We start from the raw sequence: 56,409 nt of genomic DNA on the forward strand, positions 1-56,409 counted from the left end.
CTGCATGCAGTAGAGCCGGTAGAGCGTCTCCAGCAGCTTTTGCGCATGCGCATCGGCCACCTGGTAGATGATCTGCTTGCCCTCGCGGCGGGTCTCGACGAGGTTTTCTGCACGCAGCACACCGAGCTGCTGCGACAGGGTGGGCTGCCGGATGCCGAGCAGCTGCTCAAGCTCCCCGACCGATTTTTCTCCCTGGCTCAGCTGACACAGCAGAAGCAGGCGGTTTTCATTGGCCAGGACCCGCAGGAGGTTCGATGCCTCGTGAGCAGCGGACCGCATGCTGGTCATGTCGATGGTGATGGCGTCCATAAATAGGTGGAAACTGGCTGAGTGGTGGTTTTGACGGGGGCGATTATTATGCGGATCGGCGTGGCTGCAAAATGACGGGCGGCAATGGTTGACTGCATCCCCCGGCTCCAGCCTGCCGACGCCTGGGGTCGAATGCCCGGCAGAGACTGCTGCGCAAATCCGTTGCCGCTGTCTGGATGACCAAGGTGGACTGCGTCACTGCGCGTTCCGCACCATGGCATGGCCTTCTCTCAGGCACAGCCCCTGCGGACAAGTGGACGCATTGTTCCACATCCCTCCGGCATCCAGCGCAAGCAATGCTGACCACACCATGACGAATTCTTGATACAGGAGTGATTTTTTCCATGCGCATCCTTCATACCATGCTCCGCGTTGGCAACCTGCAACGCTCGATCGACTTCTACACCGGCGTGCTCGGCATGCACCTGCTGCGCACCAGCGACAACCCCGAATACCGCTACACCCTCGCCTTTCTCGGCTACGAAGCCAATCCGGCCCAGGCAGAGCTGGAGCTCACCTACAACTACGGAGTGGAGCAGTATGACCTGGGCTCCGCCTACGGGCACATTGCCATCGGAGTCCCCGATGCCCGCGCCGCCGTCGAGCGCATCCGCGCGGCAGGCGGAACAGTCACCCGGGAAGCAGGCCCCGTCAAGGGCGGCAGCACCGTCATCGCCTTTGTCGAAGACCCGGATGGCTACAAGATCGAGCTGATCGAGCGCGCCGAACACGACACCATGCACGCCCTCTGAGCACGTGCCGTCCTGTCCGCCGAAGGGATGGACATGCGTTGCAGCAGCGACACCCACCGCCGTGCGGATGCTTGTGTGCCGGTTTTCCTGCCCTTATAATGTCTGGCTTGCTGGCAAACCCCGTCGGCCTGATCACCTGTAGACGGGGACAATTGTGCGGGCTGTCCCGCAGGCCCGATCTTCCTGCGGCAATCACCTGCAATCATTCGGAAACCATTAGCTAATGACCACCATCCGCGTAAAAGAAAACGAACCCTTCGAGGTTGCCCTGCGCCGCTTCAAGCGCACCATCGAAAAACTGGGCCTGCTCACCGAGCTGCGCGCCCGTGAGTTCTACGAGAAGCCCACGGCCGAACGCAAGCGCAAGAAGGCTGCTGCCGTCAAGCGTCACTACAAGCGCGTGCGCTCCATGCAGCTGCCCAAGAAACTGTACTGATCAGTTTCGCGCTCCGACACGAAAAACCCGCCTCGGGACGCCGATGCGGGTTTTTTCATGGCCGCGCGACGGTGCGTGCCCCGCTGCGGCACCGTCGCGAAGCAGGAGCCAAATCATCCCCTCTTTCATTTTCCACCAAGCAAGGAGAACATTCCACCATGTCCCTCAAGGAACGCATCACCGAAGACATGAAGACCGCCATGCGCGCCAAGGACACCGAGCGTCTGGGCACCATCCGTCTGCTGCAGGCAGCCATCAAGCAGCGTGAGGTCGACGAACGCATCACCCTCGACGACCCGGCCATCGTGGCCGTGGTGGACAAGCTCATCAAGCAGCGCAAGGACAGCGTGGCGGCCTTCGAGCAGGCCCAGCGTCAGGACCTGGCCGACAAGGAAAAGGCCGAAATGCAGGTGCTGCAGGTCTATCTGCCGGCCCGCATGGGGGCAGAAGAGATCGCTGCCGCCGTCCGCGCCATTGCGGAAGCCTTCGAAGCCGACAACGGACACCGCCCTACAGCCCAGGACATGGGCAAGCTCATGGGCGCAGCCAAGAAAACGCTCGCCGGCAAGGCCGACATGGGAGAGGTGTCTGCCGCCATCAAGGCCGTGCTGGCATCCTGAGGCTTCTCAGGACCCTGTCACGCCTTCTGTGCCGGAAGGGGGCGGGGCATGGCGGGTCCCCGCCTCGATGCGGGCCGCCTCCACCAGCTCCTGCAGAACGGGGCATTCGCTGCTCAGGTGTCGTCCGGCATGTTCCCCCTCCTGACAGCAGCCCTGCAGGGCCTGCAGCTGCCTTTCGAGCGCATGAAGGCTGGCCAGACGAGCGCGCACCCGGTCGAGCTGGGCCTGCACCAGGGCGTCGACTCCTGCCCCGTCTGCCATGGGGTTGGCCATGAGGTTCAGCAAGTGGCGAATGTCTGCCACGGACATGTCCAGCGCGCGGCAGTGCCGAATGAAGGCCAGGCGCTCCAGATGGGACGCTCCATAGGCCCTATAGCCGTTGCCCCACCGCGCGGGCGCAGGCAACAGACCGATGCGCTCGTAATAGCGGATGGTCTCTACTTCCACCCCAGCCAATCGCCCCAGCGCCCCGATGCGCCAGGGACCGGCCTCGGGAGTGCCATCAGCAGCAGAATCGGAAGAAGGGATGCGCGACAGAGTCATGCCCCTGATTGTGACAGGGTTCCCCTCTTGACCCTGTAGCTGCTGCAGGGTTTGTAATGGCGGAATGTCCTGCTCCGACTCTTCCCCATCTTCCTGCTCCTGTTCCTGCTGCCACGACGATGAGGCAGCCCCGGCATCCACACGTCCGGCTCCGCCTCCTGCACAGGCCGTGGCCTGTACCGACACCGGGTGCGGATGCGGCCATGGGAACAGCTGCAACACCCCTGCCTCTGCTCCATCGGCTCCGCCCGACGCACCTGCGCCCACGGCCGCAAGCGCCGCATGGCCCCAGCACAGCCTGCACATCCCGGACATGGACTGCGCCGCCGAGGAAAGCGACATCCGCCATGCCTTGCGCCCTCTGGGGGACACCGTGCAGGAGCTGCAGTTCCGCCTGCCCCACCGTGAACTCCGGTTCCGGGCCGAGATGCCGGTGCTGGCACGCGTGCAGCAGGCCATTCATGCCGCGGGCTATCGCACCACGGTGACCCCCTTGCGCGACGATGCGCCTTCTGCATCGGCCGCCGATGCCCCACAGACCTGTGCCGCCTGTGCGGGCTGGGAGGCCGATGCATCGACAGCGGGAGCGGACGCCCATGCTTCCGCCTCTGCGGCCGAACTTCCGGCCACCCGCCGGTTCGGCGAAGGGCTGAAGCCCATCGTGGCCGCACTGGTACTGGCCGCAGGAGCCGAGTGGCTCCATGCCGTGCTGAGCGGCACCACGGCCGGTCGTCTGGCCGGCATGGCCGTGGCCGTACTGGCCATTGCGCTCTCCGGTCTGTCCACCTACCGCAAGGGACTGGCCGCCCTGCGCAAGGGCAGACTCAACATCAACGCCCTGATGACGGTGGCCGTCACGGGAGCCTTCGTGCTCGGCCAATGGCCCGAAGCTGCCATGGTGATGGCACTCTACGCCCTGGCAGAGTGGCTGGAAGCACGGTCGACGGCCCGTGCCCGACAGGCCATCGACCAGCTGCTGCGCCTGGCTCCCGAGACAGCCCAGGTTCGGCAGAACGATGGCTCCTGGGCGACGGTGCCTGCCCGCACCGTCGCCACGGGCTCGGTGGTGCGCACACGGGCTGGCGAGCGCATCGCCCTCGATGGCGTCGTGCTGCAGGGGCGCGGCAGCGTCAACCAGGCACCGGTGACAGGCGAAAGCATTCCGGTCGACAAGACCACCGGGGATCCGGTGTATGCCGGGACCATCAATCTCGACGGTGTACTCGAATGGCGTGCCACCGCCCCCGCCAGCCAGAGCCTGCTGGCACGCATCATCGCAGCCGTGGAAGAAGCCCAGGAAAGCCGGGCCCCCACACAGACATTCATCGACCGGTTCGCGGCCCTCTACACACCGGCCATTTTCTTCATCGCCTTGGCGGTGACCCTGGCCGGGCCGCTGCTGCTGGGATGGACGTGGTGGCGCGGCATCTACACCGGGCTGGTGCTGCTGGTCATCGGCTGCCCCTGCGCCCTGGTGATTGCCACGCCTGTCACGGTGGTGAGTGCCCTCACGTCGGCGGCCCGACGCGGCATGCTGTTCAAGGGCGGGGCTGCCCTGGAAAAAGCCGGCACGCTGCGCGCCGTGGCCTTCGACAAGACAGGAACCCTGACCCATGGCTCACCCCGGCTGGTGGACATGGGCGTGGCCACAGAGCCCGCTGCCCTGCTGCCGACGACCGAGCTGCTGGCACTGGCAGCGGGTCTGGCAGAAGCCTCGGACCATCCGGTGTCCCGCGCCATTGCTGCCGGCCTGCAGGCCCGACAGGTGCCACCTGTGGACATTCCCTCCGACACCGTGCGCAATCTGCCGGGGCAAGGCATGGTGGGGCAGTGGCAGAGCCACTCCCTCGCACTGGGGAGCCTGCGCTGGCTGCAGGGCACATCGATTCCTGCCGCACAGGCCCTGACCATGGCCATGGACCACGAAGCAGCCGAAGGACGCAGCGTGACGGTGCTGGCCGTCGATGGCACTCCCCAGGCGTGGTTCTCGGTCGCCGATCCGGTCCGGCCGCAGGCCATGGACGCCATCGATGCGCTGCACGGTCTCGGCCTGCACACCGTCATGCTGAGTGGAGATCATGCGGCGGCCGTGCAATCGGTGGCCCGGCAGACCGGGCTGGAAGAGGCGCGCGGCGAGCTCCTGCCCGAACACAAGCTCACGGCCATCCGTGACCTGCAGCAGTCGCACGGGCTGACCGCCATGGTGGGAGATGGCATCAACGATGCCCCGGCCCTCGCCCGTGCCGATCTGGGATTTGCCATGGGGCGTGCCGGCACCGATATCGCGCTCGAAACCGCCGATGTGGTCGTCATGAACGACGATCTGCGGCGCATCCCCGAGGCCATCCGGCTCTCGCGCCACATGCACGGGCTGCTGTGGCAGAACATTGCCATCGCGCTCGGCATCAAGCTGGCAGTGCTGGGCTGGGCTCTGGCCGGGCATGCCTCGATGTGGATGGCCGTGTTTGCCGATATGGGTGCCAGCCTGCTCGTCGTGGCCAATGGCCTGCGCATGCTGCGCTGGAAGCCGGCTGAATCCCCTGCCCGAAATTAGGAAAGGTGGAGACGGGCACACCACCATGCCCCCAGCATCGGCCAGACAGAAAAGCGCCCCGCGTCGGACGCTGGGCGCCTGGTGTGCCCGGGGACGTCAGGCGCCCGGCCGGTGCTGCGGAGATTCGTCAGGCAGGGCCCGCGGTGCATGGAACCAGTCCCAGCACCACAGGGTCAGGAACAGGACCAGCCAGAGCCCACCGAAGGTCATCGCATTCGGAGGCAGGGCCACCAGGGGCGCACCACAGCTCACCGCACTGGTGCTCTGCAGAGCCATGCGAATCAGCACCGGGAACGGCATGATCGAGATCGACCCGCACGCCAGAATCGCCGGCGACAGCAGAAAAGCGGCCGTCAGGGACCGCACCAGCGCACGCAGCCACGCGCTGCGATGGTGGGTGATCCACCACACCACGGCCAGCACCACCAGGGCACCCGCGCCATAGACCCACAGCAGAGGCGAATGGCTCCACTGTTCGTTGGCCAGGTGAATGGCCCAGTCCGGTGCCTGCCCCTGTGCCACTACCATGCCCCCAGCGGTGAGGGCGCTGTCCACTGCCATGTCCGTTACCTCGTGTGAACCGGAGAGGGGCTCATTCGCCCGCCACCTTCATGCGGTCGATGAGAATCGACCCGGTCGTCTTGGAACCCAGCGTGTAGGCATCCGCCCCGATGGCCTGGATACCGGCGAACATCTCGCGCAGATTGCCTGCGATGGTGATTTCCTGCACCGGAAAGGCAATCTGCCCGTTCTCGACCCAGAACCCGCTCGCCCCCCGCGAATAGTCGCCGGTGACGTAGTTGACGCCCTGCCCCATCAGCTCGATGACGAAGAGCCCCGTACCCAGCCTGCGCAGCATGCCGTCGAGATCATCCTCGGGACGGGTCAGGCTGCTGGTGAGTGTCAGGTTGTGACTGCCCCCGGCGTTGCCGGTGGTGGGCATGCCCAGCTTGCGGGCTGTGTAGGCGCTCAGGAAGTAGCCTTCGACCCGGCCATCCGCCACGACCTGCCGGGGCCGCACTCGCACGCCCTCATCGTCGAACGGACAGCTGCCCTTGCCCCGGCGCACAAAAGGATCCTCGGCAATCTGTACATGCCCGGGGAACACCTGCTTGCCGAGACTGTCGAGCAAGAACGTGCTCTTGCGGTACAGGGCTCCGCCACTGACGGCCTGCACGAAGCCGCCCAGCAGCCCCGCCGCCAGCGGGGACTCGAACAGCACTGGACACTGCGTCGTCGGAATCTTGCGCGCCCCCAGCCGGCTCAGCGCCCGGTCGGCGGCGTATTCGCCAATGCGGCGCGGATCCGCCAACTCGCATGCATCGCGCATGGAGCTGTACCAGTAGTCACGCTGCATGGCGCTTCCGCTGCCTGCGATCGGGGCCACGCCCATGCTGTGGCGCGAGCTGGCATAGCCGCCACGGAAGCCATGCGTATGCGCGCTGAAGAAATGGCTCTGCTGCGCGGACACGCTGGCGCCTTCGCTGTTGGTGATGCGGGCATCACGCGAGAGCGCAGCCTGCTCGCACTCGCGCGCGATGCGGGCCGCCTCGGCACTGTCGATGTCCCAGGGGTGGAACAGATCGAGCTCGGGCTGCTCCCCCGGCTGTGCAATATCGGCCTCGTCGGGCAGGCCTGCCGCCGGATCATTGGCCGTGAAGCGCGCCACATCGTAGGCGGCCTGCACCGTCTGCTCGATGGCCTTGCGGGAAAAGTCGGACGTGCTGGCGTTGCCGCGGCGCTGTCCCAGGTACACCGTCACACCAAGGGACTTGTCGCGGTTGCGCTCGACCTGTTCGATCTCGCCCTTGCGCACCGACACCGACAGGCCGCAGCCCTCGGACGCCTCGGCCCCCACATCGGTGGCTCCGAGCCGGCGGGCATGCGCCATGGCCATGTCGACAAGCTCTTCGAAAAAGGCTCGGCTGTAGCTGAAGCCGGACTCGGGCGCGTCCTGCGACGCCGCCGCGCGACCGGCCTTCTTGCGGGAAGTGGTTTTCTTCATAGGACAAGTATGATACTTGCCTATCGATGCGCCCGGGGCACGGCAGGTTGCCAGTGCCCGGCTCCTGTCCGACTGCGCGGCTGCCACCGACAGGGGCGCCCTTCACCGTTTCCTGCATTCCCTCCCTCCATGTCACGCAAACCCAAACGCGGCTACTTCGTGCGCGGCCATTTCGTCGCCGAAGGCAGCGAACTCGATCTCGAACTCAAGCGCCAGAGCAAGGGCGATACCGACACCAGCAAGTCCGACCTCAAACGCGAGAGCGAAGCCCTGCAGACGCTGGGCAAGGATCTGCTGACCCTGCGTGCGGGCCTGCTCTCGCCCCTGCAGCTGCCGGACCGCCTGCTCGAAGCGCTCGACACCCTGCGGCGCATCACCGACTTCGAGGGGCGGCGACGCCAGCTCCAGTTCGTCGGCAAGCTCATGCGCCAGCTCGATGAGAATACGGTGACCGCCATTCGGGGAGCGCTGCAGCTCCAGCGCGACGGAAGCGCAGCCGACCAGGCTTCCCTGCACGAAGCAGAGCAGTGGCGCACCCGGCTGATCGACGCAGACCAGCACGATGCGGCCCTGGGCGAATGGCTCGCCCGTTTTCCCGATACCGACATCCAGCAGCTGCGCGCCCTGGTGCGCCAGGCCCGCAAGGATGCCCAGGCGCAGCCGGCCGATCGACCGGGCGCTGCCAGCCGGCATGGGCGCGCCTACCGTGAACTCTTCCAGCTGATCCGTGCTGCACTGGCGCCCGATGCCTCGGACACCGACGACGAAGCCGATCCACAGGACACCCTGGCCTGACCGCTGCCCATGCGGTCGCCACAACGGCAGTGCACGGCCTGCCGCTGTGGCCGGAACCCGACGTCTGCCCCATGACAGCCATGTACGTATTGGCAACATGTGTGTCGAGTGGCGACAATACGCCCCTGCATTGCCCCTTTTTTCACTCATTCTGCGAAAGGGCGGCATGGTTCGCGGGCCTTGCTCCATCGGGGGCAGGGCCATGACCCGCTCCGGTGATGTCCTTGCCGCGCGGCCCTGCTTCAGCCGCAGTGTGGGGAATTGCCTTTCCTGCCACTTCCTGCACTCCCCTGCCCCATGATCGCGTTCCCCTCCTCCCCGTCTGCACGCCCGGCTGCCGCCGGACGCCTGTCATGCCTGCGCCCTGTGCGCCCCCTGATCGTGGCAGCCTGCTGCCTGGCCTGTGCACCCTCCTCCTGGGCCGCTGGTGCGGCAGGCGCCGCCGTTCCTCCCGCTGCCGCCATTCAGTACACGGTGCGGGCCGGTGACAGTGCCGCCTCGATCAGCCACGCCCTCAAGCTCAGCGGCACCCAATGGCAGGAAGTGGCCCAGTACAACCAGCTCGATCCGCACAAACCGCTCACGGTGGGCAGCACGGTGCGCATTCCGCTGTCCGTGCTCAAGTTCCGCGCCGAAACCTCGCGTCTCATCCAGACCACCGGCGGAGTGAAGGTCAATGGCCAGGCCTCCCGTTCGGGGGTCTACCTCAACGAGAATTCCCGCATCGCCACCGATGCCGGCAGCTCGGCCGTGGTCGAGCTGCCCGACGGCTCCCGCGTCAAGGTGCTGCCGCATTCGGTGGCCGATATTTCCCAGAGCCGCTACTACCAGGCCCCCCAGGGCAGCGTGACCGGCAAGGTGGCCGACTGGTTTGCCGGCTCGCTCAAGCTGGTGCAGGGGGCCCTGGAAACTGCTGCCCACAAGCTGGTGCAGCGCGCCAAGCCCCTGGAGGTCGAGACCACCACCTCCATCATCGGCGTGCGGGGCACCGAGTTCCGTGTGGCCAGCGCGGACCAGACCGTGCACAAGGACCGCGCCGAAGTGCTGGAAGGCGTGGTGAACAACGCCAACACCTGGAAGCACACCGACATCACCCTGCATCAGGGACAGGGTGCAGTGGTGGACCCGAACGTGGCCGAAATGCAGGCCGTGACCCTGCTGCCTGCGCCCAAGGTGCCGGCCCCGGGCCAGGTGCTGCGCCTGCCCGAGGCACGCTGGTCCTTCCAGTCCCAGTCCGGTGCCGTGGCCTACCGCATCGTGGCGGCCATGGATCCGAAATTCGAGAGCATTGCCTACAGCGAGAAGATGAGCACGCCGCTCGCCGACTTCAGTGCCCTGCCCCCGGGCAAGTGGTACATCCATGCGCGCGGGGTGGACCAGTACGGCCTCGAAGGCATGGACGCCACGACCATGGTGGTGCTCAAGAACCCCGACTGGATCCTGCAGAACGCAGCCATTCAGGCCACAGACGGCAAGCCGACCCTCGGCTGGTCGGGTCTCTCCTACGGCAATGGCCGCCCCATCCCGGGCACGGCAACGGTGCAGGTGGAAGTTTCTCCGGTGGCAGACTTCAGCCGCCAGGTGGCCCGTGCCGAAAGCGCCCCCGATGCCCGCACACTGGTGCTGCCCGAGGTGCATGCCAATGCCAGCTACTACCTCAGGGTGCATGTGCGCAACGAGGCCCTGGCCAAGGCGGCGGACAATGTCTACCGCTTCACCATGCCGCTCGACATCGGCAACAAGGCCTACAGCGTCCTGCTCGACAAGATGCCCGAGCCGCCCGAACCGATGGAAGCAGCAGCTGCGCACTGAGGCAGAACGCGCAAGAAAGGGCACCCTCTCCGGCACCGCAGCCGGAGAGGGTGCCCCTGGTTTCCCCTGTCACGCGTAGCCAGCCCCTGACCGGAAAATCCCGGCACGCCACAACACCAGCTCTGCGAAGCTCCCAGCACCGACAGGGCGCACGTCACTTGCCCATCATGCGCCGCAGGGCTTCCTTGGAGAAGTTTTCTTCGAGTGCGGCCTCACGGGGCATGCAGTCGCTGTCCTGCAGATGTTGGGAGAGCTTTTCGAGCGCACGCCACAGCAGGGCGATCTGGTGCTCGTGCGTGGCGGCATTGTCGATCAGGCCCCGCATGGCCTGCCCCAGGGGATCGTCGCCCTGGGTGACGGCATAGGCCGAAAAGCCCATGTGGGCGGCCGCCTGCTCGCGCTTGTCTTCTTCCTGCGACAGGAGAATGCGCGCGGGGTTGCCCACGGCCGTGGCGCCCGGAGGAACGGGCTTGGTCACGATGGCTCCGCTGCCCACGCGGGCACCGGCCCCCACCGTGAAGCCGCCCAGAATGCAGGCATTGGCTCCCACGATCACGCCCTCTTCCAGCGTGGGATGGCGCTTGATGCCCTTGGCCAGCGATGTCCCACCCAGCGTGACACCCTGGTAAATGGTGCAGTCGTTGCCGACCTCTGCCATCTCGCCGATCACCACCCCCATGCCGTGGTCGATGAACACCCGTTCGCCGAGCGTAGCCCCCGGATGGATCTCGATGCCAGTGAGCCAGCGGGACCAATGGGAAATCCAGCGACCAAGCCAGGTCCACCCCCGCTGCCAACAGCCATGGGCGACGCGATGGATGACCACGGCATGAAAGCCGGGGTACGAGAACACCACGTCCCATTTGCTGCGTGCAGCCGGGTCACGGTCGAGAATGCACTGGATGTCGGATCGGAGGCGCTTGAACATGGCGCAAGTGTACCTGCAGCCCACCCAGACCATGGGGAGAGAATGGGCTCAATTCCCCTTTGCCTGTCGGGCCGTCCGCTGCATGGCCTTGGCGATGCCGCGGAGGATATGGATTTCCTCTTCGTGCAGGTCGGTGCGCAGCCACATCTGGCGCAGCCGGGGCATGAGCTTCTTGGGCGCTGCAGGGTCGAGATAGCCCACGTCCTCCAGAGCCTGCTGCCAGTGCGCGAGCATGCCCTCGATCTGTGCCGCATCGGCCAGGTGGGCGGCCTGTACCGAGGGCGTCTGGGCCACATGGAATCCCCCGATCGCCTGCCGCCACTCATAGGCGATCACCTGCACGGCCGCTGCCAGGTTGAGCGAGCCATAGGCCGGATCGGTGGGAATGCTCAGGCAGACATGGCAGCGATAGACGTCCTCGTTGCGCATGCCGTAGCGCTCGCTGCCGAACACGAAGCCGACGCTGCGCTGCTGCGGCAAGGGCTGCGGCAGCGCGGCGCTTCCTTCGTCCGCGCTGGGCTGTCCCGGCCGCCAATGCGGGGCAGGCGGATGCATGCGCCGTGCGAGTCGCGCCAGATGGTCGCGCGGAGTGAAGGTGGGCGGACCAAAATCGCGCGGCGTCATCGCCGTGGCACAGAGGTGCTCGATACCCTCCACCGCCTCCTCCCAGGTATTGACCCGGCGCGCCTTGCGCAGGATGTCGTCGGCACCACTGGCGCGTTCGATGGCTTCCTCGCGCTGCAACACGTCGTCCCAGCGGGGCTGCACCAGCACCAGGTCGTCGAAGCCCATGACTTTCATGGCGCGGGCGGCTGCGCCCACATTGCCGGAATGGCTGGTGTGCAGAAGGATGAATCGGGTATGCATGATGCGCCGCTCAGGTCATGGCCCAGGCGATGGCGGCCCGGGTATAGAACACATGCAGGCCTTCCTGGCCGATGCGCTGCAGGAGGGTCTCTGCCCGGTCCGCCGGCAATGCCATGCTCACGATCTGGGGCTCGTCGGCGAGCTCGAAGAAGTGGCCTGCATGCATGCGGTCGTCATGCCCGAATCCTTCGGCCCCGGCCAGCAGCGTGGCTCCGGGTGCTCCGAGCTCGCGTGCCAGCTCCATGAGCCAGCGTGCCACTGGCGTGCCGTGGTGCATGCGGCTCGCCGTGGTGTAGAACTGCAGTTGATAGCCTTCTTGCATCTCTTGTCTCCTTGGAAAGGCAGGCTTGCTGCATCCGTCGGGGCTCGCCTGTGAAGCGGCAGCAAAGCCCCGGCGGGACGATGCCCCTGCACTCCCATCTGTCCATGCGGGATTCATTCAATGCGCCTGCAGGGCCCGCACGGTCATCAGGCCGAGCACGGTCATGCACAGGGAGCCGCTCACGTGCACCAGCACATGCAGCAGGGCCCAGCCATAGCGCTGCCCCTGCAGCAGGGTCACGGCTTCGGCGGAAAAGGTGGAAAAAGTGGTCAATCCGCCCAGGAAGCCCGTCATGATCAGAAGCCGCCACTCGGCGGGAATCTGCGGCAGGAGTGAAAACACGCCCACGGCCACGCCCATCAGGTAGCCACCGAGCAGATTGGCCGCCAGGGTGCCGAGTGGCAATTCGACCAGCACTCCGTTGAGCGCCAGTCCCAGCCACCAGCGCAGCAGTGCACCGGCCGCGGCTCCGCCGCCAATGGCCCATACCGAATATCCCATGCCTTCGTCCTCGTGCGATCCGGCAGAGAGCCTGTCTCCACCGTCTGGTGGCCATTATAGGAAGCCCGTGTCTCTTCGCCCGAGCAGGAGCCTCACGGGCGTGGCGTGCTGCCTTCGCCCAGGGCCTTGAGCCGATAGAGTGCCTCCAGGGCCTCGCGTGGGCTGAGTCCGTCGGGATCGAGCGCCTGGAGCGCCTCCTCCACGGGAGAGGGACCTGTGTCGTCCGGGGCAGGCTCGGCGAGCGCGGGCGCAGAGAACAGGTCGATCTGGCGCTGCTGGCGATCCTGCTGGGCTTCGAGCGCCTGCAGCGCATGGCGGGCATGGTGGATGACCGAGGAGGGCATGCCGGCGAGCCGGGCCACCTGGATGCCATAGCTGCGGTTGGCGGGCCCGGGCTGAATCGTGTGAAGGAACACGATGTCATGCCCCGATTCGGCTGCGCCCACGTGCACGTTGATGGCGGCGTGGTGCTGCGCAGGGAATTCGGTGAGCTCGAAGTAATGGGTGGCAAACAGCGTGAGCGCCTCGCTGCGGTCGTGCAGATGGGTGGCAATGCCACTGGCCAGAGCCAGCCCGTCGAAGGTGCTGGTGCCCCGGCCGATCTCGTCCATGAGCACGAGGCTGTGGGGCGTGGCGGCATGCAGGATCTGTGCGGCCTCGGTCATTTCGAGCATGAAGGTGGACTGCGCATTGGCCAGGTCGTCGGCTGCGCCGATGCGGGTCAGGATGGCATCGATCGGGCCGATGCGCGCGGCCTGTGCCGGCACATGGCTGCCCATGCCGGCCAGGAGCACGATCAGGGCGACCTGGCGCATGTAGGTCGACTTGCCGCCCATGTTGGGTCCGGTGATGACCTGCATGCGCTGGCGGGGATGCAGCACAGTGTCGTTGGCCATGAAGGCACTGCCCGTGGTTTCGCGCAGCCGCGCCTCCACCACAGGGTGGCGGCCCGCCGTGATCTCGATGCAGGGCTCCACGGCGAAGGCCGGGGCACACCAGCCCAGGGTAAGACTGCGCTCGGCCAGCGCGCACAGCACGTCCAGGGTTGCCATGGCTTCGGCCAGGGTCTGCAGGTTCGCCACATGGGGCTGCAGCTCCTCGATCAGGGTGTCATAGAGCCATTTTTCGCGCGCCAGTGCGCGATCCTGGGCCGACAGGGCCTTGTCCTCGAAGGCCTTGAGTTCGGGGGTCACAAAGCGCTCGGCATTCTTCATGGTCTGGCGCCGGCGATAGTCGGCTGGCACCTTGTCGAGCTGGCTCGCGGTGACCTCGATGAAGTAGCCGTGCACCCGGTTGAACTGCACGCGCAGGTTGGCAATGCCGGTGCGCTCGCGCTCCCTGCCTTCCATGGCCAGCAGATAGTCCGCGCTGTGGGTCTGGATGCCGCGCAGCTCGTCGAGCTCGGCATCGAAGCCATCGGCAATCACGCCCCCATCGCGCACATTGACGGACGGCTCCGCATGCAGGGTAGCCTGCAGGCGTTCCACCACAGCCTGAGGCGGCGTGAGCGCAGCGGCCACGCGTTCGAGCAGGGCAGGAAGCGACGAAGCAGACTCGGCGCGCTCGTCCTGCTGCAGACTGCACACACAGGACCGCAGCTGCTCGGCCTGTCCCAGCGTGCGCAGCAGCCCCGCGAGCTCGCGCGGCCTGCTCTGGCGCAGTGCCAGCCGGGCGCTGATGCGCTCCACATCGCTGATGCCGTGCAGCACGGCGCGCAGATCCTGCAGCCCCCGGTCGCGCAGCACGGCGATGGCGGCCAGCCGTTCGCGCGCGGCCGCTCGGTCGCGTGCAGGATGCAGCATCCAGTGGCGCAGCAGGCGGCTGCCCATGCCGCTCTCGCAGGTATCGAGCAGACTCAGCAGCGTCGGACTCGATTCTCCGCGCAGGGTCTGCGTCAGCTCCAGATTGCGCTGCGTGGTGAGCGGCAGATGCACCAGGCTGTCGTCACGCTGCACCTGCAGGGCATGCAGATGGGTCATGGCCCGGCCCTGGGTATGCTCCGCATAGGCCAGCAGGGCTGCGGCGGCCGCATGAGCCTGGGGCAAGTCATCGGCCTGCCACGCGGCCAGATGCGGGGTGTGCAGCTGGTCGGTCAGCATGCGCAGCCCCAGCCCTGCGTCGAAGGTAAAGGCCGGCCGCTCGGTGATGATGAAGTGCTGCAGGGCGCCCTGCTGCTGCCACTGCACCAGCTGCGCCCGCCGGGTCGGCGCCAGATCGGCGCTGCAAAGCACCTCGACCGGCTGGATGCGGCTGATCCACTCGCCCAGCGTCTCGGGAGTGCATTCGGCCAGCTGCATGCAGCCCTGGGTCAGCCCCATCCAGGCCAGCCCCACCCCCTCGGAACGTCCGCGCCCGGAGGCATGGATGGCCAGCAGGACCGCATCCTGCCGGTCCCCGAGCAGGGCCATGTCGGTGAGCGTGCCGGGCGTCACCACCCGCACGACCTTGCGCTCCACCGGTCCCTTGGCTGCCGCCACGTCTCCCACCTGTTCGGCAATCGCCACCGACTGCCCCATCTGGATCAGCTTGGCCAGATAGGTTTCCACAGCATGCACCGGTACCCCGGCCATCACCACCGGCTCTCCGGCCGACTGCCCCCGCTGCGTCAGCGTGATGCCCAGCAGCCGGGCGGCCAGCATGGCATCCTCATAGAACAGCTCGTAGAAATCCCCCATGCGGTAAAACAGCAGCGTATGGGGATGCTGGGCCTTGATCTGCAGGTACTGCTGCATCATGGGCGTATGGCCCGAAAGATCCTGCCCCTCGGCAGACGCAGAGGCAAGCGATACGCGGTTGTCGGAAGAAGAAGCCATCTTGCTCGGTTGATCCATGGGGGACCCGGTCATGGAGCCGGGAGCAGGCCCGATCGGCAGGGCCCGGCACCGCAGTGCGGCGTCCCGTGCGCCCATGCCAGGCCAGCCTGCATTCTAGTAAGGGATGATGCAGGGGTGCGCTGCTGCCGGGCTTCCAGGGGAAAGGAGCCTCGTGCGCGACAGCGCCTGCGTTGTCGTCGACCTGTCGGTATGCCGGAATGTCGACGGGCCGGAGCACCAGCTGCACAGGCACAGACAGTCAGGCATGAAAATGAAAAACCCTGTCCGCAGGGACAGGGTTTGGGCAGTGAGCGAAAAACCGGTGTCTCAGGCTTCCGGGTCGGCGTCTTCTGCCGGAGATTCGGGCTGCGCTTCGGCAGCCGCTGCGGCCTCTTCGGCCAGGACCTGTTCGCCATAGCGGCTGTACTTGGCGAGCATCTTGACCATGAGGCCATAGATCTTGGGATTGGCTGCGAGGCATTCCTGTGCATACAGGTAGTCGGCTTCGCCGGTGAAGTTGCCCACCAGACCTCCGGCTTCCTGCACCAGCAGCCCACCGGCGGCCACGTCCCAGGCGCTCAGGCCGGTTTCAAAGAAGCCGTCGCTGAATCCGGCAGCCACATAGGCCAGATCCAGCGCAGCCGACCCGGGGCGGCGCACGGCGGAGGTCTTCTTCATGATGTCGGAGAACATCTTCATGAACTGCGCAAAGTCCTGCCCCGGACGGAACGGAAAGCCCGTGGTGATGAGGCAGTCGGCCATGCGGTTGCGACGTCCCACACGGATGCGGCGCTCGTTCATGTAGGCGCCCCGGCCGCGCGTGGCCGTGAAGAGGTCGTTGCGGGTCGGGTCATAGATGACGGCCTGTTCCACCTTGCCGCGCACGGCCAGGGCAATGCTCACGCAATAGACGGGGAAGCCATGGATGAAGTTGGTGGTGCCATCGAGCGGGTCGATGATCCACATGAATTCACTGTCCTTGTTCCCATGCTGCTGGCCGGATTCCTCGGCCAGGATGCCGTGGCCGGGATAGGCGGTGAGCAGCGTCTCGATGATGCAGGCCTCGGATGCCTGATCCACCTCGGTCACGTAGTCGTTCACCTGCTTTTGCGACACACGCACGGCGTCGAGGTCGAAGGAGGCGCGGTTGATGATGGCGCCAGCGGCACGAGCGGCCTTGACGGCCATGTTGAGCATGGGATGCAGAGCGGAGGACATGGTGAATTGTGGAAAAGAGCGAAACGGGCCGGAACGTCGATGCGGAGCCGGAAAGGGAATGCCGCATTCTAAGCCGTCGCCCCGATTCATGCACTCTTTTCAGGCATGGGCGACAGGGACCCCAGCCGTTTGTGGCCTGCCGGCCACCCTGCTGGCGCAGTGCCCGCCCGGAGCGCAAACATTTGCGCCCCCGCAGCCGAGAGGGTGCGACTTGGCATGAAAATAGCTTTTTCGCATTGCCTTTTCTGCACAGCTCATCGAGCTTCTTTCCGAGTTTCGCACCCATCATGACTTATTGCGTCGCCATCAAACTCCGCTCCGGCCTGGTCTTTCTCTCCGACTCGCGCACCAACGCAGGCCTCGACCAGATCAGCACCTTCCGCAAGATGATGGTGTACGAACGCCCCGGCGACCGCTTCATGACCCTGCTGTCGGCGGGCAACCTGAGCATCGCGCAGTCGGTGCGCGAGATCCTGCAGTCCGAGGTGCTGCGCGAGGACACTCCCGAAGGCACCCCCCAGGGCCTCACCATCTGGAACGCCACCAGCATGTTCGATGCCGCGCGCGTGCTGGGCGCGGCCATCCGCCACGTCCACAAGCGTGACGGTGCTGCCCTCAAGGCTGCAGGGGTGGACTTCAATGTCTCGCTCATCTTCGGTGGCCAGATCAAGGGCGAGGGCATGCGCCTGTTCCAGATCTACTCGGCGGGCAACTTCATCGAGGCCACCATGGAAACGCCGTATTTCCAGATCGGCGAATCCAAGTACGGCAAGCCGGTGCTCGACCGCGTCATCACGCCCGATACCCCGCTCGACGAGGCGGCCAAGTGTGCCCTGGTGTCGATGGATTCCACGCTCAAGTCCAACCTGTCGGTCGGCCTGCCGCTCGACATGGCGGTGTACGAGGCCGACAGCCTGGAGTGCAACAAGCTGGTGTGCATCGACGCCGGCAATCCCTACTTTCACATGCTCCACAGCCAGTGGGGCGAGAAACTGCGCGAGGTGTTCGACAGCATCGAGGATCCCATGTGGAACGGCGGAGCCACCGAAGTGCCCCTGCTGACCAACGACGGGCACTATCCCGTGCTGCGCAAGATCCAGTCGCCGAGCGAACGCCTGATCTGACCCTGCACGCGCCTGCCGCTCAGACCATGATGCCCTCCTGCTCCCCGCACGCACAGATCATCTTCTCGCATGGCAACAGCTTCCCGGCAGGCACCTACGGCGTGCTGCTGCGGGCACTGGAGGCCAAGGGCTACGCCGTGCACGCGCTGGACCGATTCGGCCACGACCGGCGCTACCCGGTGGTGGACAACTGGGCGCCGCTGGTCGATGAACTCATGCAGTTCTGCCATGCCGTGCCACACGCCCCTGCAGTGCCCCGCTACCTTGTCGGGCATTCCATGGGAGGGCTGCTGAGTCTGCTGGCCGCCTCGCGCGACCCCGGACTGGCCAGCGCCGTGGTGCTGCTCGATCCGCCCCTGGTCACCGGCTGGCGGGCCATGCTGCTCAGGGCCAGCAAGCGCACTGCACTGGCACACCGCCTGTCACCGGGCGCCACCAGCCACCGGCGACGACAGGAATGGCCCAGCGTAGAGGCGGTGCTGCAGCATTTTTCGAGCAAGCCTGTCTTTGCCCGCTGGCATCCGGAGGCGCTGCACGACTATGCCCAGCATGGCACCCGGCCAGCCCCCACGGCAGAAGAGCCCTCCCGGCGCCTGCTGGCCTTCGACCGGGACATCGAGACCCGCATCTACACCACCCTGCCGGACCACATCGGCGGCTGGCTGCGCCGTCACCCCCTGCAGTGCCCTGTCTCGTTCATCGGTGGCAGCGAATCGCGCGAAACCCGCATGACCGGGCTCTCTGCCATGCGGCGGCTGACCCACGGGCACATGACCATGGTGTCCGGCGGAAGCCATCTCTTTCCCATGGAAATGCCCCAGCTCACGGCCGACCTCATCGACCAGCAGCTGCGGGAAGCGCCCAACCAGTCCCGAAGCGCATCCTGAATCCTGCCCCGCTCGCTGCGGGCAGGGTGGTCGCTTTCCATCCGTATGGACGTATGGAAGGCGGCACCTACTTGGAGGGCTGCAGCACCCCCGTGCGTGCATCGAACCGCAGCACCCGCACCTGACCATTAATCCCCGGGAAGTGGTCGAATGCAGCTTCCATGAGGAGCGGCATGAGGGCCGGCAGGCTCGCCGGGACCCCCTCATACTCAGCCCGGGATTCGAACACCTGCGGTGCCGGATGCCCGGCCTGCTGCTGCCCCCGATCCGCGATGTGAACGGTCAGGGTGTCGTGCTGCACGGGCTGCAGCACGGTACGGTCGACCAGACACATGCGCCCCCCGGCCCATCCCCTGTCGTCACACAGGTAGGCACTGTCCCAATCCCAGCGTGTCCAGGCCACGGTGTAGGCCGGCACATAGGTGGGCACCGTGACGGGCACCATGGTGCGCTGGCGATGCAGCTCCCACTGCGCCACGAGGCGGGCCGTAGCGTCCGATGCCGAGGGCTTGAGCCCGAGTCGGGTCAGGTGCGTCGCGAGGCTGGCGTCGTAGGTGCGGCGTTCGAGATCCGAGACCTCCACCATGCGTCCTTCGGTCGCGGGGACAGCGGTCGAGACTGCTGCGACCTGGGATGCAGCAGGGGCTGGCCCCGATGCAGCGGCAGACGCTGCCACGGCAAAGGTGGCACCTTCGACCTGGGCCGGCCACTGCGCAAAAGTGGTCACCCGCACGGCCACGGTCTCGGCACAGCCGCCCAGGGCTCCGATCACTCCCAGGGCAGCCCCCCAGAGTGCCGCACGGCACCACCGCACAGCCGGAGGCGATCCCGCTCCGGTTTGTGTGACACGCACGCAATCGATCATGTCCGCCCCCCTTGTGGTTCAGCCGTTCGCCCCGGGACACCCCAGGCTCGGAAAACGCATCCGTATCCGCGTCCGCCTCAGTCTCACTCCGCCCAGACGACGGCTCCCGTCCACCAGGTCAGCAGCACCACCACCCCAAAGGCGATGCGATACCAGGCAAAGGGCACGAAGCTGTGCGAGGAAATGAACTTCAGCAGCCAGCGCACACACACCCACGCCGCCAGAAAGGACACCACCAGCCCCACCAGGAACATGGGCAGGTCGCTCATGTGCAGGGCTGCGCGCTCCTTGTAGAGGCTGTAGGCGCCCGCGCCGATGAGAGTGGGAATGGCAAGGTAAAAGGAAAAGTCGGTGGCGACCTTGCGGTCGAGTCCCAGCAGCATGCCGCCGATGATGGTGGATCCGCTGCGGCTGGTACCGGGAATCATGGCAAAGCACTGCACGATGCCCACCTTGAGTGCGTCCCAGGCACTCATGTCCTCGACGCGGTGAATGCGCGCCTCACGCTGGCGCCGTTCGGCCCAGAGAATGATGAACGCCCCAAGGATGAAGGTGGTCGCCACCACCGGTGCGTTGAACAGATGCTCCTTGATCACCTTGCCGAACAGCAGGCCAAGCACCACGGCCGGCAGGAAGGCGATGAACACATTGAGCACGAAGCGGCGCGAGGTCGCCGACTGGGGCAGCGTGACCAGCGTCTCGCGAATGCGCTGCCAGTACACCAGGATGACCGCGAAGATGGCACCGGTCTGAATGGCAATGTCGAAGACCTTGGCCTTTTCGTCGGCAAAGTGCAGCAGCGAACCGGCCAGAATCAGATGCCCGGTCGAGGAAATCGGCAGGAACTCGGTCAGGCCTTCCACCACGCCCATGAGGGCAGCCTTGATCAGCAGCAGGGTATCCACACAAATCCTTGAAACGTGAAGCGCAGAGGATCTCCGCATCCCTCGGACGAGGGAGAAGGAACCACGCGTAAAACAATGCCCTGCAGGAGGGTCCTGCCTGCATTATGCCTGCCGCTTCTGAAGGCAGGCTTCAGATTTCCATGCGCGCTGCGGCTGGATGCAGAACGAAAAAAACCGGGCCTGAGCCCGGTGTGAGGGCCAGGGCACAGGGCCCTGGCATGGCGCATGGTGTGGATGTGCGTGCTCAGTGGCTGGAAGCCTTGGCCGCACCCAGCCCGGTTTCGGAACGCACCTGCTGGGCTTCGAACGCGGCACGCTCACGACCCGCCTGGGCGCTGCGGTCCATGATGGAGAACAGCCAGATCCCGATGAAACCCACCGCCATCGAGAACAGAGCCGGCGAGGTGTAGGGGAAGGGAGAGGATCCCTTGGCATGGCCCAGCACGGCTTCCCACACGGAAGGCGAGAGGATGGTCAGCGCCACGGAGGTGCCCAGCCCCAGGAAACCGCCGATCACGGCACCGCGGGTGGTGCAGTTCTTCCACAGCACGCTCATGAAGAGCACCGGGAAGTTGGCCGAGGCGGCAATCGCGAAGGCCAGCGACACCATGAAGGCGATGTTCTGCTTCTCGAACAGGATGCCGAGCAGCACGGCGATCACGCCCAGGCTCACGGTGGTGACGCGGGAGACCTTGAGTTCGGCTGCGCTGTCGGCCTTGCCCTGCTTGAACACGGTGGCGTACAGGTCATGCGACACGGCGGAGGCACCCGACAGGGTCAGACCTGCCACCACGGCCAGGATGGTTGCGAAAGCCACTGCCGAGATGAAGCCGAAGAACACATCGCCGCCGACCATCTTGGCCACCAGCACGGCTGCCATGTTGGCAGTGCCGCCGCCGCCCCGGATGACGCCCTTGACGGTGTCGGACATTTCGGGGTTGGTCAGCACCATGGTGATGGCACCAAAGCCGATGATGAAGATCAGGATGTAGAAGTAGCCGATCCAGGTGGTAGCCCAGGCGACCGACTTGCGGGCTTCCTTGGCGTTGGGCACGGTGAAGAAGCGCATGAGCACATGGGGCAGACCGGCAGTGCCGAACATCAGCGCCATGCCGAAGCTGATGGCAGAGATCGGGTCCTTGATGAAGCCGCCGGGGCCCATGATCGACAGGCCCATCTTGGTGGGGTCCATCTTCTGCGCCTTGGCCAGTGCGGACGCGGCGCTGGCTGCGGCCTCAGGCGTCGAGGCCGCGGCACTCGCAGCCGTGGCAGCTGCAATGGCAGCCTCCTTGGCATGCTGGGCGATGGCAGTCTTCACGACCACGCCGTTGGCGAACAGTGCCTCGGGGCTGAAACCGTAGTGCGCCATGACCATGAAGGCCATGAAGGTCACACCGGCAAGCAGCAGGCAGGCCTTGATGATCTGCACCCAGGTGGTGGCCGTCATGCCACCGAAGAGCACGTACACCATCATCAGCACGCCCACGATGATGACCGCGTAGATGTAGTCCAGCCCGAACAGCAGCTTGATGAGCTGGCCCGCACCGACCATCTGGGCGATCAGGTAGAACGCCACCACCACCAGCGTGCCGCAGGCGGCAAAGGCGCGGATGGGGGTCTGCTTGAAGCGGTAGCCCGCCACGTCGGCAAACGTGAACTTGCCCAGGTTGCGCAGGCGCTCGGCCATCAGAAAGGTGATGATCGGCCAGCCCACCAGGAAGCCGATGGAGTAGATCAGCCCGTCGAACCCGCTGGCCATGACGGCAGCGGAAATCCCGAGGAAGGATGCGGCGGACATGTAGTCGCCGGCAATGGCCAGACCGTTCTGGAAACCGGTGATGCCGCCGCCGGCCGTGTAGAAGTCGGCCGCCGACTTGGTCTTGGCTGCAGCCCACTTGGTGATCCACAGTGTGCCCATGACGAACAGGCCAAACATCACGATGGCCGTCCAGTTGGTGGCCTGCTTGGCCGTCTGGCCCACGTCGCCACCGGCCGCGAGAGCTGCGCCGGCCCCCAGCAGGGCGGGCAGCGCGATCAGGAAAGAGAGCTTTTTCATTGTGCGGCGTCCTTGAGAATCTGCTGGTTGAGCGCGTCGAACTCGGTGTTGGCGCGACGGACGTACATCACGGTGATGAGGATGGTGAACACGATCACCGCCAGGCCGATCGGGATGCCGAGGGTGGTGACGCCATCGCCCACCGGCTGGGCAAGGAATGCCTTGTCGAAGGCAATGAGGGAGATGAAGCCGTAGTACACGACCATCATCAGGATGGTCAGGATCCATCCATAGCGGTTGCGCCGGGCACGCAGCTCCTGGTATTTCGGATTCGACCGGATCTTGTCTACGACGGGATCAGTCATGGTTGCCTCCTTCTCGTTGGAATAGTGGTTGACGCAGGCATGGTTTCGCCGCAACCCTGCGCCTAACTTACAGAAAGTGCCTCCCGCCCCCATCCTTGCGGGTTCCCCATCATGTCGAAAACCCTGCCCCTGCACGTCAGCACATCGCAAGTGCCTCGGGGCAGACTGCAGGGCATCCCGATCCCGCCGCACCAGCGCCTCCCGGACACGTCCCGCCATGCCCAACGCCTTCCACTTCGACGCCTCCCCCTTCGACAGCCTCAGCAAGCAGGAACAGACGCTGGTGCGCGACAGCGTGGACATCGCCTACTTCCGCAAGGACGAGGTGATTCTCGATGTGGGCGACGTGCCGCGGCACCTGTACGTCATCATCAAGGGCCATGTCGCGCAGATGGAAGGCAGCGAACTGCTGCACCTCTACGGCCCCGACGACACATTCGACGGACGCGGGCTTGTGGCCGGACGCAGCAGCCACCGCTTCATCGCGCAGGACGAGGTGCTGGCCTACGAGCTCGCGCACGAGGCGGTCATGTCGCTCATCGCCAGCAACACCACCTTCAGCGCCCTGCTCTTTTCCAACCTGGGAGACAAGCTCAGCGCCCTGGGCCGGCGCCACAGCGAACGCGAGATGCAGTCGCTCACCCTGGCCCGTCTCGACGAGGCGGTGCTGCACCCCCCGCACTACGTCGATGCCGACACCGACATCCTGGCCGTGGCCCGCATCTTCGAGCAAGCCCGAACCACCCATGTGCTGGTCCGGGACGACACCGGCACCCTGCCCCGGCTCGGCATCTTCTCCAGCACGGCCCTGCCGCGAGCCATCCTGGACGGTCGCCCCCTGGACGACCTGCCCGTAGGCGATCTGGCCACCTACGAGCTCGTCACCCTGCGGCCGGACGACCTCATGGGCGAGGCTCTCACCATGATGCTGCGTCACCGCATCCACCGCATCGTGGTCGCCGACGGGGACGAAGTCCTCGGGGTGCTGGAATCGCTCGACGTGTTCAGCTTCCTGTCCAACCACTCGCACCTCATCCTTACCCGCATCGACCAGGCCACCAGCCTGCAGGCACTGGCGGACGCCTCGGCCCAGACGCCGCGCATGGTGCAGCAGCTCCACGCCAGTGGCACCGATGTCGGCCTGATCGGAGATCTGGTGCAGGAAATCAACGCCCGCCTGTTCGAGCGGGCCTGGCAGCTCATTGCCCCGCCCGAGCTGGTACACAACAGCTGCCTCATCGTCATGGGCAGCGAGGGGCGGGGCGAGCAGCTCCTCAAGACCGACCAGGACAATGGCCTCATCCTGCGCGACGGCTACACCCCGCCGGAGAACCTCGCAGCGCTGTGCGACCGCTTCAGCGCCGCCCTGGCGCAGTTCGGCTATCCCCCCTGCCCCGGCCGCATCATGGTCGACAACCCGGAGTGGCGCGGCAGCGCCGCCGAATGGAGCACCCGCACCCGCACCTGGCTCATGGGCGGACAGCCCCCCCAGCTCATGAACCTGGCCATCTTCCTCGATGCGCACCCTGTCTGCGGCGACGAGCGCCTGCTCGACCAGGTCCGCGAACGGCTCAGGGAGGTCGCCACCGACAACGATGCCACCCTCAGCCGCTTCGCATCGGCCATCGACGCCTTCGGCACCAGCAGCCACTGGCTCGGGCGGCTCTTCGGCCTGGGCGAAGACACCGACGAGGCACTGCACATCAAGAAGCACGGCATCTTTCCCATCGTCCACGGCGTGCGCAGCCTCGCGCTAGCCGAGCACATCGAATCCACCGGCACCGTGGAGCGCATCCGTGCCCTGGTGCAGCTCGGCGTGCTCAAGCCTTCCTGGGGCGACAGCCTCATCCACAGCCTGCATTTCTTCATGGGACTGCGCCTCAAGGCAGCGCTCGCCGAAATGGAAACGGGCCGCCCCGTCAGCGGCACCGTGGTGGCCAGCCAGCTCAGCAGCCTCGACCGCAGCCTGCTCAAGGACAGCCTCGGCATCGTCAAGCGCTTCAAGGCCATGCTGCACCAGCGCTTCCGCCTCGACGCCATGTAAGAAGACAGCCCCCCATGCCCATGGCCCTGCCCTCCCCCCCTCTCCACGCCCTGTGGCAGCGCACGCGCCAGCGCTGGGCACGGCGCCAGCTCAGCGATCCCGCCTACGCGTTCCTGTTCGATCCGCCGCCCCCGGACGAATACGTCGCCCTCGACTGCGAAACGACCGGCCTCAACACCCGCACCGACGACATCATCTCCATCGGTGCCGTGCGCATCCGGGGCCGCCGCATCCTCACGAGCGAACGGCTCGAACTGCTGGTGCAGCCACAGTGCCAGGTTCCGGCCGAAAGCATCCGCGTCCACCGCCTGCGCACCATGGATGTGGCCCATGGCCTCCCGGTGCAGGAGGCCATGCACCGGCTGCTGCACTTCATCGGCAGCCGGCCTCTGGTGGGGTACTACCTCGAATTCGATGTGGCCATGCTCAACCGTGCCGTGCGCCCCCTCATCGGCATCCGACTTCCGCAGCCACAGATCGAAGTCTCCCGGCTGTATTACGACTACCGCTTCCGCCAGCTTCCACCCTACCAGCAGCACGACAACGCCGACATCGACCTGCGTTTCGACACCCTCATGGCCGACCTCGACCTGCCCGTGCGCGAAGCGCACGATGCGCTCAACGATGCCGTCATGGCCGCCATGGCCTTCATCCGGCTGCGCGAGCTGCAAGGCTGACCAGGATGCCTATCTCTCGCCCACCGGTCCCGCCCTGCACGGGCACTGTCTGATCCACGCTGCCGGTCACTCCCCGTTCGCACGCCCTGTGCCCGAGACGGCGGCAACAGGTTCTAAAATCCGTGCATGAACACCCACCATACGCCCACCCAACCCAGCCATGCTGCCAGCGAAGCAGCCGAAGAACCGACCCGCGCCAGCAACTTCCTGCGCCAGATCATCGAAAACGACCTGAGCCAGGGCACCTACGCCAGCCGCAAATGGTCCGGCACACCGGGAGACGCCGCCCACCAGGCCCATGGGGAGCCCGATCCCGCCCGCATCCGCACCCGTTTCCCCCCCGAGCCCAACGGCTACCTCCACATCGGCCATGCCAAGAGCATCTGCCTGAACTTCGGCCTGGCCCATGAGTACCAGGGCATCTGCCACCTGCGCTTCGACGACACCAACCCCGAGAAGGAAAGCGTCGAGTATGTCCACAGCATCACGGACGCCGTGCAGTGGCTCGTCGGCCCAGCCTGGATCCATGACGACGTGGGCGGGCACGACGTGCATCTCTACTACGCCAGCCATTACTTCGACGCCATGCACCGCGCCGCGCTCTACCTCATCGAGCACGGACTGGCCTACGTCGACGAACAGAGCCCCGAGGACATGCGGCGCAACCGTGGAGACTTCACCCACCCCGGCGTGGACAGCCCCTTCCGCGCGCGCACCCCGGCCGAGAACCTGGCCCGCTTCGAGGACATGCGCCTCGGCAAGCTGGCCGACGGCGCCGCCGTGCTGCGCGCCAGAATCGACATGGCGCACCCCAACATCAACATGCGGGATCCGGCCATCTACCGCATCCGCCGCGCGCACCACCACAACACCGGCGACACCTGGTGCATCTACCCGATGTACACCTTCGCCCACCCCATCGAGGACGCCCTCGAAAACATCACCCACAGCATCTGCACCCTGGAATTCGAGGACCAGCGCCCGTTCTACGACTGGCTCATGACCACCCTCAGTGCCGGCGGCATCGTCAACGCCCCGCCCCCCCACCAGTACGAATTTGCCCGGCTCAACCTCACCTACGTCATCACCAGCAAGCGCAAGCTCAAGCAGCTCGTCGACGACAGCCACGTCGAAGGCTGGGACGATCCCCGCATGCCCACCATCGTCGGCCTGCGCCGCCGCGGCTACACCCCCGAGGCCCTGCGTCTGTTCTGCGACCGCATCGGCGTCTCCAAGGCCGACAGCTGGATCGACTACAGCGTGCTCGAAGGTGCCCTGCGCGACACCCTCGACCCTGTGGCCCCCCGTGCCATGGCCGTGCTCGACCCCATCCGTCTCACCCTGACCAACTGGGACGAACTCATGGGCGCCGGCACGCTCGACACCTGCCACGCCCCCGTGCACCCCCACCACCCCGAAATGGGCCAACGCACCATGCACATGGGTTCGCACCTGTGGATCGAGCGCGAAGACTTCATGGAAATCCCCGAAAAGGGCTACCGCCGGCTCTATCCACCCCACACCAACGCCGCCGGCCAGCCGGTTGACGGCAACAAGGTGCGCCTCAAGTACGGACACATCATCGAGTGCACCGGCTTCGAGAAGGACGCCTCGGGCCGCGTCACCGAGGTCTTTGCCCAGCTCCTGCCCGACACCAAGAGCGGCACCCCGGGAGCCGACCGCATCAAGGTCAAGGGCGTCATCGGCTGGGTCGGCGCCGAAGACGGCGTCCAGGCCGAAGTGCGCCTGTACGACCGGCTCTTCACCGAATCACAGCCTGACGCGGGCGGCAAGGACTTTCTGGCAGCCCTCAACCCGGACAGCCTGCGCACGGTCACGGCCTGGGTCGAGCCCTCCGTGTCCGGTACGGGCAGCCACTTCCAGTTCGAGCGGCTCGGCTATTTCGCCACCGACCGCGTCCTGTCCCGCGACGGCGAGCTGGTGCTCAACCGCATCACGGGACTCAAGGACACCTGGGGCAAGTAAGGTCGCGCTCTTCCCCCCACCACGCACCGCCCGCCACACGGGCACATGGCAATCCGTGCCTCCGTGCGGCGGTGGCGTCCCTCTCCCCGGCACACCACCGGGGAGCACACAGCCCCTCTGACGCCCTTTCCTGCACCGCAGACTGACTGCTTCATGGCTCTCTTTCCCCAGATCTTCGGACGCATCGAGCGCCACTGCAGCAACACCGGCGAGCGCAAGGTGCTGCAGCAGCTGAAGCGCTGCCTGTCGGACGACTACATCGTCTGGCACAACATCCCCATCGGAGACCGGCAGCGCGAGCCCGACTTCGTCATCCTCAATCCCCGCCGGGGAGTGCTGGTGCTGGAAGTGAAGGACTGGAAATTCTCCACCCTGCTGGAGCTCGACCGCGACAAGATCACCCTGCAGACGGAACACGGCCCCACCACCTGCGACCACCCCGACCGGCAGGCCATGCGCTATGCCCGTGAAATCCATGCCGTGCTGGAGCGTGACCCCCAGCTGCAGCAGCAGGGCCCCCTCCACCGCGGGCGCTGCATCGTGCCCTACGGCTGGGGCGTCGCACTCAGCGGCATACGCAGCCGCGACGCCGGCGCAGTGACCGACTTTGCCGAGATCTTTTCCCCCCACAAAACCCTGCTGGCCGATGATCTGGCGGAATCCGTGCACCCCGACCAGTTCGAGGAACGCCTGTGGGCCATGTTCGTGGTCGCTTTTCCCGTCACGCTGACGCTGCCGCAGCAGGACCGGGTGCGCTGGCACCTGTTCCCCGACCTGCGCATCACCATGGGCACCCCCAGCAGCTCGGAAAGCGGCAGCGGCATGCTGACCATTCCCGACCTGATCCAGGTCATGGACCTGCAGCAGGAAACCACCGCCCGCACCTTGGGCACCGGCCACCGCATCATCCACGGCCCTGCAGGATCGGGCAAAACCATGGTGCTCATTTTTCGGGCCCAGCAGCTCGCGGCCCAGGCTGCCCCGGGCAGTCCTCCCATTCTGGTCACGTGCTACAACCGCCCACTTGCCGACCGGCTGCGCCAGATGCTCGCCGAGCGCGGCGTCTCTCCCCAGCGGGTCCAGGTCCAGACCTTCCACCAGTGGTGTAGCGAGATGGTGCGCAGCTACCAGCTGCCGGTTCCCCGCGGACTTTCCACGTCGGAGAGTCTCGATGAGCAGGTTCGCGTCGTGGAGCGTCATCTGGCCAGCGGCATGGTGCCGCAGGGCCAGTACAGCGCCCTGCTGATCGACGAAGCACATGACTTCGATGCCACCTGGCTGCGCATGGCAGCCCAGCTCGTGACCCCCGCGACCAAGTCCCTGCTTATCCTGTATGACGATGCCCAGGCCATCAACCGCAGGGCAGAGCGCCGCAGGTTCAGCTTCGCGAGCGTCGGCATCGAGGCCCAGGGACGCACCAGCATCTTCAAGTTCAACTACCGCAACACCACCGAAATCCTCGCGGTGGCTCTGCACCTTGCGGACAGCCTGCTGACCGAACGCGAGGAAAACGACGACCACGTGGCCCGCATCCATCCCGAAACAGCCGGCAGACGCGGCCCGGTCCCGGTGCTGCTCAAGGCCCGCGACGGCTGGGAAGAAGCCAGGCACGTCGTCGACCGCATCGCCGCGCAGCTGCGTGAAGGCGTTCCTCTCGACGACATCGCCATCCTCTCCACCGGATACCGTCTCAACGCCATGGAGCAGTGCCTCACCCAACGGGGCATCCCCTGGCAACGCCACCGATCGGGCATCAGCCGCATCGACTGGTCGATTCCCAGCGTCAAACTGCTGGGCATGTCCACGAGCAAGGGGCTGGAATTCCCCCACGTCTACGTGGCCCATATCGACGGCCTGCCAGAACGGGCAGACCAGGACACCGACGACGCCCTGCGCATCCTGTACGTGGCCATGACGCGCGCCACCCAGACCCTCACCCTCTCGGCCGCAGCCATCACGCCCCTCGTGCAGCGGGTGGAACAGTCCGTCGCTGCCGTGCGCCAGGAGTTCGGCGGCTGAAGATGCGGCTTCCCCGTCAACCCTCTCGCCTCCTTCCCTGATACGCCTGCCCTGCGCAGCTGACCATTCCCCAACGGCATCTCCTTGACGCACATCAAGGGATGTTTCCCTCTGTACGATCGTCCAATGCAGCCCCCTATAATTTTCCGTCATGTAACGTAACTCATCACCCTCTGAATGCGGAAGGAATGCTCCAGGGGCAAGAGAAATTCAAGGACTTACGCATGGCGCACATTGAATGGACCCCCGAGCTGAACCTGGGCATTGCAGAGATCGATGATCAGCATCGTCGCATCGTCGACTACCTCAACGAGCTCTACCAGGCACAGCTCAGGCAGGACCGCAACATGCTCAAGGAGATCATCGACGACGTCATGGACTACACGCTGTCCCACCTCGGCTTCGAGGAAGTCATGATGCGCGATGCAGGCTACGAATTCTTCAACGCCCACAAGTGGGTGCACGATGCCTTCGTCGACCGCGTCTCCGGTCTGCACAAGCGCTTCGACGAAGGCGAAGATGTCGCAGCCGAGCTCCACGCCCTGCTGGCCCGGTGGCTGGTCAATCACATCCTCAAGCAGGACAAGCACTACGTGGACGTGGTCAAGGCCCACGCCAGCCAGAATGCCCTACACACCCAGTCCAAGCGCATGAACTGGCTCTCCCAGTTCTTCGGAGGAAAATGAACAGCCGCTTGAGCGGTGGAAGCTGCGGCGTGCACTGACCGCAGTGCATCCAGCCAGTTTCTCAGGCCGTGCAGCACACGCAGCGGGCAGTCTCTCTAGTTCTGCGCCTGCCCACCATCGGCTTCCTCATCCCACTTCCGCAGCTGTGCGAGCTTGTCGGCGATCTTGAGCTCAAGCCCTCGGGGCACGGGGCGATACCAGCCCGGTTCCGGCATGTCTTCCGGCAGATAGGTCTCCCCTGCCGCATAGGCATGGGGCTCGTCATGGGCATAGCGGTAGTCATGCCCGTAGCCGAGTTCCTTCATGAGCTTGGTGGGCGCATTGCGAAGATGCACCGGGACTTCCCGGCTGCGGTCCTTGCGGATGAAGGCCCGTGCCTGGTTGTAGGCCATGTACCCCGCATTGCTCTTGGGCGCCACTGCCAGGTACAGCACCGCCTGCGCCAGTGCCAGTTCTCCTTCGGGGCTGCCAAGACGTTCGTAGGTGCTGGCCGCCTCATTGGCGATCTGCATGGCGCGCGGATCGGCCAGTCCTATGTCCTCCCAGGCCATGCGCACGATGCGCCGCGCCAGGTAGCGGGGATCGGCCCCTCCGTCGAGCATGCGGCAGAGCCAGTACAGGGCTGCATCGGGGTGCGATCCACGCACCGACTTGTGCAGGGCGGAAATCTGATCGTAGAACGCATCGCCCCCCTTGTCGAACCGCCTGCTGTTCAGGGTCAGCGCGTTGTCGATGAAAGCCGCATCGATGTGCGTGACCCCCGACGTCTGTGCCGCCGACATGCACTGTTCGAGCAGGTTGAGGAACCGGCGTGCATCCCCATCGGCATACCCGATCAGGGTATCGACCGCCACATTCTCCCATGTGAAAGCTCCCTGCAGCGTTCCACGCGCCCGCTCGAACAGCTGCCGCAGCTCGGCTTCGGACAGGGGCTGCAGCACGTAGACCTGCGCCCTCGACAGCAGGGCCGAATTGACCTCGAAGGAGGGATTCTCGGTAGTGGCACCGATGAACGTCACCAGTCCGCTTTCCACATAGGGCAGCAGGGCATCCTGCTGAGCCTTGTTGAAGCGGTGAATCTCATCCACGAACAGAATGGTGTGCCGCCCCTGGGCAAGATTCTGGCGGGCACGGTCCATGGCTGCCCGGATGTCCTTGACGCCCGAGAACACCGCAGACAAGGCGATGAAATCACAATCGAAGGCGGTGGCGGTCAGCCGTGCGAGCGTCGTCTTGCCGACCCCTGGCGGCCCCCAGAAGATCATGGAATGGGGCTTGCCGGACTGAAACGCGAGCCGCAGGGGCTTGCCGGCATTCAGCAGGTGCGTCTGCCCGACCACGTCGTCCAGCGTGCGGGGCCGGAGCAGTTCCGCAAGCGGCGCATCCGGCTCGTGTGCAAAGAGATCATCCATGCGTCTATTGGACCAGAAAGTGCGTCTCTGACTGCACGCAGGGGATGTCCCTGCTGCACTGCCTTGTCCCTGCCTTTATGCAAGGCAGCAGCATGCCGGCGCCATGACGCCGGCACTGGCGTCTGTCCCCGTGGTTCGCCGTCTCACTGCTTGAGCACATCGGCCCCTTTGGGAGGCACGAAGCTGAACTTCATCCCTGCCGGCACCGTGCTGCTGAACTTGCCAAAGGTCAGATCGGACCGCTGCCCGAACCCGTCGAGAATCACCAGCCGGCGAAGGTCGTTGCCTTCGAATCCGATCATCACTTCCTTGACCTGCCCTTCCTTGCCCTTGGGGGTGGCCTTTACCCAGGTCAGGGAGCCGCTCCCCGTGGCATTTTCCAGCGTGAAGCGGGCCTTGAGCGCATCCAGGCTGGTGGCCGACGCCACCAGTGCGGCCGGGGTGGCGTCAAGCACCTTGCTCTGGCTGCGCTGCGTCACTTGACGCAGCTCGGCGTCATACATCCACAGGTGCCGGCCATCCGCCACAATGGTCTGGACATAGGGCTTGCGATAGTCGAAGCGGAAGCGATTGGGCCGCTGGAAGGCAAAGGTGCCACTGCTCTGCCGCGCCGCACCCGACTTGCCCACGGTGCTCACACTCTGGGTAAAGCTGGCTGCTCCCGCATGCGTGTGCCGGATATAGGCATCGAGGGTGGACAGCCCGTCGGCATGGGCCTGCCCGATCCAGCCCGCCATGCCGAGCAGGGCCACGGCGAGTACCCGCCCGCCCTGCAGGGCGCGGGAACGCGGCATCTGCCCGGCTACGGGAGACAGAGAGGATACGGAACGGGACTCAAATGACATCATGAACAACTCCTTGTGCGTGCGGGTCCAGCCCATGGCAGCAGAAAAGGCTCTGAAGGCACTCGCAAGTCCCTGCCCTCTCCTGCATGCGGCCAGCCGGCATGTCGTAATGATGATTCGGCGCAAGGAGGGCCGCCTCCGCGAGGGTGCCACCCTGCCGAACCCAGGTTGTCCCACAGTGTAGGCGCTTGCCCGAGGTGCGGACGCCCAGGCGCTGGGGAAGATGCTACCAAGCCGCAAAGATGTAACAGGCACTTCCCCCCTCCGTCCAGAGGAAGTTTCCGTGCCTCCGGCTCTGTTACATATTGCCGGAGGTGCGGTTTCTGCCACGGCCCTGCCCGCTCTTTGTGCACCCCAGGGCCTGACCGCACGAAAAGCGGCCGAATCGCCGATCAGTCGTCGCGCGCGGGAACCAGAATGTCGCGCTGGCCATTGGTCGAGAGGCTGCTGACCAGCCCGGCCTTTTCCATGTCTTCGAGGAGACGGGCGGCGCGGTTGTAGCCGATGCGCAGTTCGCGCTGCACCAGGGAAATGCTGGCCTTGCGCTTCTTGAGGACCACTTCGACCGCCTGGTCGTACATGGGGTCCTGCTCGTCGCCGGCCTGGCCCTCTCCGCCCGGACCGTCCTCTCCCTCCACGGTGCCGCCTTCGAGCACTCCCTCGATGTAGTTGGCTTCGCCATGCTCCTTGAGGAAATCCACTACCCGGTGCACCTCCTCGTCGCTCACATAGGCGCCATGCACCCGCTGCGGCACTCCGTGACCTGCCGGCAGATAGAGCATGTCCCCCAGCCCCAGCAGGCTTTCGGCCCCCATCTGGTCCAGGATCGTGCGGCTGTCCACCTTGCTCGACACCTGAAAGGCAATGCGGGTGGGAATGTTAGCCTTGATGAGTCCCGTGATGACGTCCACGCTGGGGCGCTGGGTCGCGAGGATCAGGTGGATGCCCGCCGCCCGAGCCTTCTGCGCGAGGCGGGCGATCAGCTCCTCGATCTTCTTGCCCACCACCATCATCAGATCGGCCAGCTCATCGATGACCACCACGATCTGCGGCAGTCGCTCCAGAGGCTCGGGAGACTCCGGCGTCAGACTGAAGGGATTGGGAATGAGGACCTCACGCGCCCTGGCGTCGTCGATCTTGGCGTTATACCCGGCCAGATTGCGCACGCCGAGCTTGCTCATGAGCCGATAGCGCCGTTCCATCTCACCCACGCACCAGTTGAGGCCATGCGCCGCCTGGCGCATGTCGGTGACCACAGGCGCCAGCAGATGCGGGATCCCCTCATAGACCGACATTTCGAGCATCTTGGGGTCGATCATGAGCATGCGCGCCTCTTCCGGCGTGGCCTTGTACAGGATGCTCAGGATCATGGCGTTGATACCGACCGACTTGCCCGACCCTGTGGTCCCTGCCACCAGCACATGGGGCATCTTGGCCAGATCGGCCACCACCGGGTTGCCCACGATATCCTTGCCCAGCCCCATGGTCAGCACGGAGCGCCCTTCATGGTAGGCGTTGGAACCCAGCACTTCGCTGAGGTGAATGGTCTGACGCCGCGCATTGGGCAACTCGAGCGCCATGAGATTCTTGCCGGGAATGGTCTCGATCACCCGGATCGACACCAGACTGAGCGAGCGTGCCAGATCCTTGGCCAGATTGACGATCTGGCTGCCCTTCACCCCCGTGGCCGGCTCGATCTCGTAGCGGGTCACCACCGGCCCCGGCATGGCGGCCACGACACGCACCTCCACCCCAAAGTCACGCAGCTTCTTCTCGATGAGCCGGCTGGTCATCTCCAGCGTCTCGTGCGGAATCCCTTCCTGCATCAGGGGCGCCTCGTCGAGCAGACCGATCTGCGGCAGATGGCTGTCTGGCATGTCGGTGAACAGCGGCTTCTGGCGCTCCTGCACGACCCGGGGACTCGGCTCGACCACGGCCGGCCGGGGTGGTTGCTCGATGACGAGGGGCACATGGGGCTTGGCCTGAGCCTGTTCAAGCTCCTGCTCCACCATCTCCTCGCGCTGGCGGGCCGCTTTCTGGCCTGCTGCCTTGTCGGCCGCGATCTCGCGCTGCTCGCGGGCAAACGTGAGACGGCCATCCACCCACGCCCCCACGGTCTGCGCCACCTGCCCCCACTCGAAGCGGAACACCCAGGACAGCGACCACAGGAACAGGATGATCCCGACCAGCCCCGACCCCACCGCACCCAGCGCCATGGTGGCGACAGGCCCGGTCATGGTACCCAGCATGCCGCCCGCTCCGTTGGGCAGGCGGGACTCGCCCCCATACAGACGGCTCCATTCGAGCGCGGTCGAAACCGCCAGCATCACCCCCACGGCCAGCCACCATGCGGCAGTGCCTCCTGCCAGGGAACGCCCCCAGCGCTTCCACCAGGCCCGCACCGAAGTCGTCTCTGCCGCCGGGGCGGAAGGCATCGGAGCACCTGTCCGCCCTCCCCGCATCCACTGGCGCAGCAGACGCCACCACCCGACCACTGCCGTGGCAAACAGCAGCCAGACCGAGCGTCCGAACACGAAGAAACTGATGTCGGCGGCCCAGGCCCCCACATGCCCCAGCAGATTGCGGGGCTGCACGCGAATGCCCGTGGTGCTCCAGGCCGGGTCATCCGGACTGTAGCTCAGCATGGACAGCAGCCAGCACAGCAGGAACAGTCCTCCGAAGAACAGCACGGTCTCCTGGCTGAAGCGGCGAAAAAGCGGAGGAATCAGGGGTTTGGGTGCCTGTGCAGGCACCTCGCGGGAAGCGTTACGGATCAGATAGGCCATTCAACAACTACTCTCAGGCAAGGCCACCGGCGGCACCGAAGCGAAGCAGGGACACAAAGGAAAGGATGCGCGGCTGCAGTCCACCGGATTCACTCCAGGGTATGTGGCATGGGCCTGAGCAGGAAACTGCCATCCCCCCGTGCCTGCACAAGGCCGTTGTCCTCGAAATGCTTCATGACCCGGCTCACCATCTCGCGCGAGGCGCCGACCATGCGGGCGACTTCCTGCCGAGACACCTTCTTGCGCAGCACCAGGGTGCCATCGGCTTCCTCTTCGGCCATGTCGAGCAGGGCATCGCCCACCCGTCCATACACGTCCATCAGCGCCAGCGAACGGATCTGCCGGTCTGCATTGCGCAGTCGACGCACCAGGGCACGCATGACAGCCTCGGCCATGTTCACGTTGTCGCGCAGGCAGCGCGTGAAGGCATCGTGTTCGAGCGTGAGCACATCGGTCTGCACCTCGGCCCGCACCGTGGCGGAATGGGGATCTCCGTCGATGAGGCTCATCTCGCCGATGCAGTCTCCAGGCCCGAGGGAAGCCATGATGACCTCGCGCCCCCGGTCATCCTGCGCCACGACGCGAGCCTTGCCGGACAGGATCATGAACAGCATGCCGCTGACGGCTCCCTGTTCGACAATGGTTTCTCCCCGCCGGAAGCGTCGCTTGCCCACGGCGGAAGAAATGATGCCCGATTGGCCGGGCGTAAGATCGCTGAACAGGGGAACCCTGCGGATCAGCTCCAGATTGGATACGATTGCCATCCACTATCTCCAGATCTTCAGGCCATGAACGGGAACGAGAGCATTCTTGCACGATCCCTCTGCGCACGCTGCAGCGCGGTGGATTATAAGGAATGAATCCCGATTACTGGAATTATTTACAGTACACACTTCCTGCATGCCATTGGTCTGCCCGCACCACGGCGGCAGGGGCATGCTGCTATATTCCGGCAGCATGGCTGGCGGCACTCCCACCGAGGGGTTCCAACGGCCCGGCCTCCTGTATGGCCATTGCCGCGCAGGACATGTTTTGCCTGACAGGACATTCATCATGACTCACCCCACCCTCCACGCCAAGGTCTTGATCCTGGGCTCCGGCCCCGCTGGCTACACCGCCGCCATCTATGCCGCCCGCGCCAATCTCAAGCCGGTCCTCATCACCGGCATGGCACAGGGCGGACAGCTCATGACCACCACCGAAGTAGACAACTGGCCGGCCGACGTGAACGGCGTACAGGGGCCCGATCTGATGCAGCGCCTGCAGGCGCATGCCGAACGCTTCAAGACCGAAATGGTGTTCGACCATATCCACACGGTCGATCTCTCCCGTCGTCCCTTTACCCTCACGGGGGACAGCGGCACCTACACCTGCGATGCCCTCATCGTGGCCACCGGAGCCACGGCCAAGTATCTGGGACTGCCGTCGGAGGAAGCCTTCATGGGCAGGGGCGTGAGTGCCTGCGCCACCTGCGACGGCTTCTTCTACCGCGATCAGGAGGTCTGCGTGGTGGGCGGCGGCAACACAGCCGTCGAAGAAGCCCTCTATCTGGCCAACATCGCCCGCAAGGTGTATCTGGTACACCGGCGCGACACCTTCCGTGCCGAGCCGATCATGATCGACGTGCTCAGCGAGAAAGTGCAGGAAGGTCGCATCGTGCTCAAGCTCGACTCCACGGTCGACGAGGTGCTGGGTGACGCATCGGGCGTCACCGGTGTCCGGCTCCGGCATGTATCCAGCGGCAGCACCGAGGAGCTGGCGCTGCAGGGCTGCTTCATCGCCATCGGACACGCGCCCAATACCGAAATATTCAAGGGACAGCTGGCCCTGGAGAACGGCTACATCGTCACGCAGGGGGGCCATCAGGGGTTTGCCACCCAGACCAGTGTACCCGGAGTGTTCGCCGCCGGCGACGTGCAGGACTACATCTATCGCCAGGCCATCACCAGTGCCGGAACCGGCTGCATGGCTGCACTGGATGCTCAGCGCTTTCTGGAACAGGAAGAAGCGGCCGCTGCGCTGCTTGCACAGGCAAAGAAGTAAGTTATAATCCAAGGTTTTATGTCTTGCTCCTCGGCTTTTACGGGTCAAGGCGCGGCAGGAAAAAAGTCCCCTTACCACCGGCATCCGGGTTTTTCTCGCGAGATCACGGAGATGCAGGCCTTGCGCAATGCGGCTTGCGTTGCCGGTGAGGTGCAGGTGTCGGCCAGCGCTGTCGACCCTGTTTTTCGACAAACAGTTCATTCAAGGAGTGTCCTTCATGGCACGCAAATGTGAAGTCACGGGCAAGGCCCCGATGGTGGGCAACAATGTGTCCCACGCCAACAACAAGACCAAGCGTCGCTTCCTGCCCAACCTGCAGTACCGTCGTTTCTGGGTCGAGAGCGAAAACCGTTGGGTGCGTCTGCGCGTGTCCAGCGCAGCCCTGCGACTGATCGACAAGAATGGCATCGACTCCGTGCTCGCCGACATGCGCGCTCGCGGCCAGGCCTGATCCACTCCCTGTTTCACTGAAAGGAATTCATCATGGCAAGCAAAGGCGGACGCGAAAAAATCAAGCTGGAATCCAGCGCCGGCACCGGTCACTTCTACACCACCACCAAGAACAAGAAGACTATGCCCGAGAAGATGACGATCATGAAGTTTGATCCCAAGGCTCGCAAGCATGTCGAGTACAAGGAAATCAAGCTGAAGTAAATTTCAGCTCCTTCCTGCTGCAAGAACCCGCCTCTTCAGGCGGGTTTTTTATCGCCCATCACCACCACGGCCACAGCGACACCTGTCTCCGTGAGCGTCAGAGCGCAGCGCCAACGCACTCCCGACAGGCGGACACACTCCCCACGCCAGCCCCCTCTGACGGGTGGCTGGCGTGGAGGAGAAGATATGTACTGGCAGCCCTGACTCTCTCTGGGGGCCGACCTCAGGGGCGCAGGGGCAGGATCAGTCCTTCTGCCAGGCGGCAGCAAAGAAGCCGTCGGTGTGATGCAGCCCGGGCCACAGGCGCAGATAGCGCCCCGCCTCGACGCCTGGGGCCTCGGCAGTGCACAGGCTTTCGGCGTCCGGCACCTTGAGCTGGGTCAGCAGCGAGGCCACGTTGAGCGGTTTGAAGGCTGGATTGGCCAGGGTGAAGGCATTGGCAATGGCCTCGTTTTCCTCCGGCAGAACGCTGCAGGTGGCATACACCAGCCGTCCACCGGACCGGAGAAGGCGGCATGCGCTCTGCAGAATGGATGCCTGCTTGAGCGTGAGCTCGCGCACGGATTGCTCGTCCTGTCGCCACTTGAGATCGGGATTGCGGCGCAGCGTGCCCAGACCGGAACAGGGGGCATCCACCAGCACGCGGTCGGCCTTGCCGGAGAGCCGCTTGACCCGCTCATCGCGCTCGTGCGCAATGGCCACCGGGTGCACGTTGCTCAGGCCACTGCGCGCCAGGCGGGGCTTGAGCTGTTCGAGCCGGTGGGCCGAGACATCGAAAGCGTACAGACGCCCGGTATTGCGCATGGTGGCGCCGATGGCAAGCGTCTTGCCGCCTGCTCCAGCACAGAAATCCACGACCATTTCGCCCCGATGGGCGTCGAGCAGCAGGGCCAGCAGCTGGGAGCCTTCGTCCTGCACCTCGATGGCACCTTCCTGAAACAGCGCCATGCGCGTGAGGGCAGGCTTGTCGTGCAGGCGCAGCCCCCAGGGGGAATAGGGAGTGGGAACGGCTGGAAATCCATCTGAGGCCAGTGCCTTCTGCACCTCGGTGCGCTTGGCACGCAGGAGATTGACGCGCAGATCCAGGGGAGCCGGCTCCAGCATGGCACGCGCCTCTTCCTCGAAGCGGTCTCCCAGCTGCGCGCGCAGTGCATCGGCGATCCAGATGGGCAGGTTATGGCGGTGCACAGGCAGCAGATCGCTGTCCTGCACCTGGTCGCAGCCCTGGAGCCATTCGCGCTCCTGCTTGTTCAGGGCGTCCAGCAGGAAGGCTCGGTCAGCCGCGAATCCGAGAATCGCCAGCCGGCGCTCCCGGGGGCCGCTGCCGCTGCGTGCCAGCATGTCGAAGAGGGATTTGCGACGCAGCACGGCATAGGCGGTTTCGGCCAGAGTGGCACGTTCGCGGGAACCGAGCTGACGATGGTCGCGGAAGTAGTGCGACACGACGGCATCGGCGGGATGATCGAAACGGAGAATCTGCGCCAGCAGGGCGGCGCTGTGGTCCAACAAGGCTTTAGGATGCATAGGTGCGTATTGTCCCACGCCAGACTCCGCTGCAGCCCATTGTCCTTCTCTCGCGCCCATGTCCAGCCCCTCCTCTTCCACATCCTTCGTGCCCGGTCTCTATGTGCATTGCAAGGGCCGGTTCTACCGGGCGTGGGAGGTGGTGCGCCACAGCGAGACAGCGGAGCCTCTGGTGCTGTATCAGACGCTCTACGGAGACCGGGGATGGTGGGTACGGCCGCTGGCCATGTTCGTGGAGCAGGTGCAGTGGCAGAACCGGCAGGTGCCGCGCTTTGCCCTGCTGCAGGCCGAAGAGCCCGACAGGGATGCCCCAGAGTGCAGCGCGCCGCCCTCTGCGCACGCTTCCGGAATCGCGCTGGTGACGACCACGCTGGGCAGCGTGCAGGAAGCCGAACGCTGGGCAGATCTGCTGGTGCGGCACCAGCTGGCTGCCTGCGTGCAGATCACGCCCATCCGCAGCGTGTACCGCTGGCAAGGCACCGTGGAGCGCGCCCCGGAATGGCTCCTGGCATGCAAGACACCGGACGCATGGGCCCCACTGGTGGCAGCGCTGCTGCAGACCCTGCATCCCTATGCGCTGCCCGAAATCAGGGTCGCACGTTCAGAGCCTGTCTCGCCAGCCTATGCGGCATGGGTGCAGGACAGTACCCGTGACCCACGCTGTCCCGAGGAGCTGCTGCTGCGCCTCCATGAGCGTGCCGACAGAACAGACCTTCAGGCGGGAATGGTCGCCAGCACATCCAGCGCGGCCATGTAGCGATGGCTGCGCATGAGGGCGTCCCACTCCATGGGGGCCCCCGGCGGAAGCAGCGCCCGGCGGCGAAGGTCAGATGCTTCGCGCGGTTGCCAGTGTCCCTTGACGATGACCTCGCTCATGCCGTCGAGCACGTCATCGAGCACCTGTCCACCATCGAGACTCTGGTTGCACAGCAGCGCCAGATCACAGCCGGCATCCAGTGCCGTCTTCACGGCATCGAGCGGTGTGAGCTGCCGTCCTTCGATCTGGCGCGCTCCCTGCATGCTGAGATCATCGCTGATGATGGCGCCCCCAAACCCCAGTCGCCCCCGGAGGATGTCTTCCAGCCAGCGGGAGCTGAATCCAGCCGGACGGGAATCGACCTGCGAATAGATGACATGGGCAGGCATCACGGCGGTGAGTGTGTGGTCGAGCCATCCATAGGGCTGGGCATCGCGCCGCAGAATGTCAGCCAGGGGACGATCATCCACCGGCATGGCGACATGGGAATCGGCCCGAGCGAAACCATGCCCCGGAAAGTGCTTGCCGCAGTTGCCCATGCCTGCCTGCAGAAGGCCATGCATCAGGCTGGCAGCCAGGGCACTGACCATTCTCGGATGCGCGGCGAGGGCGCGATCCCCAATGACGCCGCTTGATCCATGATCGAGATCGAGCACCGGGGTGAAGCTGAAATCCACCCCGCAGGCACGGAGCTCCGATGCGAGCACATAGCCACAGGCCGTGGCAGCCCGTGTGGCAGCAAGGGCATGCCGGTTCCAGCGCACGCGGCCCTTCACTCCGACATCCTCCGACCACATGCGCCCCAGCGCACGCATGGGGGGAAGATGGGTGAAGCCGTCCGAACGGAACCGCTGCACACGCCCTCCCTCGTGGTCCACCGCAATGAGCAGATCGGGCCGGATGGCCTTGATGGCACGGCTCAGGGCCGTGAGCTGTTCGCGGTTTTCCCAGTTGCGCGAGAAGTAGATCAGCCCCCCCACGAGCGGATGGCTGATGCGGCGCTTGTCGTCCTCGCTCAGATGGGTGCCAGCGATGTCGATGATGAGGGGGGCGGGATACATGGATAGGGACTCCTGAACGGAAGGGAACGGAACGGCATAGAAGCAGGATGATTCAGGGGCCATCCCGACGCCCCGCTTGCAAGCCCACTCACTCAGGCAGGATCGCCGGGGCAGATGCGCTCCACCACGCAGAAGGTGGCTGCATAGGCCGATTCGTCCGACACGGTGACGTGAACCTGCAGGTTCCGGGCCTCGCACCATTCCCGCAGAGGCCCGTGCAGACGCACATACGGCTGTCCGCCCGGCGCGTTGAGAATTTCGCAGCGCCGCCAGGTCATGGGCATGTGCATGCCAAGGCCGATGGCCTTGCTGAAAGCCTCCTTGGCCGAGAAGCGTGTGGCCAGATACCGCACGGCCCGATCGGGCCAGCGCACACCCCGCGCATGGTAAACGTCCATTTCGGCATCTCCGAGCACGGTGGCCGCAAAGCGCTCGCCCCGCCGCGCGAGGGCTGCCTCGATGCGGCGGATGTCGCAGATGTCGGTACCGATGCCGTAGATCATGGGGTAGCTTCCTGCAGGGGCTCCTGCAGATCAGTGCCCTGCCTCGCGCAGGCACCGCAGATAGGCCTGTACGGTGGCGGCATACCCCTGCTCCAGGGCGTCGGCGATGAGCGCATGTCCGATCGACACCTCGCACAGGCCTGGCACATGGCGGGCGAAATGCGTGAGGTTGTGCAGATTCAGGTCATGGCCGGCATTGACCTTCAGCCCGGCATCCAGAGCCGCCTGGGCTGCTACAGCAAACCGTTCGGTCTCGGCGGCCTGTTGCCCGGTGCCCCATGCCGCAGCATAGGGTTCGGTATAGAGCTCGACGCGGTCGGCTCCCAGACTGTGTGCCACTTGCATGGGGGCGGGTTCGGCATCCATGAACAGGCTCACGCGCACCCCCAGGGCATGGCACTCGTCGACCAGCCCGGACAGCCTCCGGCAGGTGGCATCGTCGGCCAGATTCCAGCCATGGTCGCTGGTGAACTGGTCCTCGCTGTCGGGAACGAAGGTGGCCTGTTGCGGACGCACCGTCCGGATGAACTCCATCAGATTCTGGGTGGGATTGCCCTCGATATTGAACTCACGCCCCTGCCATTGTTGCCTGAGCAGGGTGGCCAGATCGGACACATCGCCCGCGCGGATGTGCCGCTCGTCGGGACGGGGATGCACGGTGATGCCGTCGGCCCCGGCTTCCAGACAGAGCTGTGCGGCACGGGTGACGCTCGGGATGCCGAGGTGCCGCGTGTTGCGCAGCAGAGCCACCTTGTTCACATTGACCGAAAGAGCGATGGGAGAGAAAGAGCCTGTCATAGTTTCTGCAATTCGAGCAGCAGTTGCCGCGTGCGCAAGGGATTTCCCCCGCAATGGTAAAGCAGCACGGTCCGGAGTTGGTTCTTGAGTGCCAGCGAAATGTCCTTGCGGCGCAGGCACAGCGCGATCAGGGCCTGCTGCGGGGCCGGATCGCACAGAGCCTCGTCGATCAGCCTCCACTCACTCCCCCCCAGACTGGCCCGGGCCGGGCCGCCCTCCTCGTCCTGCGCCTCGCGCAGGCCGGATTCGGCCGTGAGCAGATAGGGTGCAGCGTCCTGCAGGGGACGCTGGGTCAGCGTCTGGGCGTCGAGCGCGGGCAGCACTCCGATCTGGCGCAGCAGCACCAGCTCGAAGGCACGCAGCACCGCCTGGATCCAGTCGCCCTGCGAGCCCGTCCCCTCTTCGGGCGCCGTGAGACTGGCCACCGTGAGTGCATAGGCATCGAAGAGCGCGGGATGCGGATCGTCGCGTGCCAGCAGGCGCATCAGCAGCTCATTGAGGTAATACCCCGACAGCAGCGCCTCGCCCACGGGCATCACATGGCCGCCGGCCCATTCGGCGCTCTTGAGCGTGCCGATCTCGCCATCTGCGCTGTAGTTGAGGTGCAGCGGCTGCAGCGGCAGCAGCACGGGCCGGAAGTTGGAACTGGGACGCTTGGCCCCCTTGGCCACGAGGGCCGTGCGGCCCTGGCGGCGCGTAAAGACCTCCAGGATCAGGCTGCTTTCACTCCAGTCGTAGCGATGCAGCACAAAGGCCGGCTCATGCAGCACCCGCTTCATGTCGGCGTGCAGCCCAGGAGATCAGGCATGGTGATGCGTTCGTTCCGTCTGTGCGGTCCGGGACTCACTCGTAGCCGTAGGAGCGCACGCGCGCCTCGTCGTCGGCCCATCCCGAGCGCACCTTGACCCACAGCTCCAGAAATACCTTGGCCTCGAACAGCCTTTCGAGCTCCTGCCGCGCCTCGGTGCCGATGCGCTTGATGCGCTCTCCCCGGTCTCCAATGACCATGGACTTGTGTCCGTCACGCTCCACCACAATGGTCGCGGCAATACGCACCATGCGCGCGGCGGTCCGTCCGGGCTCCTCCTCGAAGCGGTCGATCACCACTGTAGAGGTATAGGGCAATTCATCGCCCGTGAGACGGAACAGCTTTTCGCGGATGATCTCGCCGGCCAGAAAGCGCTCGCTGCGGTCGGTCAGCTCGTCAGCGCCATACCACCAATCCTGCTGAGGCAGGTAACGAGCCACCACCTCCAGGAGGCGCTGGACATCGCGGGGATTCTTGGCCGACAGGGGCACGAATTCCGCAAACGCATGGCGCTGCTGCATGTCGCGCAGCCACGGCGCCAATTCGGCGCGACGGTGCACCATGTCGAGCTTGTTGGCCACCAGCAGCACCGGCACCTGGGGCGGCAGCAGCGACAGCACCTTGGCATCGGCCAGACCGAAATGCCCGGCCTCGACCACGAACAGCACCACATCCACATCCGCCACGGCCCCGGTCACGGCCTTGTTGAGCGACTTGTTGAGCGCATTGCCGTGCCGTGTCTGGAACCCGGGCGTATCGACGAACACGAACTGGCTGCTGCCCTCGGTGCGCATGCCCGTGATGCGGTGGCGCGTGGTCTGCGCCTTGCGCGAAGTGATGCTGATCTTCTGTCCCACCAGGGCATTGAGCAGGGTCGACTTGCCCACATTGGGTCGCCCGACGATGGCCACCAGCCCGCAGTGTGGCTGCACCGACTCCCCCGTGGCAGGGCCCGAAGCCTCAGCCGGGGCGGCCGCGATGGGCTCCTTGCCGAGAATGCGGTGCAGCTGCGCCGAGACGTCGGGCGACAGGTCAGCCTGGGAGGCCGGTTTTTGAGGCGATGGACTCATGGTTGGGACGACGGTTTGTGGCGCGCGTGACGGGTGGTCTTGCGGGTGATTTTGACGATGGCATGGGCGGCCTCGCCCCCCTGTGCCAGGGACTGCTGCAGATGGGCAAGCATGCGCGCAGCTGCATCCTGCTCGGCCGCACGGCGCGAACTGCCGCTGCCGCGCTGCACCTGCTGCAGGGCATCGACACGGCAGTCCACGAAAAAGGTCTGCTGGTGCGCCTCTCCAGTGATCTCCGACACCGTGTAGTCGGGCACATGCATGCGCCTGCCCTGGAGCCATTCCTGCAGGGCCGTCTTGGGATCCTTGCCCATGGCCGCCATGTGGGTGCTGATTTCGATGTCGGCAAACAGATGGTGCACGATGGCTTCCGCATGCAGATAGCTGGAATCGAGGTAGATGGCCCCCAGAACCGCCTCGAAGGCATCGGCGAGAATGGAGGGACGCTGCGCGCCTCCGGATCGGCGCTCGCCCTCGCCCAGGCGCAGGCCTGCTGCCAGATCGAGCCGCAGCGCGATCCGGTGAAGGCTGTCCTGCTTGACGAGGTTGGCGCGGATGCGCGAGAGCTCGCCCTCGGTGGCGGAAGGCAGGCGCGCGTAGAGCAGGCTGGTGATGGCCAAGTTGAGCACCGAATCCCCCAGGAATTCGAGCCGCTCGTTGTGATCCGCACAGAAGCTGCGATGGGTAAGTGCCTGCTGCAGCAGGGGCAGGCAGGAGAATTCGTGCCCCACCCGCCGGGCCAGAGCCGTCAGCTCCGTCTGGGCAGGTACAGACACTTCATGGGAAGACATGTTTATTTCGATTCACCTGAATAATGAATGAGCAGGGAAACCGGACCGGCAAGGGGCACTTCCTTGTCATAGGCGAACTTGATCTTGACCTGATCGTTGACCTTGGTGACTTCCAGATCCTTGCCCGAGATGGTATGAATATCGTCAATGGCAGCGGAAGCGTCGAAGGCACGCTCGATCTCGGCCACCGTGGCGCCGGTCTTGGCCCGCTCCACTGCCTTGAGAATCGACTGGTACTCGACGATGCTGGGCACGGCACGCGCCACGGCAATGCCGACCACGGCGACGAGCGCCAGAATGAGAACCAGACCGAAAAAGGTCAATCCGCGCTGATGGCGGATGGGTTGGATGTGCTGCATGTCGATGCTCTCCCTGTCTGATGGATGGGGCCTGCGTGTCGTCCGGGGCACAGACTCGGAGTCCGTGCCGGGTGCTCCGGCAGTTGCCGCGCTCAGTCGATGCGACCGATGCGCTTGAAATCGCTGAAATTGAACCACACGACAATGGCCTTGCCCACGATATTGTGATCCGGCACAAACCCCCAGTAGCGGGAATCTGCCGAATTGTCCCGATTATCCCCCATGACGAAATACTGACCCTGCGGCACCTTGCAGGTCACGCCTTCGGCGCTGTAGCGGCAGTTGTCGCGCTGGGGAAAGGGCTCGGTCACCGGAATGCCGGCAGGCCGGTTGTCGTCGATGAGGATGCGGTGCGTATGCGTGCCGAGCTGCTCCTGGTACTGCTTGAAGTACTGCATGGTGCTCGTGTCCAGATAGTCGGGCAGCGGGGTCTCGTCGATCTCGCGGCCGTTGATCGTCAGCCGCTTGTTGAGATACGACACGGTGTCCCCCGGAAGCCCCACCACCCGCTTGATGTAATCGACGCTGGGGTTGGGCGGATAGTGGAAGACGATCACGTCGCCGCGCTGCACGGGGCTGCCCTGCGTGATGCGGGCATTGCTCACGGGCACCCGCAACCCCCAGACATGCTTGTCCACGAGGATGAGGTCACCGATGAGCAGCGAGGGAATCATCGACCCGGACGGAATCTTGAAGGGCTCATAGGCGAATGAGCGCAGCAGGAACACGGCCACGATCACCGGGAAGAGTCCTGCCGTCCAGTCGAGCCACCATGGCTGGGCGAGCATGCGCTGGCGGGTTTCCTGCACGTGGGAAGTGTCGGAGGCAATGCCCTGCGCAGCCAGCGCTTCTTCCTGCTGTCGGCGGGATTCCTCGAACTGCGCGGCAGCACGGCGGCGACGCGGCAGAAACACGAGTTTCTCCGCGACCCAGTACACCCCGGTGACCACGGAGGCCCAGAGCAGGAAGACGCTCATGTCGCCCTGCAGGAACCCAAGATACCAAGCGGCCACGTAGGCCACGAACGCGGCAAGTACCGCACTGGTGAGAAATGGCATGTTGTTCAGTCTTCCACTTGCAAAATGGCCAGGAAAGCCTCCTGAGGGACTTCGACCGAGCCGATCTGTTTCATGCGCTTTTTGCCGGCCTTCTGCTTTTCGAGCAGCTTGCGCTTGCGCGTGATGTCGCCGCCATAGCACTTGGCCAGCACGTTCTTGCGCAGGGCCTTGACGGTTTCGCGGGCAATGATATGCCCGCCGATGGCCGCCTGGATGGCCACGTCGAACTGCTGACGGCTGATGATCTCGCGCATCTTGGCCACTACCGCACGGCCCCGGTACTGGGACTGGCTGCGGTGCACGATGATGGACAGGGCATCGACCCGTTCGCCATTGAGCAGAATGTCCACCTTGACCACGTCGGAGGGGCGGTATTCCTTGAACTCATAGTCCATGCTGGCGTAACCGCGGCTCACGGACTTGAGCTTGTCGAAGAAGTCGAGCACGATTTCGCCGAGCGGCAGGTCATAGGTGAGCATAACCTGCCGGCCGTGGTAGGCCATGTTGAGCTGCACGCCGCGCTTCTGGTTGCAGAGGGTCATCACCGGGCCCACGCAATCCTGCGGCATGTACAGATGCACGGTCACGACAGGTTCGCGGATCTCCTGGATCTGCGCCACATCGGGCATCTTGGAGGGATTCTCGACCATGAGCGTTTCGCCGTTGCCCTTGAGCACCTCGTACACCACGCTGGGCGCGGTGGTGATGAGATCCTGGTCGAATTCCCGTTCGAGCCGTTCCTGCACGATCTCCATGTGCAGCAGCCCCAGAAAGCCGCAGCGGAAGCCGAAGCCCAGGGCCTGGGAGACTTCGGGCTCGAAGTGCAGCGAGGCATCGTTGAGCTGGAGTTTCTCGAGACTGTCGCGCAGGGCGTCGTACTGGTTCGCCTCGGTGGGGTACAGACCCGCGAACACCTGTGGCTGCACCTCCTTGAAGCCAGGAAGCGGGTTAGTGGCAGGGCCGAGGTTGTTGGGGAGCTTCTTTTCCAGCGTGATGGTGTCGCCGACCTTGGCGGCCTTGAGCTCCTTGATGCCGGCGATGATGTACCCCACCTCGCCGGCTTCGAGCACGTCGCGCGGCTTCTGGGACGGAGTGAAGACGCCCAGGTTGTTGGCATCGTAGGCCGCTCCGGACGCCATCATCTTGAAGCGCTCGCCCCGCAGCAGCCGGCCATCGACCACACGCACAAGCATGACCACGCCCACGTAGCTGTCGAACCAGCTGTCGATGATCATGGCCCGCAGGGGCGCATCGACCTGCCCCCGGGGAGCAGGCACCCGCGCCACGATCAGCTCCAGAATCTCGTCGATGCCTTCGCCGGTCTTGGCCGAGCATGGAATGGCATCCGTCGCATCGATGCCGATGACGTCCTCGATCTCTTCCTTGGCGCGCTCGGGATCGGCCTGCGGCAGATCCATCTTGTTGAGCACCGGCAGCACCTCCACTCCCAGATCCAGGGCGGTATAGCAGTTGGCCACGGTCTGCGCCTCGACACCCTGGCTCGCATCGACCACGAGCAGGGCCCCTTCGCATGCCGACAGGCTGCGGCTCACCTCATAGCTGAAGTCGACGTGCCCGGGCGTATCGATGAGATTGAGGTTGTAGATCTGGCCATCCCTGGCACGGTATTCGAGTGCCGCCGTCTGTGCCTTGATGGTGATGCCGCGTTCCTTCTCGATGTCCATCGAATCGAGCACCTGCTCGCTCATTTCGCGCTCGGACAGCCCCCCACAGCGGGCGATCAGCCGATCGGCCAGGGTGGACTTGCCGTGATCGATGTGGGCAATGATGGAAAAGTTGCGGATATGTTTCATGAGGGCTGTCGTGCACGGGCAGCAAAAAAACGCCCCGCTTCTCGGTTCTCTGCCGTGGCAGGGAACGTCGCCTGGCAGCAGGCGGGAGCGTGGTGTGAGGAGGATGGGACCCTTCTGGTGCAACGGAAGACCCCATGTGCGGCACCGAAGATATCGGGAGGGGCAAGGGGCCTGCGCTTTCCCCCTGCATCCAGGTCAGGGCATTTTAACGGGATTCGCGCGCAGAGGCGCCCATTCCGGCAGACCAGGACGACACGAAGGGGACGCATGTGCAGCTGCCCCCTCCCTGCCCGCCTGGTCGCATTCCTCAGCGAGTGGGCTTGATCAGGGTGTACTGCGCCCAATCGCCGCGCTGCAGCAGAACCACAGCCGGGCGCTCCAGCGGAAGCCTGGCCACAGCCGCCCCGAAGGCCGCAACATTGGCCACCGGCTGATTGCCGATGCTCAGAATCACGTCCCCCGCCTGCAGACCCGCACGGTCGGCAGGGCTGCCGTCCTCCACCTCGCGCACCACCACGCCGCCCTTGCCGTGCAGCTGCTGACGCTGGGTGGTCGAGAGTTCGCCGACGGAAAGCCCCAGCCGCTGCACGCTGGCCACACTGCCGGGCTCGGCTTTGCTGCCCAGCGAGGATGCAGCGCTGTCGCTCCCTTCGGTGAGCTTGCCGACCGTGATGGTCAGATCATGGCTGCTCCCGTTGCGCAGCACCGTCATGCTGGCACGGGTGCCGGGTGCGGTATCCCCCACCAGTCGCGGCAGGTCGGAGGTGCGCTCGATCGGGGTGCCGTTGAAGCGGGTGATGATGTCGCCCGCCTGCACGCCAGCCTTTTCTGCCGGTGAACCGGGCATGACCCCCCGCACCACAGCGCCCCTGTCCTTGCCCAAGCCCATGGATTCGGCCACATCGCCTTCCACGGTGCCGATGGTCACGCCAATCTGGCCTCGTGTGACGCTGCCGGTGGCACGCAGCTGGTTGGCGATGCGCATGGCTTCGTTGATGGGGATGGAAAACGAAATCCCCATGAAGCCGCCCGAGCGGGAATAGATCTGGCTGTTGATGCCCACCACCTCGCCAGCCATGTTGATCAATGGCCCTCCGGAATTACCGGGATTGATGGCCACGTCGGACTGGATGAAGGGAAGATAGTCCCCGGTGTCGCGTTGCTTGGCACTGACGATGCCCGCGGTCACGGAGTTTTCGAGCCCGAACGGCGAACCTATGGCCATGACCCACTGCCCGACTTTCAGATTGGCCACATTGCCGATCGTGACGGCCGGCAGATTCCTGGCGTCGATCTTGACGACGGCCACGTCGCTGCGGCTGTCCTTGCCCACGACCTTGGCCTTGAACTCGCGCTTGTCGGGCAGCGTCACGACCAGATCATCTGCACCATCGACCACATGGGCATTGGTGAGGATGTAGCCATCGGGCGAGATGATGAAGCCAGAGCCCACCCCTGTGGGACGTTCGCTCTCGCCGCCGCCCGGGCTCGGCTGCTGGCGGCGCTGGGAGTTGTCCGGCAGGGGAACACCAAAGAACCTGCGCAGCAGCTCATCCATCTGCTGCTCGGCACTGCCGCCCTGCACACCGCGCGCCACATGGGTCTTTTCCATGGTGCGGATGTTGACCACAGAGGGGCCGACTTTGTCCACCAGAGGGGTGAAATCAGGAAGTCCGCTGACCAGGGGCCGCGAGGGCGGCGCAGACGCTGGCGGCACAGCGGCCAGAGAGGAGGTCTGCGACTCTCCATCCGGCCGTGAAGCCGCGGAAGTCTTGGCATTGCAGGCCGACAGCACCAGCGCCAGGGTAGTGAGCGCCACGGTGGCGCCGCGATGGCAGCGGAGAGTCAGACGCGAACGGGCGGCCGCATCAGCGGCTCGATCGGGGACGGGCATCGTGAAACCTCATCAACGAATGAACGGGTAAGCCGGGCCGGCCTCCACGATTTCCAGGAAATGTCGTCATCTCCCGGCCTCTTCTGTCGTGCATCGCAGCAATGCCAGCCTCTCAGAGGCACATTCTTGCAGGCCCGGGTTTTTTCAACCGGAACAATCGTAAGAACCTGTATGTCATCCCCTCTTCCCTCCTCACCTTGCCTGTGCGAGGGAGCCATGAAAAGGGATCCTAGCGAATGCGATACAGGTTCTGCAGGACTTCCTGCAGGGCGGCCAGCGGCGCCTCCCCCACGGCTGTCACAAACGCATCGGGACCGAAAGTGCGCGACAGGATGCGGGTGGCGCCCCGTTCCACCGGCCCTGGCGGCGGGTGGCGCATCGCCCCCGGAGACTCGATGAACAGCGAGATGCTGCCAAGGCCATCCGACAGCACACACTGCGTCACGGGAGGCCCCCAGCCTTCGTTCGGGGGCGTCGGGCGCTGGAGAAAGGGAGTGGACGCTGGCGGCGGTGGACGATGCCCGAACCAGCGCCCCCCATGCCCTCCGGGACCTTCTCCATGCCGGCCACCATGCCCCTCGTGTCCCGGCCGCATGCCCATGAGAGGGCCTGCCTCCGCCGGCCCTCCGTCACCACCTTCCATGGGGTGGCGCTGGTAACACGATGTCACAACATAGCCTGGGGTCGGCTGTCTCCACCCCCATCCCAGACGACTCAGGTCCAGGGATTGCAGGGCACGCCGATCCACCCGGTAGGCCTGGGTGGCTGCCATCATGCGCTCGAGTGTCTGAAAATCGATCGGGGCAGACAATTGGACATTCTCGAACGCCACCTCGCGCACCACCCTCAGATTTCCAGGCTCCCACACCCCTGGCCGCACCGCATCCAGCATCTGCCAGCGCAGGATCAGTCCGGTCTGCTTGTCACTCCAGAAACGGAAGGCATTGCGCAAATGGTCCACAGGGGCAAGCAGGGTCACCCAGGCCTCGCGCCCCGCCACCCGTGCACTGCCCTGCGCACCGGCCCGGTAGCGTGCCGCCGTCTCGACCAGGTGCATGCGGCTCAGCGGTGCCAGCCCCGGAAAGAGACTGCGGAATGCCGGCATGTTGGTACGCAGCTGCACGACATGCGCATCCGGCATGAAGACGGCCACCGCCTGATCGGTACGGAAAATGGTGCGTCGGCGCCCTGCCAGCAGCTCGACCCGTTCGATTTGCCGTGTGCCCTGCACGGCATGGACCATGCGGGCACCACGCACCCGGCCATCCGGTCCCGACATGGCGAGCGTGCCTGCATAGGGCTGTGAAGAGGCCGCATTCTGCCAGCGCTCCAGCCACGGCAGAGCCGAAGTCCAGCGCACAGGCGCGACCCAGCCATCCCGGGAAGGAAGCACGAATGCAGTGCGCTGCATTTCAGGCTCTCCATGCCCATGCCTGTGCCCATCTCCATGCATATGCATGTGCGCAGTGGCGGGCGCCCCCCACAGCAGCACCGCACACAGGGCTGCAACCTGGAATGCCCCCGCCGTCGACCGACACATGATGGCCGCGCCACCATCAGGCGCACCGGAGACGCCTGGTCTTCCACCCTGTCTCTGGATCACTGTGAACACCCCTTTATCCCTCCCCGCACCCATCAGAAGGCCGAGCCATCATCGACTCCTCCCTGCACCAGGTCCGGCAGCATCGACTGCCCCCCCAGCTGCGCATGCGCCACCACCAGACTGTCGATCTGGCGCTCCGTGAGCTGATCGGCAGCCCCACTGGCAGCGGTCGTGGCCTGCATGCCTCCGACCTTTCCGCCTGCAGCCACCGTCTGCGACCAGCCCGCTGCATCCTGCCCCCGCGACACCATTCCCCCTGCGAGCATGGCAGGCCACTGCGAGGCCGCCACATTCCAGACAGTCACGACCATGACCGCCAGAGAAGCAAATCCGAGCGCCCATTTCCAGCGCCACACAGGCGCATTGGCCGCCTCGCGCTGGCCGCGGACATCCACCACGGGCTCGGATGGTTCACGGTGCGGCTCCAGTGCCCGCGATCCGGTATCGCCTGCCAGCACATCCTCGCGCATGCTGCCCACCTCACATTGCTCCAGTCTGGCATGCAGGGCCACCATCCAGCCAGAACCCCCTACTGCCGCACTCTGATCGCCAGTCGCCGCATGGGAAACCAGCTCCCCACGCAGCAGGTCGCGCATGCCATGCCACTCTGCCCACTGTGCCCGAGCCTCTGCATCCTGCAGCAGCCATGCGAGCACCGCGTCCTCCTGCACCTCATCGGGCAAGGGGGCGCCATCCATCCAGGCCGACAGGGCCTGCGGCAGAACCTGATTGACTGTGTCTTGCTGCATGATTCCTTTTACCTTACCAACGTTTGCCCGTCCGGTGATCCAGGAGTGGGCGCAACTTTCTGGCCACGGCCTCCCGGGCCCTGAAGATGCGCGAACGCACCGTTCCCACCGGACACCCCATCTCCTGGGCAATGTCCTCGTAGCTCATTCCATCCATCTCGCGCAGGGTCAGCGCCCGCCCCAGTTCTTCCGGGAGATCTTCCAGCGCCTGATGCACGGCCTCGGCCACCTCGCGTGCAGCCATGACCGCCTCCGGGGTTTCTTCGCTGGTTGGTTCGTTGTGCTGCAGAAAAGTTTCATCGTCTTCATCCCCGGCCACCGAAAGCGACGCGTCGCTCACCGTGGGATTGCGCTTGAGGTCGAGCAGCGCCTTGCGGGCGGTGTTCATGGCAATGCGGTACAGCCAGGTGTAGAACTGGGCGTCCCCCCTGAACTGGTGGAGAGCCCGATAGGCGCGGATGAAGGTTTCCTGCGTGATGTCCGGCACCAGATCGACGTCGCGGACCATGCGTCGCACCAGCCGCTCGATGCGATGCTGGTATTTGAGCACCAGCAGCTCGAAGGCGCGCTGCTCGCCCCCGAGCGTACGCTGCACCAGCAGCCAGTCGGCATTCTGGTTTTCCTGAGCGGAAACGGCGCCCTCTCCTTCGCCAGACGCCCCATGAGACTCGACTGGGCTCATGGATGCCCCCCTGGATCGCTGCTGTCTTCCACCACAGGACGCCACCCATACAGAGCCGACCGCAGGGCATGCCAATGCGCGGGAGCCTGCGAAGCGCTGAGCCAGAGATAACGCACTGCAGGACGGGACGTAGTGGAAGCAGCGCGCCAACGCACCAGTGCCATGTGCTGGAAATCCAGCAGCACGGCACATGCGCCTTCGTCACGCTGCAGAGGAGCTTCCGAGGCTTCTGCCGTACACGCAGGCCATTCGAGCCGCCATTGCTGGCCTGACCACACCAGCCAGCCGGCTGTCTGCCGGGAAGCCCAGTGCCAGCTCCACAGACTCAGGATCACCGAAAGGGCTACACACCCCCACCACAGCGCATCATGCCGCCAGGCCGGAAAGCGCTGTGCAAGCCGCCATCCCCCCAGCGTGCATGCGAGCACCAGGGTTTCCATCGCCCACGCCATGCGCCATCCTGCCCGACCTCCTGTCGGGTAATGCACTGCAGGAGGCTGGTAGGATTTCTTCACGGTTCTCTGCCATGAAAGGAAGACGCCCCCTCCTCCATGCGAAGGAGGAGAGAGACGGAGGAGTGCAGTTCCCCTCGACGCACAGCCCAAACGGAGGGAGAGGTTGGATGCGTCAGACGCGCTTGAAGATCAGCGTGCCGTTCGTTCCACCGAACCCGAAGTTGTTCTTCATGGCCACATCGATCCGGCGTTCACGCGCCGTGTTGGCACAGTAATCCAGGTCGCAATCCGGATCCTGATCGACCAGATTGATGGTAGGCGGGCAGATCTGATGGTGCAATGCCAGTACCGTGAAGACACTCTCCACGCCGCCGGCACCGCCGAGCAGATGCCCTGTCATGCTCTTGGTCGAGCTGACCACGGTACGGTAGGCATGATCCCCCAGCGCCGCCTTGATCGCATTGGATTCGTTGGCGTCTCCCAGGGGAGTCGAGGTGCCATGGGCATTCAGGTAGTCCACGGCATCGGCATTGAGACCTGCATCGCGCAAAGCGGCCACCATGGCGCGGCGCGGCCCATCCATGTTGGGAGCCGTCATGTGTCCGGCGTCACCGCTCATGCCGAAACCGACAATCTCGGCATAGATGCGTGCCCCGCGTGCCTTGGCCCGCTCGTACTCTTCCAGCACCAGGATTCCTGCGCCTTCACCCAGCACGAAACCATCGCGCCCCTTGTCCCAGGGACGGCTGGCGGCCTCGGGATCGTCATTGCGCGTGGACAGGGCCCGCATGGCAGCGAACCCTCCGATGCCGAGAGGAGACACAGTGGATTCTGCTCCGCCAGCGATGATCACATCGGCATCGCCATGCTCGATCAGACGGGCTCCCTGGCCAATGCAGTGCAGCCCGGTGGTGCATGCCGTGACGATGGCCAGGTTGGGCCCCTTGTAGCCAAAGCGCATGGACACATGCCCAGCCACCATGTTGACGATGGAAGCAGGAACGAAGAACGGAGTAATGCGACGGGGCCCCCGGTTGACATATTCGCTGTGCGTGTCCTCGATCAGGGGCAGACCGCCAATGCCGGAACCGATCACGCAGCCGATGCGTTCGGCTTCCTCCTGGGAAAGCGCATCGCCGAAGGGCAGACCGGCATCCTCCACGGCTTCCTGCGCAGCGGCAATCCCGTAATGGATGAAGGTATCCATGGTGCGCGCCTCCTTGGTGGAGACATACTTGTCGACCTGGAACCCCTTGACCTCACCCGCGATCTGGCAGGCAAAGTTCGATGCATCGAAACGGGTGATCCGGCCGATGCCGGAACGGCCGGCGATGAGGTTCGCCCAGGATTCGCCTACGGTATTGCCTACGGGAGTGATGCACCCGAGGCCAGTCACAACAACGCGACGGGACATATCAGTTTCTCGGCAGTGTGACTCGCCTGTGCAGAGGTAACCCGTCAGGCGAATCTTGGAAAAGCGGAGACTTTCGCACCTTGTCTTGCACAGTGCCTGCCAGATGCGCAGAGAGCCATGCCTCTGCCATCTCTCGCAGAGATGGAACAAGACGACGAAGTCTGTCCGAAAATGGAAATGATGGTAATGGGAACCGCCCTACTGTGACGCGCTCCCACAATGCACGACACCCCATGCCCCTTGGTTTTCACGCAAGGGGATATGGGGCCATGCAAACGCTCTGTCCACCCGCAGGGGATCAGGCCTTCTGGTGAGAAGTAGCGTAGTCGACAGCGTTCTGGACGGTGGTGATCTTTTCGGCGTCTTCGTCGGGGATCTCGATGCCGAATTCATCTTCGAGCGCCATGACCAGTTCCACGGTGTCCAGGGAATCGGCACCCAGATCGGCCACAAAGGCCTTCTCGTTGGTCACCTGTGCTTCTTCAACGCCCAGTTGTTCGGCGATGATTTTCTTGACGCGGGCTTCAATGTCACTCATGGTTATCTCGATTGGGTAGTGGTACAAAGGGTTTCCATTTTAGCGGTTGGACAGGGGCTTTTTCAAAACCAGGCCGTACGGCACTGGCAAAGAAGCGAACCACCAGCATCCAATTCGGAAAAATGAAGCATTTTCATCCAGGATGATGAAGGATGTATGTCATTTGATGCACGAATGCATCAAATGCCTCAGGCCATGAACATGCCGCCATTCACGTGCAGTTCCTGCCCGGTGATGTAGGCGGCCTGAGGGGATGCCAGAAAGGCGACCGCATGGGCAATGTCCTGCGGCTTGCCCAGATGGCCAAGGGGAATCTGGGCCAGGAGCGCCTTCTGCTGCTCCTCGGTCAGTTCGGCTGTCATGTCGGTGCTGATGAAGCCAGGAGCCACGCAGTTGACCGTGATGTTGCGACTGCCCAACTCACGGGCAAGCGCACGCGTCATGCCTGCCACCCCGGCCTTGGCGGCGGCATAGTTGGCCTGCCCCGGATTGCCGGATGCACCCACCACGCTGGTGATGCTGACGATGCGGCCATAGCGCTGCTTCATCATGGGCTTCATGACGGCCCTGCTGACCCGGAACACGGCCTTGAGATTCGTGTCGAGCACCGCATCCCAGTCCTCGTCCTTGAGGCGCATGGCAATCATGTCGCGCGTAATGCCGGCATTGTTCACGAGCACATGGATGCCACCACATTGCTTGACGATGGCATCCACAAGGGTTTCGACCGCCGGGAGGTCATTCACGTTCAGGCAGGCACCG

The 56,409-nt window shown here is 64.9% G+C and carries 53 protein-coding genes (2 of these 53 running past the window's edge); 17 read left to right on the forward strand and 36 right to left on the reverse strand.

Annotated elements, in window-relative coordinates; translation table 11 throughout:
• Nucleotides 1-309, reverse strand: the 5' portion of a protein-coding gene (locus tag ACE3P9_RS05860) for an ArsR/SmtB family transcription factor (protein ID WP_374492412.1). It extends 12 nt beyond the left edge of the window; 309 of the gene's 321 nt are visible here — the first part of the coding sequence; the start codon lies at nt 307-309; its stop codon lies off the left edge, out of view.
• 344 nt (nt 310-653) lie between these two features.
• Here ACE3P9_RS05860 and gloA point away from each other — a divergent pair, with 344 nt between their 5' ends.
• From gloA to ACE3P9_RS05875, 3 genes are all read left to right on the forward strand, one after another.
• Nucleotides 654-1,061, forward strand: a complete 408-nt coding sequence (gloA, locus tag ACE3P9_RS05865) for a lactoylglutathione lyase (protein WP_374492414.1) — start codon at nt 654-656, stop codon at nt 1,059-1,061.
• Between the two features lie 223 nt (nt 1,062-1,284).
• Nucleotides 1,285-1,497, forward strand: a complete 213-nt coding sequence (gene rpsU / locus ACE3P9_RS05870) for a 30S ribosomal protein S21 (RefSeq protein WP_374492415.1) — start codon at nt 1,285-1,287, stop codon at nt 1,495-1,497.
• 158 nt (nt 1,498-1,655) lie between these two features.
• Nucleotides 1,656-2,117, forward strand: a complete 462-nt coding sequence (locus tag ACE3P9_RS05875) for a GatB/YqeY domain-containing protein (protein ID WP_374492416.1) — start codon at nt 1,656-1,658, stop codon at nt 2,115-2,117.
• 6 nt (nt 2,118-2,123) lie between these two features.
• Here ACE3P9_RS05875 and ACE3P9_RS05880 read toward each other — a convergent pair whose 3' ends face one another.
• The gene (locus ACE3P9_RS05880; protein WP_374492417.1) at nt 2,124-2,660 is read right to left on the reverse strand and encodes a Cd(II)/Pb(II)-responsive transcriptional regulator; all 537 of its coding nucleotides are present in this window, start codon (nt 2,658-2,660) and stop codon (nt 2,124-2,126) included.
• A 313-nt stretch (nt 2,661-2,973) separates the two neighbouring features.
• Between ACE3P9_RS05880 and ACE3P9_RS05885 the strand changes: the two genes are divergently transcribed.
• The gene (locus ACE3P9_RS05885; protein ID WP_374492419.1) at nt 2,974-5,214 is read left to right on the forward strand and encodes a heavy metal translocating P-type ATPase; all 2,241 of its coding nucleotides are present in this window, start codon (nt 2,974-2,976) and stop codon (nt 5,212-5,214) included.
• Nucleotides 5,215-5,310: 96 nt separating this feature from the next.
• Here the strand turns inward: ACE3P9_RS05885 and ACE3P9_RS05890 are convergent, their stop codons facing one another.
• Together ACE3P9_RS05890 and pmbA are read right to left on the reverse strand one after the other, a co-directional pair.
• Nucleotides 5,311-5,775 carry a hypothetical protein gene (locus ACE3P9_RS05890; RefSeq protein ID WP_374492420.1) on the reverse strand — a complete coding sequence of 155 codons (465 nt, stop codon included), beginning with the start codon at nt 5,773-5,775 and terminating at the stop codon, nt 5,311-5,313.
• 31 nt (nt 5,776-5,806) lie between these two features.
• Nucleotides 5,807-7,219, reverse strand: a complete 1,413-nt coding sequence (gene pmbA, locus ACE3P9_RS05895; RefSeq protein ID WP_374492422.1) for a metalloprotease PmbA — start codon at nt 7,217-7,219, stop codon at nt 5,807-5,809.
• Nucleotides 7,220-7,348: 129 nt separating this feature from the next.
• On the opposite strand from pmbA, the gene yjgA reads away from it, so the two are divergent.
• On the forward strand, nt 7,349-8,014 hold the full coding sequence (gene yjgA, locus ACE3P9_RS05900; protein ID WP_374492423.1) for a ribosome biogenesis factor YjgA: 666 nt from the start codon (nt 7,349-7,351) through the stop codon (nt 8,012-8,014).
• Between the two features lie 297 nt (nt 8,015-8,311).
• Entirely contained in the window at nt 8,312-9,826 is a 1,515-nt protein-coding gene (locus tag ACE3P9_RS05905) for a FecR domain-containing protein (RefSeq protein ID WP_374492424.1), read from the forward strand.
• A gap of 154 nt (nt 9,827-9,980) precedes the next feature.
• Here ACE3P9_RS05905 and cysE read toward each other — a convergent pair whose 3' ends face one another.
• From cysE to ACE3P9_RS05935, 6 genes are all read right to left on the reverse strand, one after another.
• A complete protein-coding gene (gene cysE, locus ACE3P9_RS05910; RefSeq protein ID WP_374492426.1) occupies nt 9,981-10,754 on the reverse strand; it encodes a serine O-acetyltransferase in 774 nt (257 codons plus the stop codon).
• 48 nt (nt 10,755-10,802) lie between these two features.
• Nucleotides 10,803-11,621 (reverse strand): RNA methyltransferase, encoded by an 819-nt coding sequence (locus ACE3P9_RS05915; RefSeq protein WP_374492427.1) that lies wholly within the window; start codon nt 11,619-11,621, stop codon nt 10,803-10,805.
• Between the two features lie 10 nt (nt 11,622-11,631).
• Entirely contained in the window at nt 11,632-11,943 is a 312-nt protein-coding gene (locus ACE3P9_RS05920; protein ID WP_374492429.1) for a DUF190 domain-containing protein, read from the reverse strand.
• A gap of 117 nt (nt 11,944-12,060) precedes the next feature.
• Nucleotides 12,061-12,444, reverse strand: coding sequence for a fluoride efflux transporter CrcB (crcB, locus tag ACE3P9_RS05925; protein WP_374492431.1), 384 nt, complete (start codon nt 12,442-12,444; stop codon nt 12,061-12,063).
• A gap of 92 nt (nt 12,445-12,536) precedes the next feature.
• A complete protein-coding gene (mutS, locus tag ACE3P9_RS05930; protein ID WP_374492562.1) occupies nt 12,537-15,179 on the reverse strand; it encodes a DNA mismatch repair protein MutS in 2,643 nt (880 codons plus the stop codon).
• 405 nt (nt 15,180-15,584) lie between these two features.
• On the reverse strand, nt 15,585-16,475 hold the full coding sequence (locus ACE3P9_RS05935; RefSeq protein ID WP_374492432.1) for an inositol monophosphatase family protein: 891 nt from the start codon (nt 16,473-16,475) through the stop codon (nt 15,585-15,587).
• Nucleotides 16,476-16,762: 287 nt separating this feature from the next.
• Here ACE3P9_RS05935 and ACE3P9_RS05940 point away from each other — a divergent pair, with 287 nt between their 5' ends.
• Both ACE3P9_RS05940 and ACE3P9_RS05945 read left to right on the forward strand, forming a co-directional pair.
• Entirely contained in the window at nt 16,763-17,599 is an 837-nt protein-coding gene (locus tag ACE3P9_RS05940) for a peptidase (RefSeq protein WP_374492433.1), read from the forward strand.
• A 26-nt stretch (nt 17,600-17,625) separates the two neighbouring features.
• Nucleotides 17,626-18,486, forward strand: coding sequence for an alpha/beta hydrolase (locus ACE3P9_RS05945; protein ID WP_374492436.1), 861 nt, complete (start codon nt 17,626-17,628; stop codon nt 18,484-18,486).
• A gap of 67 nt (nt 18,487-18,553) precedes the next feature.
• Here the strand turns inward: ACE3P9_RS05945 and ACE3P9_RS05950 are convergent, their stop codons facing one another.
• The 4 genes from ACE3P9_RS05950 to ACE3P9_RS05965 all read right to left on the reverse strand — a co-directional run bounded on the left by ACE3P9_RS05950 (nt 18,554) and on the right by ACE3P9_RS05965 (nt 22,617).
• Nucleotides 18,554-19,351, reverse strand: a complete 798-nt coding sequence (locus ACE3P9_RS05950) for a DUF4136 domain-containing protein (protein ID WP_374492437.1) — start codon at nt 19,349-19,351, stop codon at nt 18,554-18,556.
• Between the two features lie 83 nt (nt 19,352-19,434).
• Entirely contained in the window at nt 19,435-20,256 is an 822-nt protein-coding gene (locus tag ACE3P9_RS05955) for an undecaprenyl-diphosphate phosphatase (protein ID WP_374492439.1), read from the reverse strand.
• A gap of 244 nt (nt 20,257-20,500) precedes the next feature.
• Nucleotides 20,501-22,312, reverse strand: coding sequence for a cation acetate symporter (locus ACE3P9_RS05960; protein ID WP_374492440.1), 1,812 nt, complete (start codon nt 22,310-22,312; stop codon nt 20,501-20,503).
• Nucleotides 22,309-22,617: a DUF485 domain-containing protein gene (locus tag ACE3P9_RS05965; protein WP_374492442.1), complete on the reverse strand. Its 309-nt coding sequence runs from the start codon at nt 22,615-22,617 to the stop codon at nt 22,309-22,311. Before ACE3P9_RS05965 ends, ACE3P9_RS05960 begins: the two co-directional genes overlap by 4 nt.
• A gap of 217 nt (nt 22,618-22,834) precedes the next feature.
• On the opposite strand from ACE3P9_RS05965, the gene ACE3P9_RS05970 reads away from it, so the two are divergent.
• The 5 genes from ACE3P9_RS05970 to ACE3P9_RS05990 all read left to right on the forward strand — a co-directional run bounded on the left by ACE3P9_RS05970 (nt 22,835) and on the right by ACE3P9_RS05990 (nt 30,029).
• Nucleotides 22,835-24,661, forward strand: a complete 1,827-nt coding sequence (locus ACE3P9_RS05970) for a DUF294 nucleotidyltransferase-like domain-containing protein (RefSeq protein WP_374492443.1) — start codon at nt 22,835-22,837, stop codon at nt 24,659-24,661.
• 20 nt (nt 24,662-24,681) lie between these two features.
• Nucleotides 24,682-25,338, forward strand: a complete 657-nt coding sequence (locus ACE3P9_RS05975; RefSeq protein ID WP_374492445.1) for a 3'-5' exonuclease — start codon at nt 24,682-24,684, stop codon at nt 25,336-25,338.
• 126 nt (nt 25,339-25,464) lie between these two features.
• Nucleotides 25,465-27,324: a glutamine--tRNA ligase/YqeY domain fusion protein gene (locus tag ACE3P9_RS05980; RefSeq protein ID WP_374492447.1), complete on the forward strand. Its 1,860-nt coding sequence runs from the start codon at nt 25,465-25,467 to the stop codon at nt 27,322-27,324.
• Between the two features lie 153 nt (nt 27,325-27,477).
• On the forward strand, nt 27,478-29,343 hold the full coding sequence (locus ACE3P9_RS05985) for a 3'-5' exonuclease (protein WP_374492449.1): 1,866 nt from the start codon (nt 27,478-27,480) through the stop codon (nt 29,341-29,343).
• A gap of 224 nt (nt 29,344-29,567) precedes the next feature.
• Nucleotides 29,568-30,029, forward strand: coding sequence for a bacteriohemerythrin (locus ACE3P9_RS05990; protein ID WP_374492450.1), 462 nt, complete (start codon nt 29,568-29,570; stop codon nt 30,027-30,029).
• A gap of 95 nt (nt 30,030-30,124) precedes the next feature.
• Here ACE3P9_RS05990 and ACE3P9_RS05995 read toward each other — a convergent pair whose 3' ends face one another.
• From ACE3P9_RS05995 to ACE3P9_RS06010, 4 genes are all read right to left on the reverse strand, one after another.
• Nucleotides 30,125-31,441, reverse strand: a complete 1,317-nt coding sequence (locus ACE3P9_RS05995) for a replication-associated recombination protein A (RefSeq protein ID WP_374492451.1) — start codon at nt 31,439-31,441, stop codon at nt 30,125-30,127.
• Between the two features lie 143 nt (nt 31,442-31,584).
• Nucleotides 31,585-32,235 carry an outer membrane lipoprotein chaperone LolA gene (gene lolA / locus ACE3P9_RS06000; protein ID WP_374492564.1) on the reverse strand — a complete coding sequence of 217 codons (651 nt, stop codon included), beginning with the start codon at nt 32,233-32,235 and terminating at the stop codon, nt 31,585-31,587.
• Nucleotides 32,236-32,678: 443 nt separating this feature from the next.
• The gene (locus ACE3P9_RS06005; RefSeq protein WP_374492453.1) at nt 32,679-35,072 is read right to left on the reverse strand and encodes a DNA translocase FtsK; all 2,394 of its coding nucleotides are present in this window, start codon (nt 35,070-35,072) and stop codon (nt 32,679-32,681) included.
• Between the two features lie 89 nt (nt 35,073-35,161).
• Nucleotides 35,162-35,836 (reverse strand): Crp/Fnr family transcriptional regulator, encoded by a 675-nt coding sequence (locus ACE3P9_RS06010; RefSeq protein WP_374492454.1) that lies wholly within the window; start codon nt 35,834-35,836, stop codon nt 35,162-35,164.
• A gap of 289 nt (nt 35,837-36,125) precedes the next feature.
• Between ACE3P9_RS06010 and trxB the strand changes: the two genes are divergently transcribed.
• The 3 genes from trxB to rpmG all read left to right on the forward strand — a co-directional run bounded on the left by trxB (nt 36,126) and on the right by rpmG (nt 37,769).
• Nucleotides 36,126-37,115, forward strand: coding sequence for a thioredoxin-disulfide reductase (gene trxB / locus ACE3P9_RS06015; RefSeq protein WP_374492457.1), 990 nt, complete (start codon nt 36,126-36,128; stop codon nt 37,113-37,115).
• A gap of 217 nt (nt 37,116-37,332) precedes the next feature.
• The gene (gene rpmB, locus ACE3P9_RS06020; RefSeq protein ID WP_374492459.1) at nt 37,333-37,566 is read left to right on the forward strand and encodes a 50S ribosomal protein L28; all 234 of its coding nucleotides are present in this window, start codon (nt 37,333-37,335) and stop codon (nt 37,564-37,566) included.
• Nucleotides 37,567-37,598: 32 nt separating this feature from the next.
• Nucleotides 37,599-37,769: a 50S ribosomal protein L33 gene (rpmG, locus tag ACE3P9_RS06025; RefSeq protein WP_374492460.1), complete on the forward strand. Its 171-nt coding sequence runs from the start codon at nt 37,599-37,601 to the stop codon at nt 37,767-37,769.
• A gap of 243 nt (nt 37,770-38,012) precedes the next feature.
• Here the strand turns inward: rpmG and ACE3P9_RS06030 are convergent, their stop codons facing one another.
• On the reverse strand, nt 38,013-39,293 hold the full coding sequence (locus tag ACE3P9_RS06030) for an RsmB/NOP family class I SAM-dependent RNA methyltransferase (RefSeq protein ID WP_374492462.1): 1,281 nt from the start codon (nt 39,291-39,293) through the stop codon (nt 38,013-38,015).
• Between the two features lie 58 nt (nt 39,294-39,351).
• Here ACE3P9_RS06030 and cutA point away from each other — a divergent pair, with 58 nt between their 5' ends.
• Nucleotides 39,352-40,050 (forward strand): divalent cation tolerance protein CutA, encoded by a 699-nt coding sequence (gene cutA / locus ACE3P9_RS06035; RefSeq protein WP_374492464.1) that lies wholly within the window; start codon nt 39,352-39,354, stop codon nt 40,048-40,050.
• Here the strand turns inward: cutA and nagZ are convergent.
• The 17 genes from nagZ to fabG form a co-directional block, all read right to left on the reverse strand.
• On the reverse strand, nt 40,008-41,111 hold the full coding sequence (gene nagZ / locus ACE3P9_RS06040; protein ID WP_374492465.1) for a beta-N-acetylhexosaminidase: 1,104 nt from the start codon (nt 41,109-41,111) through the stop codon (nt 40,008-40,010). The two genes, cutA and nagZ, sit on opposite strands and share 43 nt — an antisense overlap.
• 92 nt (nt 41,112-41,203) lie before the next feature.
• A complete protein-coding gene (acpS, locus tag ACE3P9_RS06045; RefSeq protein WP_374492467.1) occupies nt 41,204-41,614 on the reverse strand; it encodes a holo-ACP synthase in 411 nt (136 codons plus the stop codon).
• Between the two features lie 30 nt (nt 41,615-41,644).
• Nucleotides 41,645-42,412 carry a pyridoxine 5'-phosphate synthase gene (locus ACE3P9_RS06050; protein WP_374492469.1) on the reverse strand — a complete coding sequence of 256 codons (768 nt, stop codon included), beginning with the start codon at nt 42,410-42,412 and terminating at the stop codon, nt 41,645-41,647.
• On the reverse strand, nt 42,409-43,191 hold the full coding sequence (gene recO, locus ACE3P9_RS06055; RefSeq protein ID WP_374492471.1) for a DNA repair protein RecO: 783 nt from the start codon (nt 43,189-43,191) through the stop codon (nt 42,409-42,411). Before recO ends, ACE3P9_RS06050 begins: the two co-directional genes overlap by 4 nt.
• A gap of 64 nt (nt 43,192-43,255) precedes the next feature.
• Nucleotides 43,256-44,290 (reverse strand): GTPase Era, encoded by a 1,035-nt coding sequence (era, locus tag ACE3P9_RS06060; protein WP_374492473.1) that lies wholly within the window; start codon nt 44,288-44,290, stop codon nt 43,256-43,258.
• Nucleotides 44,287-45,081, reverse strand: a complete 795-nt coding sequence (rnc, locus tag ACE3P9_RS06065) for a ribonuclease III (protein WP_374492474.1) — start codon at nt 45,079-45,081, stop codon at nt 44,287-44,289. Before rnc ends, era begins: the two co-directional genes overlap by 4 nt.
• Before the next feature lie 2 nt (nt 45,082-45,083).
• On the reverse strand, nt 45,084-45,440 hold the full coding sequence (locus ACE3P9_RS06070) for a DUF4845 domain-containing protein (protein ID WP_374492475.1): 357 nt from the start codon (nt 45,438-45,440) through the stop codon (nt 45,084-45,086).
• A gap of 92 nt (nt 45,441-45,532) precedes the next feature.
• Nucleotides 45,533-46,498 carry a signal peptidase I gene (gene lepB / locus ACE3P9_RS06075; protein ID WP_374492476.1) on the reverse strand — a complete coding sequence of 322 codons (966 nt, stop codon included), beginning with the start codon at nt 46,496-46,498 and terminating at the stop codon, nt 45,533-45,535.
• A 5-nt stretch (nt 46,499-46,503) separates the two neighbouring features.
• Nucleotides 46,504-48,312 carry a translation elongation factor 4 gene (gene lepA, locus ACE3P9_RS06080; protein ID WP_374492477.1) on the reverse strand — a complete coding sequence of 603 codons (1,809 nt, stop codon included), beginning with the start codon at nt 48,310-48,312 and terminating at the stop codon, nt 46,504-46,506.
• 307 nt (nt 48,313-48,619) lie between these two features.
• Nucleotides 48,620-50,206: a DegQ family serine endoprotease gene (locus tag ACE3P9_RS06085; protein ID WP_374492479.1), complete on the reverse strand. Its 1,587-nt coding sequence runs from the start codon at nt 50,204-50,206 to the stop codon at nt 48,620-48,622.
• Between the two features lie 229 nt (nt 50,207-50,435).
• Nucleotides 50,436-51,617: a MucB/RseB C-terminal domain-containing protein gene (locus ACE3P9_RS06090; protein ID WP_374492481.1), complete on the reverse strand. Its 1,182-nt coding sequence runs from the start codon at nt 51,615-51,617 to the stop codon at nt 50,436-50,438.
• A 224-nt stretch (nt 51,618-51,841) separates the two neighbouring features.
• On the reverse strand, nt 51,842-52,558 hold the full coding sequence (locus ACE3P9_RS06095; RefSeq protein WP_374492482.1) for an RseA family anti-sigma factor: 717 nt from the start codon (nt 52,556-52,558) through the stop codon (nt 51,842-51,844).
• A 13-nt stretch (nt 52,559-52,571) separates the two neighbouring features.
• Entirely contained in the window at nt 52,572-53,240 is a 669-nt protein-coding gene (gene rpoE / locus ACE3P9_RS06100) for an RNA polymerase sigma factor RpoE (protein ID WP_374492484.1), read from the reverse strand.
• On the reverse strand, nt 53,237-53,692 hold the full coding sequence (locus tag ACE3P9_RS06105) for a hypothetical protein (protein WP_374492485.1): 456 nt from the start codon (nt 53,690-53,692) through the stop codon (nt 53,237-53,239). The genes rpoE and ACE3P9_RS06105 overlap by 4 nt, the downstream gene beginning before the upstream one ends.
• A gap of 175 nt (nt 53,693-53,867) precedes the next feature.
• Nucleotides 53,868-55,109, reverse strand: a complete 1,242-nt coding sequence (gene fabF / locus ACE3P9_RS06110) for a beta-ketoacyl-ACP synthase II (protein WP_374492488.1) — start codon at nt 55,107-55,109, stop codon at nt 53,868-53,870.
• 298 nt (nt 55,110-55,407) lie between these two features.
• The gene (gene acpP, locus ACE3P9_RS06115; RefSeq protein WP_374492491.1) at nt 55,408-55,647 is read right to left on the reverse strand and encodes an acyl carrier protein; all 240 of its coding nucleotides are present in this window, start codon (nt 55,645-55,647) and stop codon (nt 55,408-55,410) included.
• Nucleotides 55,648-55,835: 188 nt separating this feature from the next.
• A protein-coding gene (fabG, locus tag ACE3P9_RS06120) for a 3-oxoacyl-ACP reductase FabG (RefSeq protein WP_374492492.1) crosses the window boundary here: on the reverse strand, nt 55,836-56,409 show its 3' portion. It continues 188 nt past the right edge of the window; the window shows 574 of its 762 coding nt (coding positions 189-762); the start codon falls outside the window, past its right edge; it ends in the stop codon at nt 55,836-55,838.

Origin of the sequence: Allobrachymonas sp. (genome assembly GCF_041912815.1) — a bacterium.
GTDB lineage: Bacteria > Pseudomonadota > Gammaproteobacteria > Burkholderiales > Burkholderiaceae_C > Brachymonas.

Bases quoted from the DNA above. Each gene is read 5' to 3' on its own strand.
- gloA (WP_374492414.1), top strand. From the start codon at position 654: ATGCGCATCCTTCATACCATGCTCCGCGTTGGCAACCTGCAACGCTCG.
- rpsU (WP_374492415.1), top strand. From the start codon at position 1,285: ATGACCACCATCCGCGTAAAAGAAAACGAACCCTTCGAGGTTGCCCTG.
- ACE3P9_RS05875 (WP_374492416.1), top strand. From the start codon at position 1,656: ATGTCCCTCAAGGAACGCATCACCGAAGACATGAAGACCGCCATGCGC.
- ACE3P9_RS05880 (WP_374492417.1), bottom strand. From the start codon at position 2,660: ATGACTCTGTCGCGCATCCCTTCTTCCGATTCTGCTGCTGATGGCACT.
- ACE3P9_RS05885 (WP_374492419.1), top strand. From the start codon at position 2,974: ATGGACTGCGCCGCCGAGGAAAGCGACATCCGCCATGCCTTGCGCCCT.
- ACE3P9_RS05890 (WP_374492420.1), bottom strand. From the start codon at position 5,775: ATGGCAGTGGACAGCGCCCTCACCGCTGGGGGCATGGTAGTGGCACAG.
- pmbA (WP_374492422.1), bottom strand. From the start codon at position 7,219: ATGAAGAAAACCACTTCCCGCAAGAAGGCCGGTCGCGCGGCGGCGTCG.
- yjgA (WP_374492423.1), top strand. From the start codon at position 7,349: ATGTCACGCAAACCCAAACGCGGCTACTTCGTGCGCGGCCATTTCGTC.
- ACE3P9_RS05905 (WP_374492424.1), top strand. From the start codon at position 8,312: ATGATCGCGTTCCCCTCCTCCCCGTCTGCACGCCCGGCTGCCGCCGGA.
- cysE (WP_374492426.1), bottom strand. From the start codon at position 10,754: ATGTTCAAGCGCCTCCGATCCGACATCCAGTGCATTCTCGACCGTGAC.
- ACE3P9_RS05915 (WP_374492427.1), bottom strand. From the start codon at position 11,621: ATGCATACCCGATTCATCCTTCTGCACACCAGCCATTCCGGCAATGTG.
- ACE3P9_RS05920 (WP_374492429.1), bottom strand. From the start codon at position 11,943: ATGCAAGAAGGCTATCAACTGCAGTTCTACACCACGGCGAGCCGCATG.
- crcB (WP_374492431.1), bottom strand. From the start codon at position 12,444: ATGGGATATTCGGTATGGGCCATTGGCGGCGGAGCCGCGGCCGGTGCA.
- mutS (WP_374492562.1), bottom strand. From the start codon at position 15,179: ATGATGCAGCAGTACCTGCAGATCAAGGCCCAGCATCCCCATACGCTG.
- ACE3P9_RS05935 (WP_374492432.1), bottom strand. From the start codon at position 16,475: ATGTCCTCCGCTCTGCATCCCATGCTCAACATGGCCGTCAAGGCCGCT.
- ACE3P9_RS05940 (WP_374492433.1), top strand. From the start codon at position 16,763: ATGACTTATTGCGTCGCCATCAAACTCCGCTCCGGCCTGGTCTTTCTC.
- ACE3P9_RS05945 (WP_374492436.1), top strand. From the start codon at position 17,626: ATGATGCCCTCCTGCTCCCCGCACGCACAGATCATCTTCTCGCATGGC.
- ACE3P9_RS05950 (WP_374492437.1), bottom strand. From the start codon at position 19,351: ATGATCGATTGCGTGCGTGTCACACAAACCGGAGCGGGATCGCCTCCG.
- ACE3P9_RS05960 (WP_374492440.1), bottom strand. From the start codon at position 22,312: ATGAAAAAGCTCTCTTTCCTGATCGCGCTGCCCGCCCTGCTGGGGGCC.
- ACE3P9_RS05965 (WP_374492442.1), bottom strand. From the start codon at position 22,617: ATGACTGATCCCGTCGTAGACAAGATCCGGTCGAATCCGAAATACCAG.
- ACE3P9_RS05970 (WP_374492443.1), top strand. From the start codon at position 22,835: ATGCCCAACGCCTTCCACTTCGACGCCTCCCCCTTCGACAGCCTCAGC.
- ACE3P9_RS05975 (WP_374492445.1), top strand. From the start codon at position 24,682: ATGGCCCTGCCCTCCCCCCCTCTCCACGCCCTGTGGCAGCGCACGCGC.
- ACE3P9_RS05980 (WP_374492447.1), top strand. From the start codon at position 25,465: ATGAACACCCACCATACGCCCACCCAACCCAGCCATGCTGCCAGCGAA.
- ACE3P9_RS05985 (WP_374492449.1), top strand. From the start codon at position 27,478: ATGGCTCTCTTTCCCCAGATCTTCGGACGCATCGAGCGCCACTGCAGC.
- ACE3P9_RS05990 (WP_374492450.1), top strand. From the start codon at position 29,568: ATGGCGCACATTGAATGGACCCCCGAGCTGAACCTGGGCATTGCAGAG.
- ACE3P9_RS05995 (WP_374492451.1), bottom strand. From the start codon at position 31,441: ATGGATGATCTCTTTGCACACGAGCCGGATGCGCCGCTTGCGGAACTG.
- lolA (WP_374492564.1), bottom strand. From the start codon at position 32,235: ATGCCGCGTTCCCGCGCCCTGCAGGGCGGGCGGGTACTCGCCGTGGCC.
- ACE3P9_RS06005 (WP_374492453.1), bottom strand. From the start codon at position 35,072: ATGGCCTATCTGATCCGTAACGCTTCCCGCGAGGTGCCTGCACAGGCA.
- ACE3P9_RS06010 (WP_374492454.1), bottom strand. From the start codon at position 35,836: ATGGCAATCGTATCCAATCTGGAGCTGATCCGCAGGGTTCCCCTGTTC.
- trxB (WP_374492457.1), top strand. From the start codon at position 36,126: ATGACTCACCCCACCCTCCACGCCAAGGTCTTGATCCTGGGCTCCGGC.
- rpmB (WP_374492459.1), top strand. From the start codon at position 37,333: ATGGCACGCAAATGTGAAGTCACGGGCAAGGCCCCGATGGTGGGCAAC.
- rpmG (WP_374492460.1), top strand. From the start codon at position 37,599: ATGGCAAGCAAAGGCGGACGCGAAAAAATCAAGCTGGAATCCAGCGCC.
- ACE3P9_RS06030 (WP_374492462.1), bottom strand. From the start codon at position 39,293: ATGCATCCTAAAGCCTTGTTGGACCACAGCGCCGCCCTGCTGGCGCAG.
- cutA (WP_374492464.1), top strand. From the start codon at position 39,352: ATGTCCAGCCCCTCCTCTTCCACATCCTTCGTGCCCGGTCTCTATGTG.
- nagZ (WP_374492465.1), bottom strand. From the start codon at position 41,111: ATGTATCCCGCCCCCCTCATCATCGACATCGCTGGCACCCATCTGAGC.
- acpS (WP_374492467.1), bottom strand. From the start codon at position 41,614: ATGATCTACGGCATCGGTACCGACATCTGCGACATCCGCCGCATCGAG.
- ACE3P9_RS06050 (WP_374492469.1), bottom strand. From the start codon at position 42,412: ATGACAGGCTCTTTCTCTCCCATCGCTCTTTCGGTCAATGTGAACAAG.
- recO (WP_374492471.1), bottom strand. From the start codon at position 43,191: ATGAAGCGGGTGCTGCATGAGCCGGCCTTTGTGCTGCATCGCTACGAC.
- era (WP_374492473.1), bottom strand. From the start codon at position 44,290: ATGAGTCCATCGCCTCAAAAACCGGCCTCCCAGGCTGACCTGTCGCCC.
- rnc (WP_374492474.1), bottom strand. From the start codon at position 45,081: ATGTCTTCCCATGAAGTGTCTGTACCTGCCCAGACGGAGCTGACGGCT.
- ACE3P9_RS06070 (WP_374492475.1), bottom strand. From the start codon at position 45,440: ATGCAGCACATCCAACCCATCCGCCATCAGCGCGGATTGACCTTTTTC.
- lepB (WP_374492476.1), bottom strand. From the start codon at position 46,498: ATGCCATTTCTCACCAGTGCGGTACTTGCCGCGTTCGTGGCCTACGTG.
- lepA (WP_374492477.1), bottom strand. From the start codon at position 48,312: ATGAAACATATCCGCAACTTTTCCATCATTGCCCACATCGATCACGGC.
- ACE3P9_RS06085 (WP_374492479.1), bottom strand. From the start codon at position 50,206: ATGCCCGTCCCCGATCGAGCCGCTGATGCGGCCGCCCGTTCGCGTCTG.
- ACE3P9_RS06090 (WP_374492481.1), bottom strand. From the start codon at position 51,617: ATGCAGCGCACTGCATTCGTGCTTCCTTCCCGGGATGGCTGGGTCGCG.
- ACE3P9_RS06095 (WP_374492482.1), bottom strand. From the start codon at position 52,558: ATGCAGCAAGACACAGTCAATCAGGTTCTGCCGCAGGCCCTGTCGGCC.
- rpoE (WP_374492484.1), bottom strand. From the start codon at position 53,240: ATGAGCCCAGTCGAGTCTCATGGGGCGTCTGGCGAAGGAGAGGGCGCC.
- ACE3P9_RS06105 (WP_374492485.1), bottom strand. From the start codon at position 53,692: ATGGCGTGGGCGATGGAAACCCTGGTGCTCGCATGCACGCTGGGGGGA.
- fabF (WP_374492488.1), bottom strand. From the start codon at position 55,109: ATGTCCCGTCGCGTTGTTGTGACTGGCCTCGGGTGCATCACTCCCGTA.
- acpP (WP_374492491.1), bottom strand. From the start codon at position 55,647: ATGAGTGACATTGAAGCCCGCGTCAAGAAAATCATCGCCGAACAACTG.